This window comes from Roseovarius ramblicola (assembly GCF_042430665.1).
GTDB classification, from domain to species: domain Bacteria; phylum Pseudomonadota; class Alphaproteobacteria; order Rhodobacterales; family Rhodobacteraceae; genus Roseovarius; species Roseovarius ramblicola.
This window is the reverse complement of sequence record NZ_JBHMEC010000017.1, coordinates 447,849-503,063: the sequence shown is the minus strand read 5'-3', so window position 1 is coordinate 503,063 and position 55,215 is coordinate 447,849. Positions and strand designations below refer to the sequence as shown.

Below are 55,215 nucleotides of genomic sequence, written 5' to 3'. Positions count from 1 at the left end.
TCCCCGATTACGACGCGGCGGGCGCGTCGTTCGTCAGCCACGCGGCGGATGACCTCGACAGCCCGCATCTTGCCCGCCTGCGCGCGCGCGGCGCGCCAGTGCTGTGCTGGACCGTGCGGAGCGCAGAGGCCGAGGCGCGCGCGCGCCGCGTGGCCGACACCATCACCTTCGAGGGGTATCTCCCCGATCTGCCCGCTTGATGCGCGCGCCGGGCGCGCCAGATAGAGGTGCGCCAGATAGAAATGCGTTCGCACGCAACCCCGGGACCACGCTGGATGACCGAGACCGAGCTGACCGTCACCGCCCATGACAGCATCCACGCCATCGGCGCGGATGCCTGGGATGCCTGCGCCTGCCCCGAGGCGGTGGAGGGGGGCCGCGCCGGGGATCCGTTCACCACCCACCGCTTCCTCGCCGCGCTGGAGGACAGCGGCTCGGTCGGTCCCGGCTCGGGCTGGCAGCCGCATTACCTGACGGTGGCGCGCGGCGGCGACGTGATCGCCTGCGCGCCGCTCTACCTCAAGGGCCACAGCCAGGGCGAGTACATCTTCGACCACGCCTGGGCCCATGCCTACGAGCGCGCCGGCGGGCGCTACTACCCCAAGGCGCAGGTGGCGGTGCCCTTCACGCCGGTCACGGGCCGGCGGCTGCTCGCCCGGCGCGGCCACGAGGAGATGGGGCGCGCCGCGCTCCTTCAGGGGGCGACGGCGCTGGCGGCACAGAACCGGCTGTCGTCGCTGCACGTCACCTTCTGCACCGATGCCGAGGCCGCGGCGGGCGCGGCGGCGGGGCTGCTCGCGCGGCGGACCCAGCAATACCACTGGCACAACCCCGGCTACGCCGATTTCGAGGCGTTCCTCGCCGATCTCGCGTCGCGCAAGCGCAAGACCATCCGCAAGGAACGCGCCCGCGCGCAAGGATTCGGCGGCGAGATCGTGGCCCTCACCGGCGACGACATCCGGCCCGCCCACTGGCAGGCGATGTGGCAGTTCTACCAGGACACCGGCGCCCGCAAATGGGGCACGCCCTACCTCACGCGGGCCTTCTTCGACATCGCCCACGAGCGGCTGCGCGATGACGTGCTGATGGTGCTGGCGCTGCGCGACGGTCGCCCGGTGGCGGGCGCGATGAACCTGATCGGGCGGTCGGCGCTCTTTGGCCGATACTGGGGCTGCGCCGAGGATCACCCCTGCCTGCATTTCGAGCTGTGCTATTACCGGGCCATGGATTTCGCCATTGAACGCGGGTTGGAATGGGTAGAGGCTGGCGCGCAGGGCGAGCACAAGCTTGCCCGCGGCTACCTGCCGCGCGCCACCCATTCGCTGCACTGGCTGCGCGACCCGGGCTTCGCCGACGCGGTGGCGCAGTATCTCGAGGCCGAGCGCGCCGCCGTCGAGGAGGAAATCGAGATTCTCACCGGCTACGGCCCCTTCCGCAAGATTCCGATGGAGGACCACGAATGACCGAGAAACTCAGCGACACCGCCCGCAAGACCACGCTTCAGCCGCTGCTGGAAAACGGCTGGTCGATGGTCGAGGGGCGCGACGCCATCACCAAGAGCTACACGTTCGGCGACTTCGTCGAGGCCATGGGCTTCATGACCCGCGCCGCCCTCTGGGCCGAGAAATGGAATCACCACCCGGAATGGTTCAACGTCTACAACCGCGTCGAGGTCACGCTCTCGACCCATGATGTGGGGGGCCTGAGCGCGCTCGACACCAAGCTTGCTCGCAAGTTCGACGGGCTCGTGGCCTGAGGGCCGGGGGGATTCGAGTATTTGGGCCAGGAAGAAACCCGCTTGCATCTTCTTGGTGAAAATACTCACCGTCCGACGGCAGCCAAGGGCGGCGCGGTGCCGGGGGAGGCCCCACGCCGCGCCGCGCCGTGACGATCAGATCGCGGCCAGCAGCGATTCGCCCGCCGTCGCCTCGCAGGTGCCGGGGTTGTCCTCGACATGCAGCACCGTGACGCGTCCGTCCTCGACCGCCATCGCGTAGCGCTTTGACCGGCCGATCAGTCCGGCGGGGGGCGCGTCGAAATCCATGCCGATCGCCTTGGTGAACGTCCCTTCGGCGTCACCTAGCATGGTGATCCCGGCCCCGGATGCGCCGGTGGCGTCGCCCCAGGCGTTCACCACGAAGGGGTCGTTGACGCTGATGCAGATGATCTCGTCCACGCCCTTGGCGTCGAACTCGGCCTTGGTGCGGATGAAGCTCGGCACATGGGCCGAGGAACAGGTGGGCGTGTAGGCGCCGGGCACGGCGAAGATCACCACCTTGCGCCCCTTGGTCAGGGCCGCGAGGCTCACCGTCTCGGGGCCGCTGTCGCCCATCTTCAAGAGGTCCGCGTCGGGCAGCGTGTCGCCGGTGGATATGGTCATGGTCGCTTCCTTTCTCCTGTCGCGTTGCGGTTTGAAGTAGACATAGGCCGGTGCTAGGCAAGGTGCCATGGCAAAAGACAAAAGGGACAGGGGCATGGCAGGTATTGTTGTGGTCGGGGCCGGGCAGGCCGGGGCGTCGCTGGTGATGCGGCTGCGGGCGCAGGGCTTCGACGGTGCGATCACGCTGATCGGCGACGAGCCGGTGCCGCCCTATCAGCGCCCGCCCTTGTCCAAGAAATACCTGCTGGGCGAGATGGCGCTCGAGCGCCTCTACCTGCGCCCCGAGGCCGCCTATGCCGAGGCCGGGATCGACTTGCGCACCGGCACGCAGGCAACCGCCATCGACCGCGCCGCGCAAGAGGTTGTGACGGGCGACGGGCGGCTGGGATACGACACGCTGGTGCTGGCCACCGGGTCGCGCCCGCGCCGCCTGCCCGCCGCCATCGGCGGCGATCTGGGTGGCGTCCACGTGGTGCGCACGCTGGCGGATGTCGATGCGATGGCGCCGGGCGTGGTGCCGGGCGCGCGGGTGCTGATCGTGGGTGGCGGCTATATCGGGCTCGAGGCGGCGGCGGTGGCGGCACGCCGCGGCATGGCCGTCACCCTCGTCGAGATGGCCCCGCGCATTCTGCAACGGGTGGCAGCAAAGGAGACCTCGGACTATTTCCGCGCGCTGCACGCGCGCCACGGCGTCGATATCCGCGAAGGGGTCGGGCTCGACCGTCTCATCGGCGACGGGCAGGTGACGGGCGCGCGGCTCACCGATGGCAGCGAGATCGGGGTGGACATGGTCATCGTCGGCGTCGGCATCGTGCCCGACACGGCGCTCGCCGAGGACGCGGGGCTCGCCATCTCCGACGGCATCGCGGTGGACGCGCAGGGCCGCACCGACGACCCGGCGATCTGGGCCGCGGGCGATTGCGCGTCGTTTCCATACGGCGGCGGACGGTTGCGGCTCGAAAGCGTGCCCAACGCCATCGACATGGCCGAATGCGTGGCCGACAACATCACCGGCGCGGGGCAGGACTACGTGCCGAAGCCGTGGTTCTGGTCGGATCAATACGACGTGAAATTGCAGATCGCCGGGCTTGGCACCGGCCATGACCGGATCGTGACGCGGGCGGTGGGCGATGCGGTGTCCTTCTGGTACTACGCGGGCGACCGGCTCCTGGCGGTGGACGCGATGAACGATCCGCGCGCCTACATGGTGGGCAAGCGCCTGATCGAGGCCGGGCGCAGCGCCGACCCGGCCCGCGTCACCGATCCCGCCACCGACCTCAAGGCGCTGCTCAGGTGAGGATCATCGGCGGCGCGCATCGCGGCCGGGCGCTGGCCAGCGTCGGCAAGGGGGATGCGGCGGCGCATCTGCGCCCCACCTCGGACCGGGTGCGCGAGGCGCTCTTCAACGTGCTGGCGGGCGGCTATGGCGACCCCGTCACCGACGCGCGCGTGCTCGATCTCTTCGCCGGCACGGGCGCGCTCGGGCTCGAGGCGCTGTCGCGCGGCGCGGCCACCGCCACCTTCGTCGAGAGCGGGCGCAAGGCGCTGTCGCTCCTGCGCGACAATATCGGGCGCTGCGGGGCAGGGGAGGCGGCGCGGGTGTTCCCTCTCGATGCGCGCAGGCCGGGCTCCAACCCGGGCGCCCCCCATGATCTCGTCTTCCTCGATCCCCCCTATGGCAAGGGGCTGGGCGAGGCGGCGCTCGCGGCCGCGCTGGCGGGCGGCTGGATCGCGCCGGACGCGCTGATTGTCTGGGAGGAGAGCGCCCCCATCACCCCCCCCGAGGGCCTGCGCCTGATCGAGGAGCGGCGCTACGGCGATACGGTGATCCGGTTTCTTGGCCGGGGGTGAGGGTCAGCAAGGCAGGGCAGAGCGGAAGCCATTTCATTCCAAAGCGTCCACGAGAATGGAATTGAGCATGGAGCCAGAGCGCCGCAGGACGGCGAGGGACTGAAATTCATCCGAATTCCAAAATGATTTGGCATGATCGCGGTCAGGAAATTCGATTATGAAGGCGGCGTCCGGCACAGGGTTGTCTCCCTCCATACGCTCAGGTTCGCCACCACGTACCGTGAATTTCCCTTTGTGCCGGGCCACCACGTCGGGGATCTTCGAGAAATACTCTTCCATCCAGTCCCGGCTGTGAATCGTCATCTGACCAATAATGAATGCGGTCATGGCAAATTCCTCGCTTGCGAATGGTCGGGCAGGTCTTGCAGCATACGGCGCTTGTTTTCACCCCGCATCAATGGTGACGCGAGCATCAATCCTCATGTTCGCATATGTCCGCCGGGGGTTCCAAACCGCCAACTGACCGTATGGCGCACGGCTATCGGGCCGCCACTCGCCCCCCACCAAAAAAACCGGCCCGCGCGGGTGGCGGGCCGGGGAGGTGTCGTCACTGCTGACGAGGAGGACACCGGGGGCCTTGTCTCACCAGTCCGCCGGGCCCTTCTCCGAGAACTGGTGGACGAGGAAATCTATGAAGGCGCGCACCTTGGGCTGGGTAAAGCGGCCCGGCGGGTAGACGGCGTAGATGCCCTGCGTCTCCACCGGCAGGTCGGGCATGGCGTCCTCGACCAGCCCCTCGGCCATCGCGCGGGCATAGAGGAACGAGGGCAGGTAGGCGATGCCGAGGCCGGAAATCGCGGCGTTGAGCAGCGATTGCCCGTCATTGACGCTGAGCCCGCCCGCCGTGCGCACCTGCCGCTTCTCGCCCGAGGGCGCGGTCAGCTTCCACACCGCGTTGCCGCCCTGGCTGGAATAATGCAGCAGCTTGTGTTCGTTGAGGTCGTCGATCTTCCGGGGCCGTCCGTATTTCCTGAAATAGGCGGGGCTCGCGATCATGCGGCGGGTGGTGTCGGACAGCTTGCGCGCGCGCAGGGTGCTGTCCTCCAGGTCGCCGATTCGCACCGCCATGTCGAACCCCTCGGAAATCAGCTCCACATAGCGGTTGTTGAGCACCATGTTGACGGTGATATCGGGGAAATCCTCGAGGAACTGTCCCAGCACCGGACTCAGGTGGTTGACGCCGAAATCGGTGGCCACCGAGATGCGCAGCAGGCCCGACGGGTCCGATTGCATCGAGCTTACCAACGCATCCGCCTCGCCCGCGTCGTTGAGCACCCTGAGCGCCCGGTCGTAATAGGCCAGCCCGATCTCGGTCGGGCTGACGCGCCGCGTGGTGCGGTTGAGCAGCCGCGCGCCAAGCCGCGCCTCGAGCGACGAGACATGCTTGGACACGGCGGATTTCGAGATGCCCATCTTGCGGGCCGCGTCGGTAAACCCGCCCTGGTCCACCACCGTGGCAAAGGCCTCCATTTCCGTCAGGCGATCCATACTGTGTCCCCGTTTTCAAATCTCCTGCTCTTGTGCCGCAAAAATCAGGCGCAACTGCGGCGCGTGCCTGACAATATCGGGGTGTTGGCGGGATCGTCGCCACAGTGGAAACATCGCAAACACGGCAATTTGAGGCGACAGGGACGCCACGCTTGTTACTCTCGGCGCGATCCGGGCCAGATCGCTCGCATTCCAGAGAGGAGGAATCGCCATGAAACCGCTCGTCGCACTCACGCTTGCCGCCACGCTCACCGCTGCCGCGCCCGCGCTCGCGGGCGACACCCCGGTGCCCGAGGGGGCCGGGGTCTATTTCGTCGGGCTCGAGGACGGGGCCACCGTATCCTCCCCCGTCACCGTCGTCTTCGGGCTGAGGGGCATGGGCGTGGCCCCCGCCGGCACCGGGCGCGAGGCCACCGGCCACCATCACCTGCTGATCGACCGCCCGGCCCTCGGCCAGGGCGAGGACGGCGCGGCGGAGCTTGACGCGCCGTTGCCCTCGGACGCGCATCACCGCCATTTCGGCGGCGGCCAGACGCAGGTGACGCTCGATCTCGATCCCGGCGCGCATACGCTGCAACTCGTGCTCGGCGACATGAACCATGAGCCGCACGATCCGCCGGTCACGTCCGAGGTGATCACCGTTACCGTCGAATGACCCCTCAGAGCGTGGCGGCCAGCCGCGTGCCCTGATCTATGGCGCGTTTCGCATCCAGCTCGGCGGCCACATCCGCGCCGCCGATCACGTGGACCGTGACGCCGCGCGCCTCCAGCGCATCGGCGAGGCTGCGCTCGCTCACCTGCCCGGCGCAGAGCACGATGGTGTCGGCCTCGATCACCGTCGGAGTCTCCCGCGCCTCGCCAAAGCTGACATGCAGGCCGCCCGCGTCGATCCGCTCGTAATTGACGCCGCTCACCATCTCGACGCCCTTCATCCGCAGCGCGGCGCGGTGAATCCAGCCGGTGGTCTTGCCCAGCCGCTTGCCGGGGCGTTCGGCCTTGCGCTGCAACAGCGTGACCGCCCGCGCGGGCGGTTCAGGCTGCGGACCCTTCGGGGCCAGCCCACCGCGCACCTCCGAAGGGTCGCCCACGCCCCATTCAACGCGCCAGAGCGGCAGGTTCTCGGTCGGGCTCTGGCCCTCATGGACGAGGAATTCGGACACGTCGAAGCCGATGCCGCCCGCCCCCACGACGGCCACGCGGCGACCCACCGGCGCGCGCCCGCGCAGCACGTCGATATAGCTCAGCACGTTGGGGCCGTCCTGCCCGTCGATGTTTGGGTCGCGCGGGATCACCCCGGTGGCGATGATCACCTCGTCGAAGCCGGCGAGGTCATCCGGCCCCACATCCTGCCCCAGCCTCACCTCGACGCCGGTTTCCTGAACCATCACCTCGAACCACTCGACGAGGCCGTGGAATTCCTCCTTGCCGGGGATGACGCGGGCCATGTTGAGCTGGCCGCCAAGCTCTTCTGCGCGGTCGAAGAGCGTGACCTTGTGCCCGCGCTCCGCCGCCGTGATCGCCGCCGAAAGGCCCGCAGGCCCGGCCCCGACCACAGCGATGCGTTTCGCGATGTCGGCGGGCGCGATGGTCAGTTCGGTCTCGTGGCAGGCGCGCGGGTTGACGAGGCAGGAGGTCAGCTTGCCCGAAAACGTGTGGTCGAGGCACGCCTGATTGCAGGCGATGCAGGGGGCGATGGTCCGCGCGCGCCCCTCCGCCGCCTTGTTGACGAAATCCGCATCGGCGAGGAAGGGCCGCGCCATCGACACCATGTCGGCCACGCCCTGCGCGATCAGGTCTTCGCCGACCTGCGGCGTGTTGATCCGGTTCGAGGTGATCACCGGGATGCCCACCTTGCCCATCAGTTTCTGCGTGACCCAGGCCCAGCCCGCGCGCGGGACGCTGGTGGCGATGGTCGGCACCCGCGCCTCGTGCCAGCCGATCCCGGTGTTGAGGATCGAGGCGCCCGCCGCCTCGACCGCCTGGGCCAGTTGCACCACCTCATCATGGGTGCTGCCCTCGGGGATGAGGTCGATCATCGACAGGCGGTAGATCACGATGAAATCGGGGCCCAGGGCCGCGCGGGTGCGGCGCACCACCTCAATGGGAAGGCGCATCCGGTTCTCGTAGGAGCCGCCCCAGCGATCGTCGCGCTTGTTGGTGTGGGTGACGAGAAACTGGTTGAGGAAATAGCCCTCGCTCCCCATGATCTCGACCCCGTCATACCCCGCCTCGCGGGCGCGTTCCGCCGCCGTGACGATATCGGCGATCTGCTTCTCGATGCCGTCCTCGTCGAGTTCGGCGGGGGTAAAAGGCGAGATCGGAGACTTGATGGGAGAGGGGGCGACGCATTCCTTGCCATAGGCATAGCGGCCCGCGTGCAGGATCTGCATCGCGATCAGCCCGCCCGCGTCGTGCACCCGGTCGGTGACGATGCGGTGATTGGCGATATCGTCGGGCGTGAAGAGGCCCGCCGCGCCGGGGAATACCCCGCCCTCGCGGTTGGGGGCCATGCCGCCGGTGACCATGAGGCCGACGCCGCCGCGCGCGCGGGCGGCGTAGAATTCCGCCACCCGGTTCCAGTCCCGCGTCTCCTCCAGCCCGGTATGCATCGAGCCCATGAGCACGCGGTTTTTCAGCGTGACATGGCCCAGATCGAGGGGGGCAAGAAGGTGCGGGTAGTCGGTCATGGCGTGGCTCCCTTGGCTTGTTCCCGTGATGCCGCAGGCGGGCGCGCTTGTCACCCGTGAACGCTGCGTTACCGGGGGGAGGGGCTGCGCCCCGCCATTTGAGTATTTTTGCCAAGAAGAAGCCGGGGCGGGTGTTTTGTCAGTCCTGATCGTCTGCGAAACCGAGGGCCGCCCAGTTGCGCCGCTCGTGCACCACGCGCAAAATGACGATATCCGGCCCGACCGACCGATAAAAGACGAGGTGCCGCCCGATCTTGAGCGAGCGGGCGCCCGGCACGAAGACCGAGCGGTCGCGGCCCGACATCGGCGCGGCCACCGCGCGCTCGAAGCCTCCGAATATCTGGCTGACATAGGCTTCCGCCTGATCCTCGCCCCATGTGAGGCGGGTATGCTCCCATATGTCATCGAGATCGGCCACAGCCGACCGCGTCAGGCGGACCCTCATGAAGCTGATATTTTGCGCTTTGCGGCTAGAAAGCCTTCGAGGTCGACGTCCAGCGTTTCACCGCGCACCGCTTGCCGGTCAGCCTCCTCCAAGGTGGCCTTCAGGCGATCGAACTCCAGTTCCGCCTCCTGGCGTTCCAGCATCCGCAACCCCGCGCGCACCACGTCGCTGGCCGAGGCGTAGCGTCCGCTTTCGACGGCGCGGGCGATGAAGTCGTTGAAGTGGTCGCTCAGGACGACGGAGGTGTTGCGGGGCATGGGGTGGCTCCTTTGGCCGCAATATACCAATTATTGGTATCGCGTTCAACGCCCGTAGGCCGGGCTTCAGCCCGGCGTCCTCACTCCTCGCCGTCCACCCGGCCCCGCAATGCCTTGACCTCGCCGCGCTGCTTCTTGGCCGCCACGCGCTTGCGCTTCTGGTTTTGCGACACCCGCGTCGGGATGCGGCGCTTGGGTTTGACCGTGGCCTGTCGGATCAATTCCGCCAGACGGTCGCGCACGATCTCGCGGTTGCGGGTCTGGCTGCGGGTCTCGTCGCAGTGCAGCACGACCGCGCCCTCCCTGGTCCAGCGCCGCCCCGCGAGCCGCCGCAGCCGCGCCTTGACCGGGCCGGGCAGGTTGGGCGAGCGATCGGCCTCGAAGCGAAGCTCGACCGCGCTCGCCACCTTGTTGACGTTCTGCCCGCCGGGCCCCGAGGCGCGGACGAACTGCTCGGTCAGCTCCCAATCCTCGATGGCGATCTCGTCGGTGATCCTCAGCATGGGCGAATCCGGTTGACGCGGCGGGCGCAGGACGGGGCGAACCGTGCGGTTCGCGCGCCGAACCTGAAGGTTGAAAAGGGCCGCCCCGGTTCGGGACGGCCCTCCAGACGTTTCGGAGGCGGGCCGGTCAGGCACGCGCCAATCCGGGTGGCTTTCGCCTCGGGGCTGCCCTAGACGGCGGCCTCCCGGACTGTCCCGACACCTCGCTCCAATACTTCTATAGACACTGGACCACCTCCTTTCGCTTGTTGAACCTGGGACAAGCGTGCCACAAATTCTGCCCATGTCAAAACAAAATAATGTGGAGGCGGAAAAATCCGACGCAGGATGCTGCGTCACCGGTCTTGCAGCACCGCCACGCATTGGCGCGGCAGATCCGCCATGGTCAGCTCTCGGCGGGGCCTGGGCTTGGGCTTGGGCGCGTCAGGGTCCGGCGGCGGGGTGTTCAGGATGTTGCGCACCCACCCTTGGGCCTCGGCGCAGCCATCGCCCGGCGGCGGCGCGGCCTGCTCAACGCAACCCTTTGTATTTTCAGGACAATTCAGTCGTACATGGAAATGGTAATGGTGCCCCCACCAAGGCCTGATCTTGCGCAGCCAGGCGCGGTCGCCGGTCTCGTCCTCGCACATTTGCACCTTGGCACCGGGAAAGATGAAGATGCGCGCCGTCCGCGGGTCCTGTGCTGCGGCCTTGACGATCTCGTGATGGGCGCGCGTCCAGTTGTCGTTGGTATAGGCACCGTTGGCCCGTCTCATTGAAATCGAATGGATATTCTCCCGCGTCGCACGGCTGAGCGTCAGGTCGTCGGCCGGCCGCAGCCAGATATCGGCGTCGAGCCCCATCTGGTGGCTGCGGTGCCCCGACAGCATCGGCCCGCCGCGCGGCTGGCTGATATCGCCCACGTAAATCCCGTTCCAGCCCGGTTGCTGTGCCGCCTTTTGGGATAGTTTTTTAATTAAATCAATGGTTTCCGGGTGGGCCCAGTTGCGGTTGCGGCTCAGGCGCATGGCCTGCCATGTGGGGCCGCTCTCGGGCAGGGTGACGCCGCCGGCGAGGCAGCCCTTGGCATAGCTGCCATAGGCGGCGGGCGCGTGCTCTGACCCGCGTGGCTGCGCGCCGAAAAGCTGTTTGGCATGAACGCCTTGCATATCTTTCGGGATGCTCTGGCTCGACAGGATGGCGGGCGCGGGAGCGCGCTGCTGCGCATCCATGCACCCGGCGAGCGCCAGTGCGGCGGCGAGTATGGCGATACGTCTCACGGCGTGCGATCTCCCTCCGGCCTGACCCACCTTAGCAGCAACAGCCCCACCACGAAAAGCCCGATGACCGGCGCGATGCCGATCCGCGCGCTGCCCGAGAGCGTGGTGACAAGGCCGATGAGTGCCGGGGCGAGGAACGCGGTGGCGCGCCCCGACAGGCCGTAGAGGCCGAAATTCTCGGTCGGGGCCAAGGGGTCGGTATGGTGCACCATGAGCGTGCGGCTCGCGGCCTGAAGGGTGCCGCCGAGCCCGCCGATCAGCACGCCGCAGCCGAAGAAGATCGCGTCGGGCAGGGTCGAGCCTTCGGCCAGCGCCATGCCGAAAATCTGGCTGCGATCCATGCCCACGACGATGACGCAAACCGCGATCAGCCCCCAGATTGCCGCGACGATCACCGGTTTGGGGCCGAACCGCGCATCCAGCCTGCCGCCCACCCAGCTAAACAGCGCCGCCGAGATCGCGCCGATGATGCCGAAGACGCCCACCGAGGTGATCGACCAGTTCAGCACCAGGATCGCATAGGTGCCGCCAAAGCCGTAAAGCCCGTTGAGCGCGTCGCGGTAGAGCATCGACGAGCCGAGATAGGCGCTCAGGCTGAGGCGGTGGCGCAGGCCCTTGATCGTCCTGGCCAGAAGCCCGAGCGCGTCGCCGATGCCGCGCCCCGTGCCCGCAGGCCCGGTGTCGCGCACCCACAGGAAATATGGGATCATGAAGACGGCAAACCACAGCGCCGTGAACGGCCCGACAAAGCGGGTGCCCTCGCGTTGCGCCGCATCGAGGCCAAAGGCCGGATCGAGCCCGATCAGGGTCTTGCCGCTCGATTGTTCGACAAAGAGCAAAAGCATGATCAGCAGCGACAACACTCCGCCCGCGTAGCCGAAGGCAAAGCCCGAGCCGGAAAGCGCGCCGACCTCTTCCTCGGTGCCGAGCGAGGGAAGCTGCGAGTTGATGAAGATGAGCGCGTATTCCGCCCCGATGAAGCCGAGACCGAAGGCGAGAAGGCCGAACCACAGGTTCGAGCCGTCTGGCATCATCCCCCAGATTGCCGAGGCGCCCACCACGTACATGAGCGAGAACACCACGATCCACGGCAGCCGTCGCCCCGTCGTGTCGGCAAACGCCCCCATGACCGGTGCGCCCAGCCCGATGATCAATCCGCTGACCGTCAGCCCGGTGGACCACAACGCCTGCGCGCGCGCGTCGGCCGCCTGTTCGGGCAGGCCCGTGTCCATGTAATACCCGGTGGCGACCGACGCGAAATAGGGGCCGAAGATGAAGGTGACGAGCAGCGTGTGATAGGGTTGGCTCGCCCAGTCGAAGAAGAACCAGCCCCAGATGCGCCTGCGCTGCGATATGTTCGCCATGCTGCCCTCGCCCGTTTGGCGCGATAAGACAGGCTCTGGCAAGGGCTGGCAAGCTATTCCTGCGCCGGGCGCGCCCCCTCGTCCGGCATCGGCGGCCAGGGGCGCATGGCGTCGGCCTCGATCCAGGCGCGTGCCCAGCCGGGCAGCGGCGGCGCGGCGAGTTCGGGCTGCCCGAGCGCGTCCAGGACGTCGCCCGGGGGCACGATCCCGTCCTTGCCCGTCACGGCGGCGCGGTAGAGGATGTGGCTCGCGCACTCCCCGTCGCGCCGCCACATGGACTGTTCGAGATACACGAACCGATCGTCCCACGAGAGCAGCCGCGAGCGCATCTCGATGCGGTCGAACATGCGTACCCGGCGGCGGTAGCGCACACTCGCCCCCGCGATGGCCAGCCCCCAGCGCTGCCGCCGCAGCGCCGCGATCAGCCCGACACGCCGGGCCAGCGGGATGCGACCGAGGTCGTAGAGCGTCAGCGTGCGCCCGTTGTTGAGTTCGCGCCACAGGTCGATGTCCCAGGGCAGGCAATAATGCTGCGACGCATGGGTGCCGGTGAGCGGCAGCGGCGGGTCGTTGCGGTGACGCCAGAGTTGCCAAAGCAGGCGTATGACGGGGTACATCGGGCGTCTCCGGTGGTTGCGGCGCGGAAGTGGCAGGCGGGGCGCCCGACGTCAACCGCGACCGCGCGTCAGGCTTGCGCTCGGGCGCATGCCCGCATAGGTCTTGGGTCGTTCAGACAAGAGGGCCGGGCCACCATGCAATCGCTATTCCAGATCCTGATGCTGCTGCTCGATGTGCTGTGGTTCTTCGTCATCGCGCATGTCATCATGTCCTGGCTCATAAACTTCCAGGTTCTGAACCTGCGCCAGCAACTCGTGGCCCAGATATGGTATGCGCTCAACCGTCTGCTCGAGCCGCTTTATCAACCCGTCCGGCGCATCCTGCCCAACATGGGCGGCATCGACCTCGCGCCTCTGGTGGTTCTGATCGGTGTCTATGCTCTGCGGATCATCCTGATGAACAACGCGGCGGCGTTTTACTGATCCGGGGTCTTGTTCACCGAATCCTGGTGTGAAACACTGCCTGTAAGAGCAGAAATATAAAATCTTACAGGACCGCCATGCCGAGCGCTGCCACGCTTTTGCGCGATGTCTTCGGGTTCGATGCCTTTCGCCCCGGACAGGAAGAGATCGTGCACACCGTCGCCACCGGCTGCAACACGCTAGCGATCATGCCCACGGGGGGCGGTAAATCCCTGTGTTTCCAATTACCTGCGCTGCTGCGTGACGGGGTGACGGTGGTCATCTCGCCGTTGATTGCGCTGATGCGCGATCAGGTGCGGGGGTTGCGTGCGGCGGGGGTCGAGGCCGGGGCGCTCACCTCCGGCAATACCGAAGACGAGACGGCGGAGGTCTGGGCGGCGCTGGAGGCGGGGCGGCTCAAACTGCTTTACATCGCGCCCGAGCGGCTGGCCTCGGGGGCGGCGCTCGGGATGCTGCGGCGCGTCGGCGTGAGCCTCATTGCCGTGGATGAGGCGCATTGCGTCAGCCAATGGGGCCATGATTTCCGCCCCGATTACCTGCGCATCGGGGAGTTGCGCCGCGCGCTGAATGTGCCGCTCGCCGCCTTCACCGCAACCGCCGATGCCGAGACGCAAGCCGAGATCGTCGCCAAGCTCTTCGACGGGCAGCCGCCGCAGATCTTCCTGCACGGTTTTGATCGGCCCAACATCCACCTCGCCTTTCGGGCCAAGGACGGGCCGCGTCAGCAGATCATGGGCTTTGCCGCCGCGCGCAAGGGGCAGTCGGGCATCGTCTATTGTGGTACCCGCGCCAAGACCGAGAGCCTTGCGCAGGCGCTGTCGCAGGCCGGGCACAATGCCTGCGCCTATCACGGCGGGATGGAGGCCGATCAGCGCCGCCATGTAGAGCATCGGTTCAACACCGAGGACGGGCTGATCGTGGTGGCGACGGTGGCCTTTGGCATGGGCGTGGACAAGCCCGATATCCGCTGGGTGGCGCATGCCGACCTGCCCAAGAGCATCGAGGCGTATTATCAGGAAATCGGCCGCGCGGGCCGCGATGGCGCGCCCGCCGAGACGCTGACGCTCTTTGGCCCCGACGATATCCGCCTGCGCCGCACCCAGATCGACGAGGGGCTGGCCCCGCCGGAACGGCGCATGGCCGATCACGGGCGGCTCAACGCGCTGTTGGGTTTGGCCGAGGCGCTGGAGTGTCGCCGCGCCACGCTGCTGGGTTATTTCGGCGAGGCGGCGGAGCCGTGCGGGAATTGCGACCTGTGCGAGACGCCGCCTGAGACCTTTGACGGGACCGAGGCGGTGCAAAAGGCGTTGTCGGCGATCCTGCGCACCGAGGAGCGGTTCGGCGCGGGGCACCTGATCGACATCCTGATGGGCCATGCGACCGAGAAGGTGCGCGCGCGCGGGCATGACAATTTGCCCACCTTCGGCGTGGGCCGCGACATGGACAAGCGCGGCTGGCAGGGCGTGTTCCGGCAGATGATGGGGCATGATCTGGTGCGCCCCGATCCCGAACGGCATGGCGCGCTTGTGATGACCGAGACCGCCCGCCCGATCCTGCGGGCGGAAACCCCGATCCGCCTGCGCCGCGAGGTGGCGGATCGAACGCCGCGCCCGGCCGTCCACGCCCTGGTGTCGGACGAAGATGCGCCGCTCCTGTCGGCGCTCAAGGCCAAGCGCCGCGCGCTGGCCGAGGCGGCGGGGGTGCCCGCCTATATCGTCTTCAACGATCGCACGCTCATCGAGATGGCCGAGACACGGCCCGCCAATCTCGATGCGATGGCGCGGATCGGCGGGGTGGGGGCGACCAAGCTGGAACGGTATGGTGCCGCCTTTCTGGAGGTGATCCACGGTGCGGCAGAGGCGGTGCACCCCACCCGCCGCAAGCTTGCCGGGCGCGCGGCGGGCGAGGTCTATGACCGGCTGATCGAGGTGAGCCGCGACCTGGCGCGCGGGGATTGCGGCACGCTGCGCCCGCTTTCGTGCACCCATTCGACCCTGCGACAGATCGCCGAACGGCGGCCGTCCACGCTCGACGCGCTGGAACGCCTGCCGGGCATGGGGCCGCAAAAGGCCGAACGTTTCGGTGCGGCCTTTCTGGACGTTCTGCGCGCGACGGACTAACTGACCCGAAGCGCTGTCACAGGGAGATCCGCGGATGCTGGTTGTCGTCTCGCCCGCCAAGAAAATGGACATGACCCCGGTGGACGGGATCACGCCGACGCGCCCCGTCTTTCGCGCCGACGCCGAGGCCCTCGTGGAGGTGGCGCGCGGCCTCGATGTGGGCGATCTGCAAAAGCTGATGAAGATCAGCGAGACCCTTGCCCGGCTTAACGCGGACCGCTTTGCCGGGTTCGGCACGATGGAGGAAAAGCCCGCCGCGCTGGCCTTTGCGGGGGACACCTATCAGGGGCTGGAGGCGACGTCTCTTGACCCCGACGAGATGGCCTGGGCGCAGGATCATTTCCGTATCCTGTCGGGGCTTTACGGCCTGTTGCGCCCGCTCGACGCGATCGAGCCCTACCGGCTGGAAATGGGCAGTCGCCTCAGGACGGATCAGGGCCGCACGCTTTACGACTATTGGGGCGACAGGATCGCGACGGCGCTCAAGGCGCAGGCCGAGGAGATCGGGGCCGATACGCTGGTGAATTGCGCCAGCCAGGAGTATTTCGGCGCGGTCGATCGTGCGGCGCTCGGGCTGCGGGTGATCACGCCGGTATTCATGGAAGAACGCGGCGGGGAACCCAGGGTCATCAGCTTCTACGCCAAGCGCGCGCGTGGCGCGATGGCGCGCTTCGTCATCCAGAACCGCCTGCGCGACCCGGAAAGCTTGCTTGATTTCGATACCGGCGGGTATCGGCACGCACCCGACCTGTCCGAGGCCGACCGCCCGGTTTTCCTGCGCGATCAACCTGCCGCCTGAGAGGTCGTGCGCTCGGGCGGGCGCAGGTCCGGCGTGGCGGCGGCGGCGATGCGCTCGACGATGACCGCTCGCTTGAGCGGCTTGGTGAGGTAGTGATCAAGCCCGGCGGCGAGGATGTCGGCATCGTCACCGGTTATCGCATGAGCGGTCATTGCCACGATCGGCACATGCCGGCCCTGTCGTTTTTCGATCTTGCGGATGGCGCGGGTGGCCGCCTTGCCGTCCATCCCGGGCATGGAGATATCCATGAACACGATATCCGGCGCCATGCTCTGGTAAAGGGTGACCGCCTCGCGTCCGTTCTCGGCGAAGGTCAGTTCGATATCAAGCGCTTGCACCATCTTGGAAAACACGAGGCGATTGGTCTTGTTGTCCTCGGCGGCGAGTACCCGCATCGCGCGGGGCACGGCGGCGGCGGTGGAACTGCCGGTCCCGATTGCGGCATCGGGATCGTCTGACATAGCGGCGGCGTCCGGTGCGGAGAGGGCGGCCAGCGCCGTAACGAGGTCGCGACGCGCCACGGGCTTCTGCAGGACCGCCTGAACCTGGCCATGGGCGGGCTCCTGCGCGGCGCTGCCGGAATTGGTGCTGAGCACGATGATCTGCATGGCGTGGCCGCGCGCGCGCAGCTCCGCCGCAAGCTCGAACCCGTCCATGCCCGGCATGTGGTGATCGCAGATCAACAGATCGGGTGTGTCCGAGGCCACGATACCGAGCGCGGCGCGCGCATCGGCGCAGGCGGTGACCCGCATCCCGAGCGCTCCAAGCTGGCGTTCCAGGAGCGCGCGCGAGGTGTCGTGCGGCTCTACCACGAGGGCACGCGCCAGCGCCGGATTCGGGCGGGGCCCCTCCGGCATTCCGGGCTCCGCCGCCGGCAGGGGCAGCGACAACCCGAAGGTCGAGCCGCGGCCCTGCTCGGACTCGACCCACAGATCGCCGCCCATGAGCCGCACCAGCTTGCGCGTGATGGCGAGGCCCAGCCCGGTCCCCTCGAACTTGCGGCTCTGCGCGTCATCCACCTGGTTGAACTCGCCGAATATGTGGTCGATCTTGTCGGGCGGTATGCCGATGCCGGTATCCTCGATGCCGATACGGATATCGGCCTCGGCCCCTTCATCGGCCTGCACCCCGGTGACCCGGATCATCACGTGCCCGGCCTCGGTGAACTTGACGGCGTTGCCCACGAGGTTGGTGAGGATCTGCCGGATCCGCCCCGGGTCGCCGGTGAACCGGGTCGGCAGGAACAGGTCGTAATCGACCAGCAGGTCGATCCCGCGATCGCGGGCATCGGCCTGCATCAGGGTGACAAGCTCGTGGATGCAGCGCTCGAGATCGAATGGCTCGGGGTGCAGGACGAGCCTGTCAGCCTCGATCTTGGAATAGTCGAGCACGTCGTTGATGATGACGAGGAGCGCCTCGGCCGAATGCTTGATGGTGGTGACGTAGAGCCGCTGCTCGTCGTCGAGCGCGCCCTCGATCAGCAGATCGGCCATCCCCACGACCCCGTTCATCGGCGTTCGGATCTCATGACTCATGTTGGCGAGAAAGGCCGATTTCGCGCGGTTCGCGGCCTCGGCGCGGCGGCGGGCCTCCTTCAGATCCTTCTCGTGGCGGATGGTGGCGGTGATGTTCTGTACCAGGCTGACCACGTCGCCGCCCGCGCCGCGCCGGTCGGTGAGGCGGATATAGTGGTCGTTCCAGAGGCGGAGAACCTCCGGCCCGGGGGCCGGGGCCTGCCAGCGGTCGAGCATGTGCTCGCGCCAGCCCCGCGGGCTCATGTCGCCGATATTGACGATCCCCTCCTCGGTGATGATCTGCAGGATCTCGACATAGCTGACCCCCGGTCTCACCGCCTCGACCCCGTCGAACACGGCGAGCCAGGCATCGTTGGCGGCGATCATGCGGCTGTCGGCGTCGAAGAAGGCGAAACCGTCCTCGATGGTCTGGATTGAATGCCACAGCCGGCGCTCGGCGATCTCGATCTTTTCGTTGGCGGCGCTGAGATCGGATCTGACGCGGCGATTCTCGTCGCGCACGGAGCGGACCTCGGCGCGTGTCTCGGTGATCTCGTGGCTGAGCGCGCGGGCGTGCAGCCCGAGCTTGCGATTGGCGGCGTGAAGCTCCGCCTGCTTCTGCTCCAGCAGGCGTTCGGCGGCGAGGCGCGCGCGCCGTTCCTCTGCCAGCTTGTTCGCCAGGCTCATGCCCGTCCTCCGCCGCGCCGGATCGTGGTCAGGCCACAATCCGGCATCGTCGTCAACAAGCGGTTAAAGTCAGAAAAATAAAGGCTTCAGAGCGCCTCGATGGCGAGCGCGATGCCCTGGCCGCCGCCGATGCACATGGTGATGAGCGCGCGCTTGCCGCCGGTGCGCTCAAGCTCGTAGAGCGCCTTGACGGTGAGGATCGCGCCGGTGGCACCGACCGGGTGGCCAAGCGCGATGGCGCCGCCGTTGGGGTTGACGCGGGCGGCGTCGAGGCCGAGGCCCTTGTTGACCGCAAGTGCCTGAGCAGCAAAGGCTTCGTTGGATTCCACCACGTCGAAATCGGCCACGCTGAGCCCGGTTTTCGCCAGCAGGCTTTCCACCGCCGGGACCGGGCCGATGCCCATCACCTCGGGGCGCACCCCGGCATGGGCATAGCCCAGCACGCGGGCGCGCGGGCGCAGGCCCGCGCCCTCTGCCGCGCCGGCGCGGGCAAACACGAGCGCGGCGGCCCCGTCGTTGATTCCGCTTGCATTTCCGGCGGTTACGCTGCCGTCTTTCTGGAATGCGGGGCGCAGGCCGGCGAGCGCTTCGGGCGTCGTGGCCTTGGGGTGCTCGTCGGTGTCGAAGGGTACCATGTCGCGCTTCACGCGGACCTCGACCGGCACGATCTGCGACTTGAAGCGCCCCTCCTCGATGGCGAGCGCCGCGCGGCGTTGGCTCTCGAGCGCGAAGGCGTCCTGATCGGTGCGGCTAACCCCATGTTCTGCCGCAACATTTTCCGCCGTGACGCCCATGTGGCCGGTGCCGAAGGGGCAATTGAGTGCGCCGAGCATCATGTCGCGTGTGGTCACATCGCCCATCTTGGCGCCCCAGCGCTGATCGGGGATGATGAAGGGCGAGCGGCTCATGTTCTCGACGCCCCCGGCGAGGCCGAAATCGGCATCCCCCAGCATCAGGGATTGCACAACGGAAACAATGGCTTGCGCACCGGAGCCGCAGAGGCGGTTGACGTTCATCGCAGGCGCCGTGTCGGGGATGCCGGCGTCGATGGCGCTGACGCGGCTCACGTACATGTCGCGCGGCTCGGTGTTGATGACATGGCCATAGACCACGTGACCGATCTGCCCGCCCTCGACGCCGGATCGCGCAAGTGCCTCTTTTGCAACGATAGTTCCGAGCGTGGTGGGCGGCGTGCCCGCGAGGGCCCCGCCAAAGGTGCCGATGGCGGTACGGCAGCCGTCGAGAATCACGATATCGGTCATGGGGTCCTCCCTGTCAGGTTGCGCGGAGAGTAGCCACAGGGGGGCCGGGATGGCAACGGTGACATGGGCGCGCAGGGGCGAACCTGCAGGTTCAGCGCACGAACCGGGAGGTTCGCGCGCAGGCACGGGCTGTGAGGCAAGCGGTCGTTAACGCTTGCTGCTCATGGTGTCCGACCAGGCCTCGGTGCCCGTCATGCGCCAGGGGATCGGATGGTTCGAAATCTTGAAAAGATTTCGGCCCGATTTCTTTTCAAGAAATCGGTTGCGTGCCGGGAGTGAGCGGCACGCGCCCCGTTTCGTCCAGCAGCCAGCAGTCGCGCCCCTCGAACACGGCGGGCCAGAGCGCGCGGCCCTGGCCCGCGCCGCCGTCGAGGTCGATGCGGTTGCCGAAATGGGCCGGATGCGAAAGCGCGGTGTGGCCGTGGACCACCAGCCACGGGTGCGGGTCCGTGTGGTCGAGAAAGGGCGCGCGGATCCACATCAGGTCCTCGGGGTCCTGATCGCCGAGGGCGACGCCGGGGCGGATACCGGCATGGACGAAGAGGCGCGGCCCGTCCTCGTGCGAGCAGGGCAGGGTGGCCAGCCAGTCGCGATGGGCGCGCGGCACGGCACTGCGGGCCCCGGCATGGGCCTGATCGGGGTCGGGCGCGGTGATGCCGTAGGACGCGAGCGTCGCGGCCCCGCCAAGCCGGTTGTCGAGCCAGGGCAGGCCCGAGGCCACACGCCGCGAGTGCAGCGTCCCGTGATCGAGAAAGTCGAGGAACATCTGGTCGTGATTGCCGCGCAGCACGGTCCAGGGGCGGCCCTGCTGTTGCCCGCGGATCAGCCGGTCGATCACCGCGCGGCTGTCGGGACCGCGATCGACGAGGTCGCCGAGAATGACCACCGGCGCGTCCGGCCCGCCGTCGCGGGCGATGCGCTCCAGCGCCTCGTCGAGCAGGGCGTCGTGGCCGTGGATGTCGGGGATGGCGTAGATCGGATCGGTCATGGCGGCATGTAGAGCGCGGCTGGCGCGGGTTGTCCAGTGGGGGGCAGACGGCATCCGGGATCGCGGTCCGGGCGGCGCGACAGGCACGGCCCGCGGCCGCCGCGCGATGCCTTTGGCCGCGCCGCGATCACGCGCCCCATTTTCCCATCACCCTGCCGGCGATGAATGCGGTCAGCGCGCGGGGCGCAAGCCGCGGGGCAAAGGCGAAGATCCTGTTCATGGCGCCGGTCACGCGGATGCGGCGGCCCTGCATCATCGCCTGCCAGCCCGCGCGCGCCACCGCGTCGGCGCGGGCCGGGCGGCCCAGCTTCAGCAGGCCGATGCCGTGCATGTCGGCGGCGTCGAAGAACCCCGTTTGCGTCGCCCCGGGGCACAGGACGCAGAGGCGCACGTTTGTCCCGCGCAACTCCTCGGCCACCGCCTCGGTGAGCGACAGCACATAGGCCTTGGTGGCGTGATAGACGGCCATGTTGGGCCCGGGCATGAACCCGGCGGTGGAGCCCACGTTGAGGATCCGCCCGCCGCCCTGCGCGTCCATATGCGGTATGGCGCGGCTCATCAGGCCGGTGAGCGCGGTCATGTTCACCGCCATGGTCGAGAGGTCGCGCGCCCAGCCATCGACGCTGCCGAAGGCACCGTGGCGGCCCAGCCCCGCGTTGTTCACCAGGATGTCGATGCGGCGGTCGCGGCTCGCCTCCTGCCAGAGCCGGTCTGCCCCGGTCGCCTCCGACAGGTCGGCGGGGATCACGGCGATCTCGCCCGCGCGGCCCTGTAATTCCCGCGCCAGCGCCGCGAGCTTGTCCTGCGACCTTGCGGTCAGGATCAGGTTGCGCCCCTCGGCGGCGGCGAGGCGGGCAAACTCCGCGCCCAGCCCCTCGGAGGCACCGGTGATGAGGGTCCAGCCTGTCATCCGGCCACGCTGCCCCTGTGCGGGCGTCGCGTCAAGCGCCCTTGAGCGCCGCGACGCCGGGCAGATCCCTGCCCTCCATCCATTCGAGGAAGGCCCCGCCGGCGGTGGAGATATAGGTGAAATCCGCCGCCGCCCCAGCGCGGTTGAGCGCCGAGACCGTATCGCCGCCGCCGGCCACGGAGATGAGCCGCCCGTCGCGGCTGAGCCGGGCCGCGTGCTGCGCGGCGGCGTTGGTGGCGGCATCAAAAGGCGCGATCTCGAACGCGCCGAGCGGGCCGTTCCAGATCAGCGTTTTCGCGGTGTCGAGGGCGGCGGTGATGCGCGCCACCGCCTGCGGGCCCGCGTCGAGGATCATGGCATCCGGCGGGCAGGCATGGGCCCCCGTCACCTCATGTGCCGCCCCTTCGGCAAACTCGCGCGCCACGACCACATCGGCCGGCAGCAGGATGGTGCAGCCCGCCGCCCCCGCTTTCGCCATGATGTCGCGCGCGGTGGCGGCCATGTCGTGTTCGCAGAGCGAGCGGCCCACATCGAGCCCCATCGCGGCGAGGAAGGTGTTGGCCATGCCGCCGCCGATCACCAGGGTATCGACCTTTTGCACGAGGTTGCCCAGCAGGTCGAGCTTGGTCGAGACCTTGGCCCCGCCCACCACCGCCACGACAGGGCGCGCGGGATTGCCGAGGGCGGCCTCGAGCGCCTGCAACTCGGCCTGCATCAGCCGCCCCGCGCAGGCGGGCAGCAGGTGGGCAAGCGCGGTGGTCGAGGCATGCGCGCGGTGCGCCGCCGAGAACGCATCGTTGCAGTAGATATCGCCGAGGGCGGCGAGGCGGGCCGCGAAATCGGGGTCGTTCGCCTCTTCGCCGGGGTGAAAGCGGATGTTCTCCAGCAGCAGCACGTCGGCGGCGCGGGCCTCTTCGGTGAGGTTCTCGGCCCCCTCCAGGGTCTCGATCAGGCGCACGGAGCAGACGAATGCCGCCTCGAGCGCGGGCACCGTCACGCGCAGCGACATGGACGGGACGACCTTGCCCCTGGGCCGGTCGAAATGGGCGACCAGCATGGGCTTGCCGCCACGGGCGAGGATGTCGGTGACGGTGGGCACGATCCGCTCTATCCGGGTGGTGTCGGTCACGGCACCCTTGTCCACCGGCACGTTGATATCCACGCGCACCAGCACGCGCTTGCCCGCGAGGTCCATGTCGTCGAGGGTTTTCCAGCTCATGGCGCGGACGCCTCCCTGTTGATCCCATGTCGCGCCCCTATTGGCGCGGGGGGCCGGCGGCGTCAACCTGCGTGCTTGGCATCGGCACGCGTTCGTCCTAGGTATCGGGCGACCACGCAAAAAGGAGCGCCCGATGGCCGAGATCAAGGACCCCGAGAACACCATCCTCATGGAGCTGAAGGACGGCACCGTCACCATCGAGCTTCTGCCCGATATCGCGCCGGGGCATTGCGAGCGGATGAAGGCGCTGGCGCGCGCCGGGAAATATGACAACGTCGCCTTTCACCGGGTGATCGACGGCTTCATGGCGCAGACCGGCGACGTGCAGCACGCCAACATGGAACAGGATTACAACCCGCGCCGCGCGGGCACCGGCGGCAGCGATCTGCCCGATCTCAAGGCCGAGTTCTCGAAGATCCCGCATGACCGCGGCACGCTGGGTGCCGCCCGCAGCCAGAACCCGAACAGCGCCAACAGCCAGTTCTTCATCAGTTTCAAGGACAACCATTTCCTCAACGGGCAGTACACGGTCTATGGAAGGGTGATTTCGGGCATGGAGCATGTCGATGCCATCACCAAGGGCGAGCCGCCCGCGAACCCCGACCGCATGATCAGCGTGACGGTGGCCGCCGATGCGTAAGCTTGTCCTTGCTTTCACCCTCCTGGCGAGCCCTGCGCTCGGGACCGGCCTCGACATCGAGGTAACAGGCGAGGCCAACGGCATCGTCAGCATCGACCTTCTGGAGGATGTGGCCCCGAACCACGTGGCGCAGATCACCGCGCTGGCCGAAGAGGGGGCCTATGACGGGGTGGTGTTCCACCGCGTGATCGACGGTTTCATGGCGCAGACCGGCGATGTCGCGTTCGGCAGGCTCGAGGGCGGCGACATGGCGATGGCGGGGCGCGGCGGCAGCGACCGGCCCGATCTCGAGGCCGAATTCTCGGACATCCCGTTCGAGCGCGGCGTGGTCGGCATGGCACGCTCGCGCGATCCCGACAGCGCCAATTCGCAGTTCTTCATCATGTTTGCCCCGGCACCGAACCTCGACGGCCAATATACCGTGGTGGGCCGCGTGACGGACGGCATGGACGTGGTCGATGCCATCAAGCGCGGGCGCGGGCAGAACGGCGCGGTGATCGGGCGGCCCGACGCGATGACCGAAGTCACCGTCACCGAGTGAGCACGCCGCCGCCCGCCCCCGCGCCGCGCGCGCTGGCCCCCGGCCTCTGGGCGCTGGAGGGCGCGGTCGTGCCGTGGCGCATGGGCGTGCCGATGCCGCTGCGCACGGTGGTGGCGCGGCTGGGCGGCGGGGCGCTCTGGGTCCATGCGCCGGGGCCGCTCATGCCCGAGCTGGCCGACTGGCTGGATGCGCAGGGCCGCGTGGCGCATCTGGTGGCCCCCGCCGCGCCCGCACTGCCGTGGCTGGAGGACTGGCAGGCGGCGTATCCGGCGGCGCGGGCGTGGCGCGGGGCAGAGATGGCCGAGGCCCCGTGGCGGCGCGAGATAAGGCCGCTGAGCATGTCCGGCACCGAATGCGAGACCGTGTTCCTGCACCGCGAGAGCCGCTCGGTGATCCTGTCGCGGCTGATGATGGCGGTCGAGACCGGGCCGTTGCCGCCCTGGGCGCGGGTGCCGGTCTGGCTGGCGGGGATCGACGACAGCGACGGCAAGCCGCCGCCGGGCCTGCCGGGCCGCGTGGGCGGGCGCGGGGCCGTGGGCGACCTGGTGGAAAAGGTGCTCGACTGGGGGCCGGAGCGGCTCATCCTCACGCATGGGCGGTGTTACGAGGCCGACGCGGGCGGCGAGCTGCGGCGCGCCATGCGCCGGATCATGCGCGACCGGCTCTGGGACCGGGCGCTGAGCGAGGCGAAGCGGCGCTGACGCAGGGTCACATTCGCGTGGGCGGGGCTGGCCCGAATCCCGCGTCCGGCGCATCCTGCCGCCGTCAGTCACGACCGCAGGAGCGTCCTCCATGCCCCGGTTTCCCACGACCCGGATTTTCACCTTTCTCGCGGCGATGCTGGTCCTCGTGCCGCTGGTCCTCGTGCCGCTGGCCCATGCCAACCCGTCGCAGTGGCGGGCCGAGTGGCCGCGGACCGATTTCTCGGAGACGAGCATCGACGACTGGTCCGAGATCATGTCGGGCGGGCCGCCCAAGGACGGCATCCCCGCCATCGACGACCCGCGATTCCTGCGCGCGACGGACGACACGGCGCTGCGCGGGCGCGAGCCGGTCATCACCGTCGAGATCGACGGGGCCGCGCCGCGCGCCTACCCGATCCGCTACCTGATGTGGCACGAGATCGTCAACGACACCGTTGGTGGCGTGCCGGTGGCGGTGACCTATTGCCCGCTGTGCAACTCGGGCATGATCTTCGACCGGCGGGTGCGGGGCCGGGTGCTGAGCTTTGGCGTGTCGGGCAAGCTGCGCCATTCCGACATGGTGATGTATGACCGGCAGACCCAGAGCTGGTGGCAGCAGGCGATCGGCGAGGGGATCGTGGGCGAGATGACCGGGGTGGAGCTGCGGCAATTGCCGGCATGGATGGAAAGCTGGGATCAGTACCGCGCGCGCAACCCGCAGGGGCTGGTGATGGCCGAGCCCGCGCATGACCGCTCCTACGGGCGCAACCCCTATCGCGGCTATGACCGCTCCGCGCGGCCGTTTCTCTACAATGGCGAGGATCCGCCGCACGGCATCCCGCCGCTGGCGCGCGTGGTGCGGGTGGGCGACCGCGCCTGGCCGCTGACGCGGATCCGCGACGAGGGCGGGGTGCGCGAGGCGGGGCTGGCGATAAGCTGGGAGGAAGGGCAGGCCTCGGCGCTGGATCGCGGCGTCATCTCGGAGGGCCGTGAGGTGGGCACGGTGCGGGTGCGGGACGGGCAGGGGCGCGACGTGGCGCATGACGTGATGTTCGCCTTCGCGTTTCACGCCTTCTGGCCCGACGGGCGGTGGATGCTGCGCTAGACCGCGCCCGCGTTCCCTCGCTGTCACGCGGCACGTTCCAACGGCTCGATTTCGCATGGTCGCGGCGCTCAAGACCGGGCCCCGCTTTTGAGCAACATGCTTTGGTGTCAGCCGCCTGACAGACGGCACCCGGCCTGACCCCGGTGCGCCCCCGGCGGCGTCGTGGAGGGTAACGGGGCAGGCGTGCGGGGCGGTGCCGTTCGTGGAGGGGGCGTCGTGGAGGGGGCGAATCGCCTGGAGGGGACATTGTGATAAGCCGCGCCATCGCATGTCCGCGGGCAGGCGAACCAACAGAACTTCAGAGCACTTTATTACAGCCACATCCGCAAAACATGCGATCGGCGCGCTGGCTTGACCACATCGCCAGTCCGTCACGCCAGAGGCGTGCCGCGTATACCGGCGCACCTCCGGTGCGACGGGGCGGACATGCGATGGCGCGGCGGGCTTCGCCCTTGATTCCGCGCCGGGGCCGGAGAGGTGAACGACCCCTCCAGGCGATTCCTTGTCGGCTGCTCCGATCCGCTGCACCGCACAGTCCGGGCTCTCACCCGGCGGTCGCCGCCCGCTGTCCGGGACCGGTGCCATCGCGGCTCATTTCAGGACCGACCGCCCGGCATAGCGCGCGCTCTCGCCCAGCATCTCCTCGATGCGGATGAGCTGGTTGTATTTCGCCAGCCGGTCCGACCGCGCGAGGCTGCCGGTCTTGATCTGTCCGCAATTGGTGGCCACGGCGAGATCGGCGATGGTGGCGTCCTCGGTCTCGCCCGAGCGGTGCGACATCACGTTGGTCATGCCCGCGCGGTGCGCCATCTCCACCGCCTGCAGAGTCTCGGTCAGCGTGCCGATCTGGTTGACCTTGACCAGCATGGCATTGGCCGCACCGCGGTCGATGCCCTCGGCCAGCCGCGCAGGATTGGTCACGAACAGGTCGTCGCCGACAAGCTGCACGCGGTCGCCGATGGCATCGGTCAGCGTCTTCCAGCCGTCCCAGTCATCCTCGGACATGCCGTCCTCGATGGAGGCGATCGGATAATCGGCGCAGAGCGCTTGCAGATACTCCGCATTCTCCGCGCCCGACAGGCTCAGCCCCTCGCCGGAGATCTCGTATTTGCCGTCACGGTAGTATTCCGTCGCCGCGCAATCGAGCGCGAGGAAGATGTCCTCGCCGGGGGCATAGCCCGCCTTTTCGATGGACCGCAGGATGAAATCCAGCGCCTCGCGCGTGCCCGACAGGTTCGGCGCGAAGCCGCCCTCGTCGCCGACGCCGGTGGCAAGCCCGGCGGCGCTCAATTCCTTTTTCAGCGTGTGGAACACCTCGGCCCCCATGCGCACCGCCTCGCGGATGCTGCCGGCGCTCACCGGCATGATCATGAATTCCTGGATGTCGATGGGGTTGTCGGCATGCTCGCCGCCATTGATGATGTTCATCATCGGCACCGGCAGCACCCGCGCCGAGGTGCCGCCCACGTAGCGATAAAGCGGGACGGCGCTGTAATCGGCGGCGGCGCGGGCGGCCGCGAGGCTGACGCCGAGGATCGCGTTGGCCCCCAGCCGCCCCTTGTTGGGGGTGCCGTCAAGCTCGATCATGGTCTCGTCCACGGCCACCTGCTCGGTCGCATCCATGCCCAAGAGCGCCTCGGCGATCTCGCCGTTGACGCTGGCGCAGGCCTCCAGCACGCCCTTGCCGCCATAGCGCACCGGATCGCCGTCGCGCTTCTCAACCGCCTCATGCGCGCCGGTGGAGGCCCCCGACGGGACAGCGGCGCGGCCCATCGTGCCGTCCTCCAGCGTGACCTCGACCTCCACCGTCGGGTTGCCCCGGCTGTCAAGGATTTCGCGGGCGTGAATGTCGATGATGCTGCTCATGGCGTGCCTGTCCCGGAGTTGACTGAATCCTGACCGCCAATAGCAAGAAACCCCGGCAATGCAAACGCGGCACATGCCGCGCGGCCGGTGGTCGCCATGTGACACGGGATACCCGATGGACGCGGGGGGCACGGGCCCGGCATCCCTGATGCGATCCGGTCGGATGACGACCGGACGCCGGAACCGCGAGCTATGCCGGAGCGGGGCTGTTGGCGGGTTCTGGGCCTGAAGGGGACGTTGGCGCGGCGGGCTTCGCACTTGATTCCGCGCCGGGACGGGAGAGGCGAACGGCGGGTATAGGCCAATCGCCCCTTCTCACAACGGCACCGTCCGTGCCCGCAATGACGCGCCCGCGCGATCAGACGCCGCGCGCCAGCCGCGCGGCGCGGCCGCCGCGGCGCGTCTTCAGCAGGTCGGCGCGGTCGGGCAGGGCGGCGATGATGGCGCGGCGCTCCTGCGCGCTCATCTTCGACCAGCGGGTGATCTCGTCGATCGAGCGCAGGCAGCCGGTGCAGATGCGCGCCTGCGGGTGGACGACGCAGACGCGCACGCAGGGGCTTTCGACCTCGTCGCGGTTCCAGACCTCATCCGCCATTCTGCGCATCCCTCATGTGGTGCATCCGATCGAGCGCCCCTTGCAGGATATAGGCCGCGGCGACCGAGTCGATCACCTCTGCGCGACGTCTTCGTGTCGTATCCGCCTCGAGCAGGGCCCGCTCGGCGGCCACGGTCGAGAGCCGTTCGTCCCAGAAGCCGATGGGCAGGTCGGTGAGCCGCGACAGGTTGCGGGCGAAGGCGCGGGTGGATTGCGCGCGGGGGCCTTCGCTGCCGTCCATGTTGCGCGGCAGGCCCAGCAGGATGCCGCCGGCCTCGCGATCCGCCGCGATCTCCAGCAGACGCGCCGCATCGAGGGTGAACTTGCGCCGCTTGACGGTCTCCACCGCGCTGGCGCTTGACAGGAGCCGGTCGGAGAGCGCCACGCCGATGGTCCTGGTGCCCAGATCGAGCCCCATCACGCCGCGCCCCGGCACCAGTGCGGCGGCGAAGTGGGCGATGTCCTCGCGGATCATTCGGCGACGCCCGCGGCCTCTGCCGCCGTGCGCAGAATACCGAGCGCGCGGGCATCGCCGCCAAAGGTCTCGCGCGCCTCGGTCCAGATGCGCCGGGCTTGCGCGGTCTCGCCCAGCACGCCATAGGCGTTGATGAGCCGCGCCCAGTCCTCGGGCGGGCCACCATCGGTGGCAAGCCGTTCGGACAGCCCCGCCACCATGCCGCGGATCATCCCGGCGCGCGCCTCGGGGTCCATCCCGGCGGCGGCGTCGATATCGGCGGCGGAGGGGCCGCGGCCCTGCGGCGCGGGCGGGGTGTAGCGCACGCCCGCGCGTTTTGCGACCTCGCCGATCTCTGCGCGGATCGCGGCCGCCCAGGGCGCGCCGGGGCGGCTCTGTTCCAGCAGGTCGCGCCAGACCGGAAAGGCAAGGTCGGGCCGGCCCGTCTGCAGGTGCCACAGCCCGAGATAGAACCGCGCGGTGGGCGCGCGCGGGTCAATCTCGAGGGCCGTGCGCAGCGCCGCGTGCGCGTCCGCCGAGACATAGCCGCCCGCCGCCTCGATCATCAGTTCGGCGAGCATAGCGTGGTCGCTGGCGCCCGCCTCGTCGCCGCGCACAGCGATGAGCTGTTGCTGCGCGCGGCGCGCCGCCTCCATGCGCCCCAGCGCCGCCTCGCTGCGCACGAGAAAGCGCAGACCCTGCTGATCCTCGGGCCGCGCCGCCACCACCTCGCGCAGGCGCTGCACCAGTTGCAGGTGCTCGGCGCTGCTGTCCTCGGGGGGGGCGGTCTCGCCGGGGCCGTAGCGGGCCTCGGCGGCCTCCTGCCCCAGCCGCTCGGCGCGGGCCGCCTCGGACGCGGCGATGCGGGCCCCCAGCGGCATGTCGCCGTAGCCGGGCGCGCCGACGGCGGCATAGAGCGCCAGCCCCCCGCCCGCGATCAGCGCCATGACCACGAGCGCGCCGGCCCGCCCGGCGAGACGCGGCTGGCCCGCGGTGGCGCCGCCCGAGCGCAATTGTGTATCGGCCGCGAGAATGCGGCGCGACACCTCCGCGCGCAGCCGCTCGGCCTCGTCCCCGGCGATCACGCCGCGTTTGGCGTCGCGCTCGATCTCGCGCAACTGGTCGCGGTAGACGCGCAGGTCGTAGGAGGCGGGCGGCTCGGCCCCCGCGCGCCCGCGCAGCGCCGCCAGCGCCAGAAGCAGCCCGGTGCCGACGGCAAGCGCCGCCGCGATGATCCAGAAACCCATGACCGTCATCCTCTCTGGCCTCCATCTAAAGCGCCGCGCGCGCGGAAAAAAGGGGCAATGCCGCCGATCGGCGCGCGCGCCCCGCGCCGCGATGTCGCAATGTCGCAATTCGCGGGCGAAGCGCCGCCCTCGGTCACCTTTCGCCCGTCCGCCCGTCGCATTACCATCGCAACCGCTTTCGCCCCGCGAATCCCCGGAGAAGGACTGTCCGCGCATGAAACGCTATTCCGTCTTTGCCATCGCCCGAGAGGCGCTGCGCGACCACATGGGGTGGGAACGCGCCTGGGCCTCGCCCGAGCCGAAGAAGAAATACGATGTCATCATCATCGGTGCGGGCGGGCATGGCCTCGCCACCGCCTATTACCTCGGCAAGAATTTCGGCATCACCAACGTGGCGGTGCTGGAAAAGGGCTGGCTGGGCGGCGGCAACACCGGGCGCAACACCACCATCATCCGCTCCAACTATCTTCAGGACCCGTCGGCGGCGATCTACGAGAAGTCCCGCTCGCTCTACGAGACGCTGAGCCAGGACCTGAACTACAATATCATGTATTCGCCCCGCGGCGTCATCATGCTGGCGCAGACCGAGCACGAGGTGCGCGGCTACAAGCGCACCGCGCAGGCCAACGCGCTACAGGGTGTCACCACCGAGTTCATCACGCCGCAGCGCGTCAAGGAGATCGTGCCGATCATCAATCTCGACGGGCCGCGCTATCCGGTGCTGGGCGGCCTCTGGCAGGCGCGCGGGGGCACCGCGCGGCACGATGCCGTGGCGTGGGGCTTTGCGCGGGCGTGCTCGGCCATGGGCATGGACATCATCCAGAAATGCGAGGTCACGGGCATCCGCCGCGATGGCGGGCGCGTGCGCGGCGTCACCACCAATCGCGGCGATATCGACTGCGACAAGCTGGGCATCGTGGTGGCGGGGCATTCGGGGCACCTCGCCGAGATGGCCGGGTTCCGCCTGCCGATCGAGAGCGTGGCGCTTCAGGCGCTGGTCTCCGAGCCGATCAAGCCGTGCATGGATTGCGTCGTCATGGCCAACACCGTGCACGGCTACATGAGCCAGTCCGACAAGGGCGAGATGGTGATCGGCGGCGGCACCGACGGCTACAACAACTACACACAGCGCGGCGCCTTCCACCATATCGAGGAGACGGTGCGCGCATTGGTCGAGACCTTCCCGATGGTCGCGCGGCTCAAGATGCTGCGGCAATGGGGCGGCATCGTGGACGTCACCGGCGACCGCTCGCCGATCCTCTCGAAGACGCCGGTCGAGGGCATCTTCATCAACGGGGGCTGGGGTACCGGCGGGTTCAAGGCGACGCCCGGCTCGGGCTGGGGCTTTGCCGAACTGATGGCCAAGGGGCACTCGCCGCTCTGCGACGAATTCGGCCTCGACCGGTTCTATCAGGGCCGGTTCATCGACGAGTCGGTCGCCGCCGGCGTCGCCCACTAAGGAGGGATAGACCATGCTGATCCTCACCTGCCCCTGCTGCGGTGTGACCGCCGAGGAGACCGAGTTTCACCAGGGCGGCGAGGCGCATCTCACGCGCCACGGCCCCGGCTCTTCGGACGATGACTTTCACACCTATCTCTTCGCCAAGGAAAACCCCAAGGGCGTGCATTTCGAGCGCTGGCGGCACAACAATGGCTGCGGCAAGTGGTTCCACGCCGCGCGCGATACCGTGACGCTGGAGGTCTACGGCACCTACCCGGCGCAAACGCTGGAGCCGCCGCAGGAGATCCGTGACGCGATCACCGCAAGGCGCCCCGGCTGGGCGTGGAGGGGCTTCGCATGACGCTTCTTCTTGGCAAAAATACTCAATTCATCACGCCCGCACCGGGCAGGAGGTCTGGCATATGAGCACACGTCTGGCCAAAGGCGGCCGCCTCCTCGATCGCGGCCGCCGCCTTGAGTTCACCTTCAACGGCAAGCGGATGCAGGGCCATGCGGGCGATACGCTCGCCTCGGCGCTGCTGGCCAATGGCCAGACGCTGGTGGGCCGTTCGTTCAAGTATCACCGCCCGCGCGGCATCGTGGCCTCGGGCGCCGAGGAGCCAAACGCGCTCGTCGGTCTCGGGCAGGGTGCGCGGTTCGAGCCGAACCAGCGCGCCACCACGACCGAGCTGTTCGACGGGCTGACGGCGATCAGCCAGAACCACTGGCCGAGCCTTGAGAACGATATCGGTGCCGTGAACACCTGGTTCGCGCGGTTCCTGCCCGCGGGTTTCTACTACAAGATGTTCATCCACCCGCGCCCCTTGTGGAAGCATGTCTACGAGCCGTTCATCCGTCAGTCGGCGGGGCTCGGCCGCGCAGCGAACCCCGGCGATCCCGACCGCTACGAGCATTTCTATTACTTCTGCGATGTGCTCGTCGTCGGCGGCGGTGTGGCCGGGCTGCAAGCCGCGCTCGCTGCCGCAGAGGCCGGATCGAAGGTCATGCTGATCGAGCAGACCGCCCATTGGGGCGGGCGCGCGCCCGTCGACTATGGCGATGGCGGCGAGGTCGATGGCCAGCCCGTGGCCGACTGGGTCGATGCCACTGTCGCCAGACTGCGGGACATGCCCAATGTCACCCTGCGCAACCGTTGCATGGGGGCCGGGGTCTACGATCACGGCTATGCGCTGGGCTACGAGCAGGTGGCCGATCATGCGCCCGGCTCGGACGCGCCGCGCCACCGCCTGTGGCGCATCCGCGCGGGCCAGATCGTCACCGCGACCGGGGCGATCGAGCGCCCGCTGAGCTTTGCCGGCAACGACATTCCCGGTGTCATGCTCGCCTCGGCGGTGCGCGATTACGCGGTCGATTACGGCGTGTCCATCGGCGACCGCACCGTGGTCGTCACCAACAACGACGACGCCTACCGCACCGCCATCACGCTCAGGAAGCTGGGGCTTGAGATTCCCGCGATCCTCGATGCGCGCCAACAGGGCGGCGGCGCGCTGGCCGAGGAGGCGCGCGCGCTGGGCATCCGCATCGAGAACGGCAAGGGCATCGCAAAGGTCAAGGGCGGCAGGCACGTCACCGGCGTTGCCATCTGCGCGCAGGCGGGCGAGGGCGCGGCGCTGGAGGAGATCGCCTGCGACGCGGTCGCCATGTCCGGCGGCTGGTCGCCGGTGGTGCACCTGTGGTCGCATTGCGGCGGCAAGCTGATCTGGGACGAGGCACAGGCGCATTTCCGCCCCGACCCCGACAACCCGCCGCGCGGCGCGCAGGGCGAAGCGTTCGTCATCGCCGCCGGGGTCGCCAATGGCGCGGGCGATCTGGCCAGCGTGCTGGCCGATGCGCATGAGGCCGGGCAGGCGGCGGCCAAGGCGATGGGCGCCAAGCCCAAGGGCAAGGCACCGCAGGGCAGCGAGGCCCCCGAGGCACCGATGCAGCCGGTCTGGCTGATGCCGCAGGGCGCAAGCTACGGGCACCGGATGAAGGCGTGGCTCGACTACCAGAACGACGTCAAGGTGTCGGATGTGCAACTGGCCGCGCGCGAAGGGTACGAAAGCGTCGAGCACGCCAAGCGCTATACCACGCTGGGCATGGCCACCGACCAGGGCAAGCTGAGCAATATCAACGGCCTTGCCATCCTGTCGGACGCGCTGGGCCAGGCCATTCCGCAGACCGGCACCACCACCTTCCGCCCGCCCTACACGCCGATCTCGCTGTCGTCGATCGCGGGCGAGGCGACCAAGGGCAATTTCCAGCCCATCCGCAAGACGCCGATGCAGGGCCGGCACGAGGCAAACGGCGCGGATTTCGAGCCGGTGGGCCAATGGCGGCGGCCCTATTGCTTCCCGAGGGGCGAGGCGGGCCGCCACGAGGCGGTCAATCGCGAGATCACCCAGACGCGGGAGAGCCTCGGGCTGCTCGACGCCTCGACGCTGGGCAAGCTCATCGTCAAGGGGCCGGATGCGGGCCGCTTCATGGACATGCTCTACACCAACATGATGTCGACGCTGAAGCCGGGCCGCTGCCGCTATGGCCTGATGTGCAACGAGAACGGATTCCTGATGGATGACGGCGTGGTGGCGCGGCTCGACGAGGACACGTTCCTCGCCCACACCACCACCGGCGGGGCCGAGAGCGTGCATGGCCACATGGAGGAATGGCTCCAGACCGAATGGTGGGACTGGAAGGTCTATACCGCCAACGTCACCGAGCAATACGCGCAGGTGGGCGTCGCGGGCCCGAATTCGCGCAAGGTGATCGAGAAGCTGACCGATGACGACATCGGTGCCGAGGCGCTGACCTTCATGGGCTGGAAAGAGATCACCGTGGCGGGCATCCCGGCGCGCGTCTTCCGCATCTCCTTTGCCGGCGAGTTGAGCTTTGAGCTTTCGGTGCCCGCGAGCCATGGCCGTGCGCTGTGGGATAAGCTGATGGAGGCGGGGGCCGAGTATGGCGTCATGCCCTACGGCACCGAGGCGATGCACGTCATGCGCGCCGAGAAGGGCTTTATCATGATCGGGGACGAGACGGATGGCACCGTCATCCCGCAGGATCTCAACATGCAGTGGGCGATCTCGAAGAAGAAAGAGGACTATATCGGCAAGCGCGCGCAGGAGCGCAGCCATATGGCCGACCCCGACCGCTGGAAGCTGGTGGGGCTGGAGACGCTCGACGGCTCGGTCCTGCCCGACGGGGCCTATGCCACGGCCGACGGCCACAACGCCAACGGGCAGCGCAACGTGCAGGGGCGCGTGACCTCGACCTATCACTCGCCCACACTGGGCCGTGGTATCGCGATGGGTCTGGTCCTGCACGGGCCCGACCGCATGGGCGAGGTGCTGGAGTTTCCGAAGGTCGATGGCGGTATCGTCAAGGCGAAGATCGTCGATCAGGTATTTTACGACAAGGACGGGGAGAAACAGAATGGCTGAGCCCGTGACCGCCCTGGACGGCGCCCGCTGCGACGGTCTTGCCACCGTCGAGGATGGCGGCCTGACCGGCATGATCACCCTGCGCGGCGATCTGTCGTCGAAAGAGGTGAAGGCAGCGGTGAAAGAGGCCGTCGGCCTCGACGTGCCCGGACAGCGTGCGGCGCTGATGGGCGAGGGGACCGCCGCGCTCTGGATGTCGCCGGATGAGCTGTTGCTCATGTGCGCCTATGACGGCGTGGCCGGGACCGTCGCGACGCTGGAAGAGGCGCTCGAAGGCCAGCATTTCCTGGCCGTCAACGTGTCGGACGCGCGCACCTATCTGCGCATCTCGGGGCCGGGTGCGCGGGAAACCCTCGCCAAGCTCTGCCCGGTGGATCTGTCGCCGGACGCCTTTACCCCCGGCATGTTCCGCCGCACGCGCATGGCGCAGGTACCCGCCGCGTTCTGGCTGGACGAGGGCGGCACCTTTCACGTCGTGTGCTTTCGCTCGGTGGCCGATTATGCCTTCAACATCCTGAAAACCGCGGCGCTTCCCGGTGGCGAGGTGGGCGTTTACGGTTGAGCGACCGCCATTCCCGAGGGAAAAACTCCGGCGCGCGGGGTTGACCTTTGTGCGCGCCCGCCACCATGTAACGGGCACAGGATTTCAACGTTAACGAACAGGGGGACCACATGGCCTTCGAACTTCCCGACCTGCCCTATTCTCACGATGCGCTCGCCGATCACGGCATGAGCCGCGAGACGCTGGAATATCACCACGACATCCACCACAAGGCCTATGTCGACAACGGCAACAAGGCCGTGGCCGGGACCGAGTGGGACGGCAAATCCGTCGAAGAGATCATCAAGGGCACCTATGACCCGAACGCCGTGGCGCAGTCGGGCATCTTCAACAACGCCTCGCAATACTGGAACCACAACCAGTTCTGGGAGATGATGGCGCCGGGCGGCACCGGCATGCCGGGCGAGCTGGAAAAGGCGATCAACGAGAGTTTTGGTTCGCTCGACAAGTTCAAGGAAGATTTCGCCGCCGCCGGTGCCGGGCAGTTCGGCTCGGGCTGGGCGTGGCTGGTCAAGGACACCGATGGCAGCCTCAAGGTCACCAAGACCGAGAACGGGGTGAACCCGCTGTGCTTCGGGCAGACAGCGCTTCTGGGCTGCGACGTGTGGGAGCATTCCTACTATATCGACTTCCGCAACAAGCGGCCGGCCTATCTCCAGAACTTCCTCGACAACCTGGTGAACTGGGAAAACGTCGCCTCGCGGATGTGATCGCGGTCGGCCATGCGTGATACGTTGAACCCCGCGCCCGAGGCGCGGGGTTTTGCGTTCGGGTTGATCCGTATCAACGCCGCGAGGCCGCATGCGGCCGATAGTGGCCAACGGACAGACGCACAGAAAGGAGCGACGCAGATGAGTAACCTATCGCACGGCACCTGGGTCCTGGTGGCAGACGGACAAAAGGCGCTGTTTCTGGAGAATGTGACCGACGCGGAGGCTCCGAATCTGGTGATCCGCCGCGTCGAGGAGCAGGACCTGCCGCCGAACCGCGAACAGCAGAGCGACCGCCCCGGACGCATGTCCGATCCCGGTCCGGGGCAGCGCTCGGGCCTCGCCGGTGCGGACTGGCACGAACTGGACGAGGCGCGGTTTGCCTCGGACATGGCGGATATCCTCTACCGGATGGCGCATCGCGGTGCCTTCGGGCGGCTGGTCCTCGTGGCGCCGCCGAAAACGCTCGGTGTCCTGCGGGACCACCTGCACAAGGAGGTCGCGCAGCGCGTCGTGGCCGAGATCGCCAAGGACCTGACCAACCACCCCGGCGACAGGCTGGAAAAGGTGCTCCTGACCGAACTCGGGGCGCACTGATCCGCATCCCTCCGCTGGCGGGCCTCTCTGGCCGCGCGCTCTTGCCATTGCCGCGCGGGCAGGGCAGCAAGAGCGGCGAGGCAGGAGGAGCGGGCAGCAGATGCGAGAGGCGACCAAGGGGATCATCGCGATGGTCGCCACATGCACGGTGTGGGGGCTGTCCGGTATCTATTACAAGCTTCTGGACCATGTGCCGCCAATCGAGATCCTGGCGCATCGCACGCTGTGGTCCTGCGCGTTCTTTGCCTTCGTGCTGCTGGTGCAGGGGCGGCTGCACATGCTGGGCCGGGCGCTGGCGGGGCGGCGGTCGGTGCTGTCCATCGCGTTCGCCGCGCTGATGATCTCGACCAACTGGTTCGCGTTCATCACCTCGATCCATATCGGCAAGGCGGTGGAGGCCTCGCTCGGCTATTACATCTTTCCGCTGGTGGCGGTGCTGCTGGGGGCGCTGGCGTTTCGCGAGCGGCTGGGGCGGGCGCAGCTCTTTGCCGTGGGTCTGGCGCTCTGCGCGGTGGTGACGCTCACGCTGGGGCTGGGCGTGCCGCCCTGGATCGCGCTGGTGCTGGCGTCGAGCTTTGGGCTGTATGGCCTTGTGAAAAAGGGGCTTTCTGTCGGGCCGGTGGTGTCTGTCACCGCCGAGGTGCTGCTCCTGTCACCGATCGCGCTGACGGTGCTGTGGTATTTTCACTCGGGCGGCAACGGGGCCTTTGCCGTGAACTGGCGCGACAGCCTGATGCTCGCCTTTTCCGGCATCCTCACCGGCACGCCGCTGATCCTGTTCAGCTATGCCACCAAACGCGTCACGCTGGCCACGGTGGGGCTGGTGCAGTACCTCAACCCGACGCTGCAATTCCTGGTCGCGACGCTGATCTTTCTGGAGCCGTTCAGCCCCTGGCACGGCGTCGCGTTCGCCATGATCTGGACCGCGCTGGCGATCTACACCGTGGCGAGCCTGCGTCAGGACAGGGCGGCGCGCAGGGCGGTGCCGAGGGTCTGAGGGTCCGCCACCTCGCGGACCATGCCGCGCAGGCTGTCATCGGCAAAGCCATGGGCGATCACATGCTCGACAAGCTGGATGAGGGGTGTCCAGTAACCCAATGTATTCAATAGGAAAATCGGTTTGTCATGCAGGCCGAGCTGACGCCATGTCAGCACCTCGAACATCTCGTCGAGCGAGCCCGCGCCGCCGGGCAGCACCACGATGGCGTGGGAGTTCATGAACATCACCTTCTTGCGTTCGTGCATGGTCTCGGTGACGACATGTCGGGTGAGGTCGTGCGCCGCCCCCTCGCGGCCGACGAGATGGGCAGGGATCACGCCGAGCGTGCGGCCCCCCGCGGCCTGGGCCGCGCGCGCCACCGCGCCCATCAGGCCGACATCGCCGGCGCCATAGACCAGCTCCCATTCGTTCGCGGCCAGCATGCGCCCGGTCTCTTCCGCCGCGGCGCGATAGGCCGGGTCGCGGCCCTCGCGTGCGCCGCAAAAGACACAGACAGCCGCGTGCGCCATGAATTTCTCCCGTCGTTCAGAGGGTTGCTTTGACCCCTGATAGCCTTGTTGATATGCTCCGGCAACCGGGCGCGGTGCCTGGTCGGGGATGTCGGGAAAGATGAACAGATTTGGCGGTTTGGGTGCGGGTCCCGTGATCGGGGTCGGGGCGGCTGCGGTCGCCGCTGCGGTCGCGATCGGGGTGTATTTCGCGGGCCGTGACGCGCCGCCGCCGAAGACGCCGACGGAGCCCGCGCCACAGCAGGCGGCGGAGCCCGAGCAGCAGCAGGCGGCGGCGCCCGCCACGGAACCGGAGACCGGCGCCGCGACATCGCCCGGGCCGGGCACCGAGATGCCCCCCGACACCGAAGGTGCGACCCGCCCCGCCAACGCCGGAGAGACGGCACAGGACGACCCTGCGTCCCGCGCCGCCGACACGAACGGGGAGGCGCGCGCCGGGGCCGACCCCGAGGCGCGGGCCGCGCCGCCGCCCGCGCTCGACACCTTCCGCCTCGCGCCGGACGGGCAGATGCTCGTTGCCGGGCGCGCGGTGCCGGGGGGCGAGGTGGCGATTACCGTCGATGACACGCGCCTCGGCACGGCCAAGGCCGATCGGGCGGGCAAGTTCGTGGCATTCCTTGACCTCGGCCCGAGCGACAAGGTGCGGGTGCTGGGACTGGAACTGCTGCTGGAAGACGGGCGCGTGATCCGCGCGCCCGACGAGGTATTGATCGCGCCCTCGCCGCCGCCGCCGCCGCAACCCGGCGCGGTGGCCGAGGCGGACACCGGTACACCGCCCGCGCCCGCCACGCCGGGGGCCGGGACGGAGGTGGGGTCCGCGCCGGAGGCTGACCATTCGCAGCCCGAGACCCCGGACGCCGACGCCGGACAAGTGCCCGACGCCCCACCCGCGAAGGTGGCCGAGGCCGGGTCCGGAGAGCCGCCGGACCCGGCGGAGATCGCGGCGACGCAGGTGGCAGGGGTGGACACCGGCACCGGCACGCGCGCCCCGGCGACAGATGTCAGTGACGCCACGGAGACGGACGAGACCGCGTCGGCGGAGACGGCGGACACGCCGGACCCGGCGGAGGCCGCGGCGACGCAGACGGAAGAGTCTGACACCGGCACCGGCACGCGTGTCACGGCGACAGATGTCAGTGACGCCACGGAGACGGACGAGACCGCGTCGGCGGAGACGGTCGGGCCGGCCGCCGGACTGGCCGCGACCGGCCCGGCCGCGCCGCAGGTGCCGGATGCCGCCGCCGTCGCGCCGCAGCCCGGTGCCAGCGGGGGGGATGTCGCGCCGCTTGCCGAGGTTGCCGCCACGCCCGCGGTGCAGATCCCCGACGCGCCCGCCGCCACGCCTACGGTGATGCTGTCGGATGCCGAGGGGGTGCGCGTGTTGCAGGCCCCCGGCACGCCGGGGCCGGAGGTGATGTCGTCTGTGGCGCTCGATTCCATCAGTTATTCCGACACGGGCGCGGTGAAGCTGGCGGGGCGCGCGAGCACGTCCGACGCGCAGGTGCGCATCTATCTCGACAACCGCGCCGTCACCACGGTGCCGGTGGACGACAGCGGCACCTGGCGCAGCGCGTTGCCCGAAGTGGACACCGGGATCTACACGCTGCGCGTGGACGAGGTGAGCGAGGGCGGCGAGGTGACCTCGCGGATCGAGACCCCGTTCAAGCGCGAGGACGTGGCCACGCTCCCGGCGCAGGACGAGGACGCCACGCCGGAGCCGCCGCGCATGTCGGTGGTGACGGTGCAGCCCGGCTCGACCCTGTGGGCGATCTCGCGCGAGGCCTATGGCGAGGGCATCCTCTACGTGCGGGTGTTCGAGGCCAACCGCGACCGCATCCGTGACCCGGACCTGATCTATCCCGGCCAGGTGTTCGAGTTGCCGCAGTAGCGGGACGCGTTTGCGAGGCATTTCGGGGCGCGCGCGTTGACAGCTTCGGCGTCGGGGGAACGAAGGGCCTGGAGCGGACTTCCGGGTGAGCCGCGCATCGACGGGCCGCGGTGCGGCGATCCAACGTCAGTTTGGCAGTGCTTTATGCCAGCCAAACCCGAAAAACATCAGAGCTCAGAGCAGGTTGCAGCCAAATCGCCGTGCCGGGGGGCGGCCCGGCGATGCGCGGCGGGCTTCGCCCTTGATTCCGCGCATGGGTATAGACGTCAACGACCGCAACAGGCCATCCTCGTCGCCTGCTTCGCTCCGTTGGGACCCGCTGGACCAACCTGCCGTCCGCGCTCTGGTCATCGGGGGGTGTCACCGCTATCTGTGGGGTCCGGCAGCAAGGACACGAGCCACCGATGCACACCCCCGACCCCGAGACGCGCCCGACCGATGGCGGCGGCTGGCGGATCATCCGCCGGGTCGCGCCCTATCTGTGGAGCGCGGAGGAGCCGTGGGTGCGTCGCCGGGTGGTGCTGGCGCTGGCGCTGCTGCTGGCCGCCAAGCTGATCGCGGTGGCGACGCCGGTATTCTACAAGGTGGCGGTGGACGCGCTCGCCGGCGAGGGCCCGGGCCCGGCGTGGGCGTTGGGGGCTGGGGCGATCGGGCTCACGGTGGCCTATGGCGTGTCGCGCCTGATGAACGTGGGCTTTCAGCAGGCGCGCGACGCGGCGTTTGCCAAGGTGGGGCAGCGGGCGCTGCGCACCCTCGCGCTCGAGACGTTCCGGCATATCCACGCGCTGTCGCTGAGCTATCACCTGTCGCGGCGCACCGGGGGCCTCAGCCGGATTATCGAGCGCGGCGTGAAGGGCGTGGATTTCCTGCTGCGCTTTCTGCTGTTTTCGATCGCGCCGCTGATCCTCGAATTGCTGATGGTCGGGGTGATCCTGTGGCTGGCCTTCGATATCTGGTATCTCGTGGTGGTGTCCGGGGCGATCGCGGCCTATGTGGCGTTCACCTTCAAGGTGACCGAGTGGCGGGTAAAGCTGCGCCGCGAGATGAACGAACAGGATACCGACGCCAACCAGAAGGCGATCGACAGCCTGCTCAACTACGAGACGGTCAAGTATTTCGGGGCCGAGGGGCTGGAGGCCGCGCGCTATGACCGGGCGATGGCGGGCTATGAGCGCGCCGCGCTGATGACCGCCTATTCGCTGTCGTTTCTCAATGTCGGGCAGTCCTTTCTCATCACCGGCGCGTTGATCTCGGTGATGGTGATGGCGGCGACCGGGGTGCAGGCGGGTACGATGACGGTGGGCGATTTCGTCATGGTCAACGCCTACATGATCCAGATCGCCATGCCGCTCAACCTGCTCGGCTCGGTCTATCGCGAGATCCGGCAGGCGCTGGTGGATATGGGCGAGATGTTCGCGCTGCTCGATCAGCCGCCCGATGTGCGCGAGCGCGCGGATGCGCGGCCGCTGGAGGTGGCGGGCGCGCATGTGCGGCTGGAGGACGTGCGCTTTGGCTACGATTCGGACACCCCGATTCTCAGGGGTGTGACGCTTGACGTGCCCGCCGGGCAGACGGTGGCGGTGGTGGGGCCGTCGGGTTCGGGCAAGTCCACCATCGGGCGGCTGCTGTTCCGGTTCTACGACGTGCAGGGCGGGCGCATCACCATCGACGGGCAGGACATCCGCGATGTCACCCTCGACAGCCTGCACGGCACCATCGGCGTGGTGCCGCAGGACACGGTGCTCTTCAACGACACGATCGGCTACAATATCGGCTATGGCCGCGCCGATGTGAGCCAGGCCGAGATCGAGGATGCGGCGCGGGCGGCGCAGATCCACGAGTTTGTCGCCGGGTTGCCCGAGGGCTATGGCACGCAGGTGGGCGAGCGGGGGCTGAAGCTCTCGGGGGGCGAGAAACAGCGGGTGGGGATCGCCCGCACGCTGCTCAAGAATCCGCCGATCCTGCTTCTGGACGAGGCCACCAGCGCGCTCGACACCGGCACCGAGCGCGACATCCAGGACGCGCTCGCCCGGGCCGCCGAGGGGCGCACCGTGATCATGATCGCGCACCGTCTCTCGACCGTGGCGGGGGCCGACCGGATCGTGGTGCTGGAGCAGGGGCGCGTGGCCGAGGAGGGCACCCATGCCGACCTGCTGGCGCGGGCCGGGCGTTATGCGGAACTGTGGCGACGGCAATCCGAGCAGGACCCCGGCATTGCCGCCTGAGCCTGTCACATGGCGGTTACCTTGCGCCGCTAGGAAATCGCTAGATGTGGCGCAAAATCTCAGGCTTGTCAGGTCGCCGCCGCGATATATAGTAGATTCAGGGCGGGCATCATGCCTGCCCACCGCAACTAGAGGGCACCGGTGGGGGCTGGGCACGCGATGGATGGTGATTTCAGACATGAATTCGTGAGAGAGCCCGCCGGGCTGCGGCAATTCCCGGCGCTGGTGCTGAACGCCGATTACCGGCCGCTCTCGTACTATCCGCTGTCGCTGTGGACGTGGCAGGAGGCGATCAAGGCGGTCTGGGCGGACCGGGTGGATATCGTCGCGCAATACGATCACTGGGTGCGCAGTCCGAGTACCGAGATACGCATCCCCTCGGTGATCGTGCTGCGGGACTATGTGAAACCTCAGAAGCGCGTGGCCTTCACGCGCTTCAATCTTTTTCTGAGGGACGAATTTTGCTGCCAGTATTGCGGCGCGCGCGACAACCTGACCTTTGACCACGTGGTGCCGCGCGCGCGCGGCGGGCGCACGAGCTGGGAGAATGTGGTCGCCGCCTGTTCCCCCTGCAACCTGCGCAAGGGATCGCGCAGCCTGCGGCAGGTGGGGATGAGCCTGCGCCGCCCGCCGCGCGCGCCGGGGGCGGAGGAATTGCGCAACATGGGCCGCAAGTTTCCGCCCAACCACCTGCACGAAAGCTGGATCGACTTTCTCTACTGGGATGCCGAACTGGAGGCGTGAGGCAAGGGGCATCGCGCACGAAAAAGGCGCCGCTGCCGGGGCAGGGCGCCTTTTGCGTGTCGTGTCTGTTGCCGGGTCAGCTTTGCTTGGCGTCCGCCGGTCTGGCGGCGGGTTGCGCCGCGCCCTGCTGTGCGCCGCCCTTTTGCGGATTGCCCTGCTGCGCCCCGCCCTGCTGGGTCTGGGTCTGTGCGGGCTGCGCGCCGCCCTTGGCACCGGGCTTGTTGCCCGAGAGCGGATCGTCCTGCCGCTGCACCGAGCCCTCGAAATGCGCGCCCGATTCGATGGCGATGGTCTTGTGGATGATGTCGCCCTCGACACGGGCGGTGGAGGTGAGCCGTACCTTGAGGCCGCGCACGCGGCCCACGATGCGCCCGTTGACCACGACGTCATCGGCGATCACCTCGCCCTTGACGGTGGCGCCTTCGCCGACGGTCAGCAGGTGCGCGCGGATATCGCCCTCGATGGTGCCCTCGACCTGAATGTCGCCGGTGGTGCGCAGGTTGCCCACGACGTGCAGGTCCGCGGACAGCACCGACGCAGGCGGCTTGGCCTTGGGCGCGGTGCCGCGCTGCTCGCCGCCGGTCTCGGTACGGGCGCTGTCGTTCCGCGTGTCCGTGGAGACCGGTTTGGTTTCGGCGGGCTTTTGCGCGGGTTCGTTGATCTTGCTTTTAGAAAACATCTCTCGCTGCCTTGATATAGGTCATGGGGTTGATCGCCTTGCCATCCACACGGACCTCGTAGTGCAGGTGGGTGCCGGTGGACCGCCCGGTGTTTCCCATATCACCGATCCGCTCTCCGCGCGAGACCCTTTGGCCCTTGCGCACCCGGATTCTGGACATGTGGGCGTAGCGCGTCTCGATTCCGAACGCGTGCCTGATCTTGACGAGCTGGCCGTAGCCCGACAGCCAGCCGGCATGGATCACGACGCCGTCGGCGGTGGCATGGATGGGCGTGCCTTGCTTGGCGGCGAAGTCGGTGCCCTTGTGCATCCGCCCCCAGCGCATGCCGAAACCGGAGGTGTAGCGGAACCCGCCCCTGACCGGCAGGGCGAGCGGCACCTTGTCGGCGGCGAGACGGTAGAGGCTCAGCTCGTCGAGCCGCGCCATGATGCGGTTGGCGCGCGCGGCCTCGGGCGAGGGCGCGGTGCCGCGCGTCGAGACCGAGATCGGGGTGAGCGGTCCGCCCCGCCCGGAATAGCCGCGCCGCACCGTCTCGATGAGCTGGTCGGGATCGAGCCCGGCCTTGCGGAACATCTTTTCCAGCGGCTCCACGGAGATGGTCATCGCGTCCTCGAGGCGGCTGAAAATCTCCGAGTTGCGTTCATTCGCGAGGCGCAGCTCATAGGCCATCTCGTCGGCCTCGCGCAGCGCATCCCGCGCCTCGGCCATGGTTCTGTCGCGCTCGTGCGCGGCGTCGGCGAGTGCGGCGGTCAGCACATCGACGGTGGGGTCGCCCTCGGCGCCGGGCGCAATGCCCGGACGGCCGGCCTGTCCGGCGTCGACCGCCGACGCGAGGCGTGCGACCTCGTGCTCGGCGGCCTCGCGCGCGGACATGGCGCGGCGCAACGTGCGCTGCACGACCTCGAGCCCGGTCTCGAGCTCGCGCCGCCGCGTCTCGGAGGCGAGAAGTTCGGACTGCATTGCCGAAATCTGCGCCAGCGCCGAGCTGAACCGGTCCTGCGCCGCCACCGCCTCCTGCGCGCGGCTGTCGCGCTCGGCGGCCAGTGCGTTGAGGCGCGCCTCGTAGGTCTCCAGTTCACGCCTGGCCTGTTCGCGGAAATTGCCCGCGCCGATGCTGTCCATCACCACCACCGCGGTGGCGATGATCGTCCAGGCCACGAACAGGCAGGTGCCGGTGACGGCGATGAGCTGGGTGCCGGGGCGCAGCCGGATGAAGCGCGTATCGGTGTCGGATCGCAGAAACACCCGGCGATCGGGGAAGTGACGTTCGAGAAGGTCGTGCAGCCGTATCGCCAGCGCTCGTCTCAATTTCGTTATCTTTCTGTGATCCCTGTCTGCTCGCCTGCTTAGCCACCGGCGGCGCGATCGGCAAGAAATTTGACCCCAAGCCACGGATTCTGTGGGGGTTTCCCGCTCATTGGGCGGAAATTTGCCGATCGGGGCAAATCCGGTCAACCCTGGCGTGTGTGCCGCTCGGCCAGCGGCCAGTAGAAATCCGGCGGCAGACCCGCCTCGGCACGCTTTTCCTCGTTGAACGGCGGCTTGAGCGCGCCATGGAAATAGCGGCGCACGAGGTCGTGAAAAACGCCCTTCGGGTCGAGATCGTGGCGTCCGCACAGGAAGTGGAACCATTTCGAGCCGTAGGCGACGTGGTGGACCTCTTCCGAGTAGATCACCTCCATCGCCTCGACGGCGCGGGTCTCGTCCGCGCGCCTGAAAATGTCGATCATGCCCGGTGTCACGTCGAGGCCGCGCGCCTCGAGCACCATCGGCACAACGGCGAGGCGGCCGAGCAGGTCGTCGGCCGTGTCCTCGGCGGCGCGCCACATCCCGGCATGGGCGGGAAGAGCACCGTAATGGCTGCCCATCGCTTCAAGACAGTCGCATATCAGGTTGAAATGATTTGATTCCTCAACCGCCGATTTGACCCAGTCGTCGTAGAAGCCGGGCGGCATCGGCGTATCGGCAAAGCGCGCGACGATATCCCAGTGCAGATCGACGGCGTTGAGCTCGATATGCGCCACGGCGTGCAGCATGGCAATGCGGCCCTGCGGGCTGCCGGGGCGGCGGCGGGGCACGTCGCGAGGATCGAGCAATTCGGGCCTGTCGGGGCGGGCGGGGCGGTCGGGCGGCGTGGCGCGCCCGACCGGCGGCATGTGGCCGGCGGTGCGCGCCGCCTGCCATGCCGAGGCGTGCGCCCGCGACAGCGCCGCCTTGGCGCGGCCGTCGGCGGTGGTCAGCACCTCGACGGCCATCTCCGCAAGCGGCCGCTCGGTCACAGCGCGCGCACCGCCCCGAGCACCTCCTCGGCGTGGCCGGGCACCTTGACCTTGCGCCACTCGCGCGCGATCCGCCCCGCGCCGTCGATCAGGAAGGTGGAGCGCTCGATACCCATGAATGTCTTGCCGTACATGTTCTTTTCCTTCCACACGCCGTAAGCCTCGCAGACCGACCCCTCGGCATCCGACAGGAGCGGCACGGTAAGCGCGTGCTTGTCGCGAAATTTCCCGTGGCTGGCGACGCTGTCCCTGGAAATGCCCAGAACGGTCGCGCCGGCGGCCTCGAAGTCCGGCAACAGGCCGGAGAACGCCACCGCCTCCCTGGTGCAGCCGGAGGTGTCGTCGCGCGGGTAGAAGAACAACACCACCGCGCCGGGGCGCAGCGCCGAGAGCGTGACGCTTTCGCCGCCATCTCGCGGCAGGGTGAAATCGGGGGCGGTCGGGGACGTGTCGGACATGGGCGCTCCTTTGTGATGCGGCTTGTGATGCACTCCTGCCCAACGCATATTAGGCTGGGACGGGCAAGAATAAAGCCAAGAGGCAGAGCGACGCGCGAAAGGCGGCGCGGCGGGATACGCATGGACGAGCCAGAAACGCAGCACGGCGACGAGCCGGAACCGGGGGTGCGGCGGCGCGTGCGGATGCCGCCGCGGCGCGGTCTTGTGCACCATATGGGGCAATTCTGTCTGGGTTGCGCGGTCGTCGCGCTGGTGATCAGCATTGCCGTTGCGGCGGTTCTGGCGGCGGGCATTACCGTGCCGGGCTGGCTGCGCGACCGCGCCGAGCGGCAGATCGGCGCGGCGCTGCCCGATCACCGACTGAGTTTCGAGGCGCTGGCGCTCGGGCTCGACGCGGCGATGGCCCCGCAGGTGACGCTCACGGGGGTGACGCTCTTCGATGCCGGGGGCGGGCGGCTGGCCGGTCTCGGGGCGCTGGAGGTGTCGCTGTCGCGCCGGGCGCTTCTGTCGGGTGAGGTGGCAGCGTCGCGGGTGCGGCTGGATGGCGGGCGGCTGATCCTGCGGCGGCGCGGCGACGGTGCGCTGTCGGTGGCGTTCGAGAACGGCGACGGGACCGCCACCGCAGCGGCGCGCGAGCGGCCGGTTGCGGCGCAGATCGCCGCCATCCTGTCGCAGCCCGCGCTGGCGCATCTGCGGCGGATCGACGCCGACAATGTCAGCCTGCGCTACGAGGATGCGCGGAGCGGGCGGGCGTGGTCCGCCGATGGCGGTCAGGTGACGCTGGAACGCGAGGGCGGGCGCATCACGTTGCGCGGCAACATCACCGTGCTGGGCGCGCGCGAATACGCGAGCAGCATCGAGGTGAATTACAGCGGCGACGCGAGCGGGACGGCCGCCGAATTCGGCGTCCGGTTCGAGGATGTCCCGGCCGGGGAACTGGCCGGGCAGTCGCCCGCCCTGGCATGGCTGGGTGCGCTCGACGCGCCGATTTCGGGGGCGCTGCGGGCCGCCACCGATGCCGGGGGGCAGCTTGGTCCGCTGAGCGCGACGCTGCAGATCGGGGCAGGTGCGCTGCGCCCCAACGAGGCCACGGTGCCGATCCCGTTCCGGTCGGCGCGCAGCTATTTCACCTACGATCCGGGCCGCCAACAGATCGAGTTCACCGAGATCTCGGTCGAGAGCGCCTGGGGCACCGCGCGCGCCGAGGGGCGGGCGCGGCTTCTGGGCATGGAGCGCGGCTGGCCCGACGCGCTGGAGGCGCAGGTGCGCATCGGCGAGATCGCGGCCAATCCTGCCGGGCTCTATCCTGAACCGGTGGTGTTCGAGGGGGCGGGCGCGGACCTGCGGCTCGATCTCGACCCGTTCTCGCTCGGCATCGGGGAGTTGCGCCTGCGCGACGAGGGCGAGGTGCTGCGGCTGTCGGGGCACGCACGCGGGCAGGCGGAGGGCTGGTCGGTCGATGTCTCGGGGCGGATGGAGACCATCGCGCCGGGGCGGCTGCTGGAGCTGTGGCCAAGGACCCTCAAGCCCAAGACGCGCACATGGATCGACGAGAACGTGCGCAGCATCGACCTGCGCGACATCCAGTTCGGCCTGCGGGCCGCGCCGGGGGCGGCACCGGATGTGTTCCTGGGGTTCGGATTCTCCGATCTCTCGGCGGTTTATGTCCGCGACGTGCCGCCGATCGAGGCGGCCTCGGGCCATGCCTCGATCCGCGACAACCGCTTTACCATCCATGCCGAGGCGGGCCGGGTAACGGCGGCGCAGGGCGGTCGGGTGGACATTTCCGGCACCGATTTCATCATTCCCGATGTGCGCATCAAGAAGGGCCCCGCCGAGGCGCATCTGCGCGCGCGCGGCACGGTCACGGCGGCGCTGTCGCTGCTCGACTCGCCGCCCTTCCGGTTCCTGCAAAAGGCCGGTCGCCCGGTGACGCTGGCGGATGGCCGCGCCGACCTCAAGGGGCGGCTCGATTTCATCCTCAAGAAAAAGCTGACCCCCGAAGAGGTGGCCTTTGCCGTGACCGGCGGGATCACCGATATGCGCAGCGAGACGCTGATGCCGGGGCGCGTGCTGACGGCGGAGCGGCTGTCGGTCGAGGCCGACAATGACCGCCTCGTCATCGCCGGGCGGGCACGGGTGGGGGCCGTGCCGGTGGACGGGCGCTGGACCATGCCGCTGGGCCCCGATACCGGCGGAGCGAGCCGGGTGCGCGGCGAGATCGAGCTGTCGCAGCGCTTTCTCGACGAGTTCGGCATCGCCCTGCCCGAGGGCAGCCTGTCGGGCAGCGGGCGTGGCACGGTCGAGGTGGCGCTGGCGCGCGATACCCCGGCGGAGTTTGCGCTGACCTCCGATCTGGCGGGGGTGGGCCTGCGGATCGCGCCGCTGGGCTGGGCGCTGGCGCGCGACGCTTCCGGGCGGCTCGACGTCGCCGGGACGCTGGGTGCGCCGCCGCGAATCGATACGCTGTCGCTGGAGGCCGGCGGGCTGCGGGTGAGCGGCGGCGAGGTGCGGCTGGAGCCCGGTGGCGCGCTTGCCGAGGCGCGGTTTGCCAGCGTCGAACTGGGCGGCTGGCTGAACGTGCCGGTGACGCTGGTCGGGCGCGGCAAGGGGCAGGCGCCGCGGGTCGAGGTGACCGGCGGCACCGTCGATATGCGCGGCGGCACGCTCGGTGGAGACGGCGGCGGCGGCGGCGGCGGGCCGGTCCGCCTGCGGCTCGATGAGCTGCGCATCTCTGACGGTATCGCGCTCAGCGATTTCGAGGCGGCGCTGGATACGGACGGCGGTGCGCGTGGCCGCTTTACCGCGCGGGTGAACGGAGAGGCCCGCATCGAGGGCGAGGTCATCCCGTCGCAGGCCGGGCGCAGCGCCTTTCGGATCCGCTCCGGCGATGCCGGCAGGCTGCTGGCTTCGGCGGGTATTCTGGAGGATGCCCGCGATGGTGTGCTCGAATTGACGCTGAGCCCGGTGGACGCACCCGGCAGCTATGACGGTGCGCTGTCCATCCGGCAGATACGCGTCAAGCGCGCCCCGGCGCTGGCGGCGCTGCTCAACACCATAAGCGTGGTCGGGCTGCTCGAACAGTTCGCGGGTCAGGGCCTGCATTTCAGCACGGTGGACGCGCGCTTTCGGCTGACGCCCGACCGTCTGATCCTGCGCGAGGCAAGCGCGGTCGGCGCGTCGGCGGGGATTTCGATGGACGGTTATTACAACCTTGCCACCAAGCGGATGGACATGCAGGGCGTGCTGTCGCCGGTCTACATGCTCAACGCCATCGGCGGGGCCTTTACCCGGCGCGGCGAGGGGCTGATCGGGTTCAATTTCACGTTGCGTGGCGATGCGGACGACCCGGACGTGACGGTCAATCCGCTTTCGGCGCTCACACCGGGCTTTCTGCGCGAGATGTTCCGCCGGCCGGCCCCGGGCGCGTCCGACGACGCGCCGACGGCTTCGGGACAGGGCAGTGACGACACGCAGGATGGACTGCAACCGAGTTTTGACCCATGAAGCTTGATGATTTCGATTTCGACCTGCCCGAAGGTCTCATCGCGACGCGCCCGGCGCAGCCGCGGCGCGCGGCCCGGCTGCTGGTGGCCGAGGGCGATGCCATCCACGATTCGCGGGTGGCCGACCTCGGCACATGGCTGCGCGCGGGCGACCGGCTGGTGCTCAACGACACGCGGGTGATCCCGGCGCGGCTCGAGGGGATGCGGTATCGTGCGGGCGGTGCGGGGGCGCGGATCGGTGTGACGCTGCTGGAGCCGCAGGCCGACGGCGCGTGGAGCGCGCTGGTGAAGCCGCTGCGCAAGCTGCGGCCGGGCGAGGAGATCGCCTTTGCCGCCGGGCTTTCGGCGGTGCTGGAGGGGCGCGGCGAAGGCCAGGCGCGGTTGCGGTTCAACCTCGCGGGAGAGGAGTTCGACGCGGCCCTCGATGCCGCCGGGGCGATGCCGCTGCCGCCCTATATCGCCGCCCGGCGTCCCGCCGACGCGCGCGACCGCGAGGATTACCAGACGGTCTGGGCGCGCCGTCCCGGTGCCGTGGCCGCGCCCACGGCGAGCCTGCATTTCGACGCGGTGGTGCTGGCCGACCTGGCGGCTCGGGGGGTGACATTCAGCCATGTCACCCTGCATGTCGGTGCGGGCACCTTCCTGCCGGTCAAGGTGGACGACATCACCACCCACAGGATGCACGCCGAGTGGGGCGAGGTGAGCGCAGTGGCGGCTGCCGAGATCTCTGCCACCCGCGCGGCAGGCGGGCGGATCATCCCGGTGGGCACCACCGCATTGCGCCTGATCGAGACGGCGGCGCGCGCGACCGGAGAGGTGGCGGCCTGGCGGGGCGAGACCGACATCTTCATCTATCCCGGTTTCGCCTTTCGCGTGACCGACGCGCTGATGACCAATTTCCACCTGCCGAAATCGACGCTCATGATGCTGGTCAGCGCGCTGATGGGGCAGGGGCGGATCGCCGCCATCTATGCCCATGCCGTTGCCGCGCGCTACCGTTTCTTTTCCTATGGCGACGCATCGCTGTTGATCCCGCCGCGCGATCCTGACAACGGACGGAAAGCGGCGGTCGACTGAGTCGCAAACGGCTTAGACGCGCGCCTGCCCGGCCTGCGACCGTAGGACCGGGATCAGGGAGAAGCGACATGCTGCAAGTGTTTTCGAGTGCCTGGGCGCTGCTCCTGGGGATGATGCTTTTGCAGGTCGGCAACGGCATGCAGGGCACGCTGCTGGGTGTGCGCGGCGCGCTCGAGGGGTTTTCCACCACGCAGATGTCGGTGGTGATGTCGGCCTATTTCGCGGGGTTCCTGTTCGGCTCGCGCCTGGCCCCCGAGATGATCCGCCGGGTGGGGCATGTGCGGGTCTTTGCCGCGCTGGGCTCGATGATTTCGGCGGTGCTGGTCCTCTATCCGACCCTCGCCGATCCCTGGGCGTGGTCGGTGGGGCGGGTGGTGATCGGGTTCTGTTTCTCCGGTGTCTACGTGACGGCGGAGAGCTGGCTCAACAATTCGGCCACCAACGCGAACCGGGGCAAGGCGCTGTCGCTCTATATGATCGTGCAGATGGTGGGCATCGTCACCGCGCAGGGCCTGCTGGTGCTGGGCGATCCGTCGGGCTACGTGCTGTTCGTGATCCCGTCGGTTCTGGTCTCGCTCGCGTTCGCGCCGATCCTGCTGTCGGTCAGTCCCACGCCCGCCTTCGAAACCACCAAGCCGCTGTCGCTGCGCCAGATCATGGCGGTCTCGCCGCTGGGCTGCGTCGGCATGTTCCTGCTGGGCGGCGTGTTCTCGGCGCAGTTCGGGATGGCGCCGGTCTACGGTGCCGAGGCGGGGCTGAGCGTGCCGCAGATCTCGGTCTTCGTCTCGACCTTTTTCGTGGCGTCGATGGTGCTGCAATATCCCATCGGCTGGCTGTCGGACCGGATGGACCGGCGGGTGCTGATCTGCGCGGCGGCCGCAATGATGGGCGCGGGGGCGATGATCGGCGTGGTGCTGGGGGCGGTTTTCGTGCCGCTGCTGGTGGCGGCCTTTGTCATCGGGGGCATGTCGAACCCGCTCTATTCGCTGCTCATCGCCTATACCAACGATTTCCTGGAGCATGACGACATGGCCGCCGCGGCCGGGGGCATGGTGTTCATCAGCGGTCTGGGCGCGGTGAGCGGGCCACTCATCACCGGCTGGCTCATGGGGGTGATCGGGCCGCGCGGATTCTTCGTGGTGATCGCGGTGCTGGCGCTGTCGATCGCCGCCTACGCGGCCTATCGGATGACGCAGCGCGCCACGCCCGGGACGACCGACAGCTACACCGCGGTGGCGCCCTCGGCCTCGCCGATGGCGGTGGAATTCGCGCAGGAATTCGCCATCGAGACCGCGCAGGAGAGCGGCGACGCCCCGGGTTCGGGAGAGGCATGACCGAATTGTAGCAATATGTTACTGTGAATTTGCCAAATTCAAAGGTTAACATGACATTAGCGTGACGGGAAATCGAGGAGAATCCCAATGGTGTCGCCCGAAGAAGTGTTGCGGTTCTGGCTGGATGAGGTCGGGCCGACAGGCTGGTATCGGAATTCGGAGGCGCTGGACACGGAGGTACGCGAACGATTTTCCAGCGCGTGGGACAATGCCCGTGCGGGAGCGTATGGTCTATGGCTCACCCATGCCAGCGGCACGCTCGCTTACGTGATCCTCACCGATCAGTTCCCACGCAACATGTTTCGCGGCGAGGAGCGGGCCTTTGCCACCGACCGCGCCGGGCTGACGGCGGCCAAGGTGGCGATCAATCGCGGTTGGGACATGCGCATCGACGAGCCGGCGCGGCAATTCTTCTACCTGCCGCTGATGCATTCCGAGAACCTCTGCGATCAGGAGCGCTGCGTGCGGCTGATCTGCGCGCGGATGCCCGAGCACGGGCCCGACAACCTGCTGCACGCCCGCGCGCATCGCGAGGTGATCCGCCGCTTCGGCCGCTTCCCTTATCGCAACGCGACACTGGGCCGGGCATCGACCGAACCGGAGCGCACCTTCGAGGCCGAGGGCGGCTATGGCGCGCTGGTCCGCGAGGTGACCGAGGCGGTGGCCTGAGCCCGTCCCGTGCCTGGCACGCAGAGCCCTGCGCTGCGGGCAGAGCGGCTTTTCGCGGGAACGCGCATCGCCGCGTTGAGGTCTTGCCGGAAATAGTTTAACACCAAACTAATTTCTGGCGAGGGAGGGGCGCATGGCGTCTGACAGCTTTGACATGATCGTGATCGGCGCGGGGCCGGGCGGCTACGTGGCGGCGATCCGGGGCGCGCAGCTTGGCCTCAAGGTGGCCATCGTCGAGCGCGAGCACATGGGCGGTATCTGTCTCAACTGGGGCTGCATCCCGACCAAGGCGATGCTGCGCTCGTCCGAGGTGTTCCATCTGATGCACCGGGCCGGCGAGTTCGGTCTCAAGGCCGACGGGATCGGCTATGATCTCGACGCGGTGGTGAAACGCTCGCGCGGCGTGGCCAAGCAACTGAATTCCGGGGTCGGCCACCTGCTCAAGAAGAACAAGGTCACGGCCTATATGGGCGAGGCGAGCCTGCCCGCCAAGGGCAAGGTGCAGGTCAAGACCGACAAGGGCACCGAGGATCTGACCGCGAAGAACATCGTGATCGCCACCGGCGCGCGGGCGCGCGAATTGCCCGGACTCGAGGCCGATGGCGATCTGGTCTGGACCTACAAGCACGCGCTGGTGCCGCCGCGCATGCCGAAAAAGCTGCTGGTCATCGGCTCGGGCGCGATCGGCATAGAATTCGCCAGTTTCTACAACACGCTGGGGGCCGAAACCACGGTGGTCGAGGTGATGGACCGCATCCTGCCGGTCGAGGATGCCGAGATTTCCGCCTTCGCGAAAAAGGCGTTCGAGAAGCAGAAGATGAAGATCATGGAAAAGGCCATGGTCAAGCAGCTCGACCGCGGCAAGGGCAAGGTGACCGCCCATATCGAGGTCGGCGGCAAGGTCGAAAAGCACGAGTTCGACAGCGTGATCTCCGCCGTGGGCATCGTCGGCAATACCGAGGGGCTGGGGCTCGAAGGGCTTGGCGTGAAGGTCGAGAAATCCCATGTCGTGACCGACCCGCATTGCCGCACCGGTGTGGACGGGCTCTATGCCATCGGCGACGTGGCAGGCGCGCCGTGGCTTGCGCACAAGGCCAGCCACGAGGGCGTGATGGTGGCCGAGCTGATCGCGGGCGGGCATCCGCACGCGGTCGATCCCGACAGCATCGCCGGCTGCACCTACTGCCACCCGCAGATCGCGAGCGTGGGTCTTACCGAGGCGCAGGCCAGGGAGAAGGGCCACGAGGTCAAGGTGGGCCGCTTTCCCTTTATCGGCAACGGCAAGGCGATCGCGCTGGGCGAGCCCGAGGGCATGGTCAAGACCGTGTTCGACGCGGGCACCGGTGAGCTTCTGGGCGCGCACATGGTCGGTGCCGAGGTGACAGAGCTTATCCAGGGGTATATCGTCGGCCGCACGCTCGAGACCACCGAGGAAGACCTGATGAACACGGTCTTCCCGCATCCCACGCTGTCGGAGATGATGCACGAATCGGTGCTGGACGCCTACGGGCGCGTGATCCATATCTGAAACGCGGCCGCGGAGGGTGCCGATATCCCCCCGGTCGTGGCTACCGGACCGGGGGAGAAATGACGCGGGTCTATCTTGATCATAACGCGACCGCGCCGCTGCGCGACGAGGCGCGCGAGGCGATGATCGCGGCGATGGAGGTGGTGGGCAACCCGTCCTCCGTCCATGCCGAGGGGCGCGACGCCAAGGCGCTGGTCGAGCGCGCGCGCGCACAGGTCGCATCGGCGCTCGGGGCCGACGGGGCCGAAGTGATCTTTACCTCCGGGGCGACCGAGGCGGCGGCGCTGGCCTGTGCGGGCCGCGGCCTGTCGGGCGCGGCGGTGGAGCATGACGCGGTGCGCGCCTGGATCGCCGGGGACCTGCCGGTCGATGCGCGGGGGCGCGTGGCGGTGGCCGATCCCGCGCGATCCGTGCTGCAACTGGCCAATTCCGAGACCGGCGTGATCCAGACCCTGCCCGAGGGGCTGGCCGTGAGCGACATGACGCAGGCCTTTGGCAAGCTGCCGGTGGCGTTCAACTGGACCGGCGTGGACATGGCGCTGGTGTCCTCGCACAAGCTGGGCGGCCCCAAGGGCGTGGGCGCGCTGGTGGCGCGGCAGGGTCTGGATGTGCCGGCGCAGTTGCGCGGCGGCGGGCAGGAGATGGGCCGCCGGGCGGGCACCGA

Annotated in this window: 53 protein-coding genes (2 of these 53 running past the window's edge); 29 read left to right on the top strand and 24 right to left on the bottom strand. The window is 68.6% G+C overall.

The features are described 5' to 3' along the window. From ACFFU4_RS13110 to ACFFU4_RS13100, 3 genes are all read left to right on the top strand, one after another. A protein-coding gene (locus ACFFU4_RS13110) for a glycerophosphodiester phosphodiesterase family protein (RefSeq protein WP_377070219.1) crosses the window boundary here: on the top strand, positions 1-200 show its 3' end. It extends 568 nt beyond the left edge of the window; 200 of the gene's 768 nt are visible here — the last part of the coding sequence; the start codon falls outside the window, past its left edge; the stop codon is at positions 198-200. 75 nt (positions 201-275) lie between these two features. Further along, positions 276-1,463 carry a GNAT family N-acetyltransferase gene (locus tag ACFFU4_RS13105; RefSeq protein WP_377070218.1) on the top strand — a complete coding sequence of 396 codons (1,188 nt, stop codon included), beginning with the start codon at positions 276-278 and terminating at the stop codon, positions 1,461-1,463. Then, positions 1,460-1,756, top strand: coding sequence for a 4a-hydroxytetrahydrobiopterin dehydratase (locus ACFFU4_RS13100; protein WP_377070217.1), 297 nt, complete (start codon positions 1,460-1,462; stop codon positions 1,754-1,756). The genes ACFFU4_RS13105 and ACFFU4_RS13100 overlap by 4 nt, the downstream gene beginning before the upstream one ends. Positions 1,757-1,891: 135 nt before the next feature. Here ACFFU4_RS13100 and ACFFU4_RS13095 read toward each other — a convergent pair whose 3' ends face one another. Then, complete coding sequence (locus tag ACFFU4_RS13095; protein WP_377070216.1) at positions 1,892-2,380, bottom strand: peroxiredoxin; 489 nt, start codon at positions 2,378-2,380, stop codon at positions 1,892-1,894. A 94-nt stretch (positions 2,381-2,474) separates the two neighbouring features. Between ACFFU4_RS13095 and ACFFU4_RS13090 the strand changes: the two genes are divergently transcribed. Together ACFFU4_RS13090 and rsmD are read left to right on the top strand one after the other, a co-directional pair. Next, positions 2,475-3,677, top strand: coding sequence for an NAD(P)/FAD-dependent oxidoreductase (locus ACFFU4_RS13090; protein ID WP_377070215.1), 1,203 nt, complete (start codon positions 2,475-2,477; stop codon positions 3,675-3,677). Then, on the top strand, positions 3,674-4,231 hold the full coding sequence (gene rsmD / locus ACFFU4_RS13085) for a 16S rRNA (guanine(966)-N(2))-methyltransferase RsmD (protein ID WP_377070214.1): 558 nt from the start codon (positions 3,674-3,676) through the stop codon (positions 4,229-4,231). Before ACFFU4_RS13090 ends, rsmD begins: the two co-directional genes overlap by 4 nt. 33 nt (positions 4,232-4,264) lie before the next feature. On the opposite strand, the gene ACFFU4_RS13080 is transcribed toward rsmD, so the two are convergent. Beyond that, positions 4,265-4,558: a DUF1330 domain-containing protein gene (locus ACFFU4_RS13080; protein ID WP_377070213.1), complete on the bottom strand. Its 294-nt coding sequence runs from the start codon at positions 4,556-4,558 to the stop codon at positions 4,265-4,267. Between the two features lie 255 nt (positions 4,559-4,813). Further along, entirely contained in the window at positions 4,814-5,719 is a 906-nt protein-coding gene (locus tag ACFFU4_RS13075; protein WP_377070212.1) for a LysR family transcriptional regulator, read from the bottom strand. Positions 5,720-5,930: 211 nt separating this feature from the next. Here ACFFU4_RS13075 and ACFFU4_RS13070 point away from each other — a divergent pair, with 211 nt between their 5' ends. Beyond that, a complete protein-coding gene (locus tag ACFFU4_RS13070) occupies positions 5,931-6,374 on the top strand; it encodes a DUF4399 domain-containing protein (protein ID WP_377070211.1) in 444 nt (147 codons plus the stop codon). A 4-nt stretch (positions 6,375-6,378) separates the two neighbouring features. Here the strand turns inward: ACFFU4_RS13070 and ACFFU4_RS13065 are convergent, their stop codons facing one another. The 7 genes from ACFFU4_RS13065 to ACFFU4_RS13035 form a co-directional block, all read right to left on the bottom strand. Next, positions 6,379-8,406: an FAD-dependent oxidoreductase gene (locus ACFFU4_RS13065; protein ID WP_377070210.1), complete on the bottom strand. Its 2,028-nt coding sequence runs from the start codon at positions 8,404-8,406 to the stop codon at positions 6,379-6,381. Positions 8,407-8,545: 139 nt separating this feature from the next. Beyond that, a complete protein-coding gene (locus ACFFU4_RS13060) occupies positions 8,546-8,851 on the bottom strand; it encodes a type II toxin-antitoxin system RelE/ParE family toxin (protein ID WP_377070209.1) in 306 nt (101 codons plus the stop codon). Beyond that, positions 8,848-9,108, bottom strand: coding sequence for a type II toxin-antitoxin system ParD family antitoxin (locus ACFFU4_RS13055; RefSeq protein ID WP_377070208.1), 261 nt, complete (start codon positions 9,106-9,108; stop codon positions 8,848-8,850). Before ACFFU4_RS13055 ends, ACFFU4_RS13060 begins: the two co-directional genes overlap by 4 nt. An 80-nt stretch (positions 9,109-9,188) precedes the next feature. Beyond that, entirely contained in the window at positions 9,189-9,611 is a 423-nt protein-coding gene (gene arfB, locus ACFFU4_RS13050) for an alternative ribosome rescue aminoacyl-tRNA hydrolase ArfB (RefSeq protein ID WP_377070207.1), read from the bottom strand. Between the two features lie 335 nt (positions 9,612-9,946). Next, positions 9,947-10,759, bottom strand: coding sequence for a penicillin-insensitive murein endopeptidase (gene mepA / locus ACFFU4_RS13045; protein ID WP_377070340.1), 813 nt, complete (start codon positions 10,757-10,759; stop codon positions 9,947-9,949). A 107-nt stretch (positions 10,760-10,866) separates the two neighbouring features. Continuing rightward, the gene (locus ACFFU4_RS13040) at positions 10,867-12,234 is read right to left on the bottom strand and encodes an MFS transporter (RefSeq protein WP_377070206.1); all 1,368 of its coding nucleotides are present in this window, start codon (positions 12,232-12,234) and stop codon (positions 10,867-10,869) included. 53 nt (positions 12,235-12,287) lie between these two features. Continuing rightward, entirely contained in the window at positions 12,288-12,851 is a 564-nt protein-coding gene (locus ACFFU4_RS13035; protein WP_377070205.1) for an acyl-CoA thioesterase, read from the bottom strand. Positions 12,852-12,986: 135 nt separating this feature from the next. On the opposite strand from ACFFU4_RS13035, the gene ACFFU4_RS13030 reads away from it, so the two are divergent. From ACFFU4_RS13030 to yaaA, 3 genes are all read left to right on the top strand, one after another. After that, on the top strand, positions 12,987-13,274 hold the full coding sequence (locus ACFFU4_RS13030) for a YggT family protein (protein WP_377070204.1): 288 nt from the start codon (positions 12,987-12,989) through the stop codon (positions 13,272-13,274). Between the two features lie 77 nt (positions 13,275-13,351). Then, positions 13,352-15,394 (top strand): DNA helicase RecQ, encoded by a 2,043-nt coding sequence (recQ, locus tag ACFFU4_RS13025; protein WP_377070203.1) that lies wholly within the window; start codon positions 13,352-13,354, stop codon positions 15,392-15,394. Between the two features lie 34 nt (positions 15,395-15,428). Beyond that, positions 15,429-16,193 carry a peroxide stress protein YaaA gene (gene yaaA / locus ACFFU4_RS13020; RefSeq protein ID WP_377070202.1) on the top strand — a complete coding sequence of 255 codons (765 nt, stop codon included), beginning with the start codon at positions 15,429-15,431 and terminating at the stop codon, positions 16,191-16,193. Here the strand turns inward: yaaA and ACFFU4_RS13015 are convergent. From ACFFU4_RS13015 to ACFFU4_RS12995, 5 genes are all read right to left on the bottom strand, one after another. Then, the gene (locus tag ACFFU4_RS13015) at positions 16,178-18,394 is read right to left on the bottom strand and encodes a response regulator (protein ID WP_377070201.1); all 2,217 of its coding nucleotides are present in this window, start codon (positions 18,392-18,394) and stop codon (positions 16,178-16,180) included. The two genes, yaaA and ACFFU4_RS13015, sit on opposite strands and share 16 nt — an antisense overlap. Positions 18,395-18,480: 86 nt before the next feature. Continuing rightward, positions 18,481-19,656, bottom strand: coding sequence for an acetyl-CoA C-acyltransferase family protein (locus ACFFU4_RS13010; RefSeq protein ID WP_377070200.1), 1,176 nt, complete (start codon positions 19,654-19,656; stop codon positions 18,481-18,483). Positions 19,657-19,906: 250 nt separating this feature from the next. Next, positions 19,907-20,644, bottom strand: coding sequence for a metallophosphoesterase family protein (locus ACFFU4_RS13005; RefSeq protein ID WP_377070199.1), 738 nt, complete (start codon positions 20,642-20,644; stop codon positions 19,907-19,909). Positions 20,645-20,771: 127 nt separating this feature from the next. Then, complete coding sequence (locus tag ACFFU4_RS13000; protein WP_377070198.1) at positions 20,772-21,554, bottom strand: SDR family NAD(P)-dependent oxidoreductase; 783 nt, start codon at positions 21,552-21,554, stop codon at positions 20,772-20,774. A gap of 31 nt (positions 21,555-21,585) precedes the next feature. Then, positions 21,586-22,773, bottom strand: coding sequence for a phosphoglycerate kinase (locus ACFFU4_RS12995; protein ID WP_377070197.1), 1,188 nt, complete (start codon positions 22,771-22,773; stop codon positions 21,586-21,588). A gap of 133 nt (positions 22,774-22,906) precedes the next feature. Between ACFFU4_RS12995 and ACFFU4_RS12990 the strand changes: the two genes are divergently transcribed. The 4 genes from ACFFU4_RS12990 (at position 22,907) to ACFFU4_RS12975 (ending at position 25,742) form a co-directional block, all read left to right on the top strand. Next, positions 22,907-23,413, top strand: coding sequence for a peptidylprolyl isomerase (locus ACFFU4_RS12990; RefSeq protein WP_377070196.1), 507 nt, complete (start codon positions 22,907-22,909; stop codon positions 23,411-23,413). Then, positions 23,406-23,954, top strand: a complete 549-nt coding sequence (locus ACFFU4_RS12985) for a peptidylprolyl isomerase (RefSeq protein ID WP_377070195.1) — start codon at positions 23,406-23,408, stop codon at positions 23,952-23,954. Before ACFFU4_RS12990 ends, ACFFU4_RS12985 begins: the two co-directional genes overlap by 8 nt. Beyond that, the gene (locus tag ACFFU4_RS12980; RefSeq protein ID WP_377070194.1) at positions 23,951-24,655 is read left to right on the top strand and encodes a DUF4336 domain-containing protein; all 705 of its coding nucleotides are present in this window, start codon (positions 23,951-23,953) and stop codon (positions 24,653-24,655) included. The genes ACFFU4_RS12985 and ACFFU4_RS12980 overlap by 4 nt, the downstream gene beginning before the upstream one ends. Before the next feature lie 91 nt (positions 24,656-24,746). After that, positions 24,747-25,742, top strand: a complete 996-nt coding sequence (locus ACFFU4_RS12975) for a DUF3179 domain-containing protein (protein ID WP_377070193.1) — start codon at positions 24,747-24,749, stop codon at positions 25,740-25,742. Positions 25,743-26,333: 591 nt separating this feature from the next. On the opposite strand, the gene eno is transcribed toward ACFFU4_RS12975, so the two are convergent. The 4 genes from eno to ccmI form a co-directional block, all read right to left on the bottom strand. Then, the gene (gene eno / locus ACFFU4_RS12970; protein WP_377070192.1) at positions 26,334-27,608 is read right to left on the bottom strand and encodes a phosphopyruvate hydratase; all 1,275 of its coding nucleotides are present in this window, start codon (positions 27,606-27,608) and stop codon (positions 26,334-26,336) included. A 358-nt stretch (positions 27,609-27,966) separates the two neighbouring features. Beyond that, complete coding sequence (locus tag ACFFU4_RS12965) at positions 27,967-28,203, bottom strand: DUF1289 domain-containing protein (protein ID WP_377070191.1); 237 nt, start codon at positions 28,201-28,203, stop codon at positions 27,967-27,969. Then, positions 28,193-28,678 (bottom strand): Holliday junction resolvase RuvX, encoded by a 486-nt coding sequence (ruvX, locus tag ACFFU4_RS12960; protein WP_377070190.1) that lies wholly within the window; start codon positions 28,676-28,678, stop codon positions 28,193-28,195. The genes ACFFU4_RS12965 and ruvX overlap by 11 nt, the downstream gene beginning before the upstream one ends. Beyond that, the gene (gene ccmI, locus ACFFU4_RS12955; protein WP_377070189.1) at positions 28,675-29,904 is read right to left on the bottom strand and encodes a c-type cytochrome biogenesis protein CcmI; all 1,230 of its coding nucleotides are present in this window, start codon (positions 29,902-29,904) and stop codon (positions 28,675-28,677) included. Before ccmI ends, ruvX begins: the two co-directional genes overlap by 4 nt. Positions 29,905-30,118: 214 nt before the next feature. Here ccmI and ACFFU4_RS12950 point away from each other — a divergent pair, with 214 nt between their 5' ends. From ACFFU4_RS12950 to rarD, 7 genes are all read left to right on the top strand, one after another. Beyond that, the gene (locus tag ACFFU4_RS12950; protein ID WP_377070188.1) at positions 30,119-31,363 is read left to right on the top strand and encodes a sarcosine oxidase subunit beta family protein; all 1,245 of its coding nucleotides are present in this window, start codon (positions 30,119-30,121) and stop codon (positions 31,361-31,363) included. A 13-nt stretch (positions 31,364-31,376) separates the two neighbouring features. Next, entirely contained in the window at positions 31,377-31,706 is a 330-nt protein-coding gene (locus ACFFU4_RS12945) for a sarcosine oxidase subunit delta (protein WP_377070187.1), read from the top strand. A 61-nt stretch (positions 31,707-31,767) separates the two neighbouring features. Next, positions 31,768-34,785, top strand: a complete 3,018-nt coding sequence (locus ACFFU4_RS12940) for a sarcosine oxidase subunit alpha family protein (RefSeq protein WP_377070186.1) — start codon at positions 31,768-31,770, stop codon at positions 34,783-34,785. Further along, positions 34,778-35,347 carry a sarcosine oxidase subunit gamma gene (locus ACFFU4_RS12935; protein WP_377070185.1) on the top strand — a complete coding sequence of 190 codons (570 nt, stop codon included), beginning with the start codon at positions 34,778-34,780 and terminating at the stop codon, positions 35,345-35,347. Before ACFFU4_RS12940 ends, ACFFU4_RS12935 begins: the two co-directional genes overlap by 8 nt. Positions 35,348-35,457: 110 nt before the next feature. Next, positions 35,458-36,057: a superoxide dismutase gene (locus ACFFU4_RS12930; RefSeq protein ID WP_377070184.1), complete on the top strand. Its 600-nt coding sequence runs from the start codon at positions 35,458-35,460 to the stop codon at positions 36,055-36,057. A 141-nt stretch (positions 36,058-36,198) separates the two neighbouring features. Then, positions 36,199-36,654: a host attachment family protein gene (locus tag ACFFU4_RS12925; RefSeq protein ID WP_377070183.1), complete on the top strand. Its 456-nt coding sequence runs from the start codon at positions 36,199-36,201 to the stop codon at positions 36,652-36,654. Positions 36,655-36,754: 100 nt separating this feature from the next. After that, positions 36,755-37,651, top strand: a complete 897-nt coding sequence (gene rarD / locus ACFFU4_RS12920; RefSeq protein WP_377070182.1) for an EamA family transporter RarD — start codon at positions 36,755-36,757, stop codon at positions 37,649-37,651. Here rarD and ACFFU4_RS12915 read toward each other — a convergent pair. Further along, positions 37,612-38,163: an LOG family protein gene (locus ACFFU4_RS12915; protein ID WP_377070181.1), complete on the bottom strand. Its 552-nt coding sequence runs from the start codon at positions 38,161-38,163 to the stop codon at positions 37,612-37,614. The two genes, rarD and ACFFU4_RS12915, sit on opposite strands and share 40 nt — an antisense overlap. Positions 38,164-38,263: 100 nt before the next feature. Here ACFFU4_RS12915 and ACFFU4_RS12910 point away from each other — a divergent pair, with 100 nt between their 5' ends. The 3 genes from ACFFU4_RS12910 (at position 38,264) to ACFFU4_RS12900 (ending at position 43,020) form a co-directional block, all read left to right on the top strand. Then, positions 38,264-40,051: a LysM peptidoglycan-binding domain-containing protein gene (locus tag ACFFU4_RS12910; protein ID WP_377070180.1), complete on the top strand. Its 1,788-nt coding sequence runs from the start codon at positions 38,264-38,266 to the stop codon at positions 40,049-40,051. Positions 40,052-40,455: 404 nt separating this feature from the next. Continuing rightward, the gene (locus tag ACFFU4_RS12905; protein WP_377070179.1) at positions 40,456-42,276 is read left to right on the top strand and encodes an ABCB family ABC transporter ATP-binding protein/permease; all 1,821 of its coding nucleotides are present in this window, start codon (positions 40,456-40,458) and stop codon (positions 42,274-42,276) included. A gap of 159 nt (positions 42,277-42,435) precedes the next feature. Beyond that, positions 42,436-43,020 carry an HNH endonuclease gene (locus ACFFU4_RS12900; protein ID WP_377070178.1) on the top strand — a complete coding sequence of 195 codons (585 nt, stop codon included), beginning with the start codon at positions 42,436-42,438 and terminating at the stop codon, positions 43,018-43,020. A 76-nt stretch (positions 43,021-43,096) separates the two neighbouring features. Here the strand turns inward: ACFFU4_RS12900 and ACFFU4_RS12895 are convergent, their stop codons facing one another. The 4 genes from ACFFU4_RS12895 to ACFFU4_RS12880 form a co-directional block, all read right to left on the bottom strand. Next, on the bottom strand, positions 43,097-43,699 hold the full coding sequence (locus ACFFU4_RS12895; protein WP_377070177.1) for a bactofilin family protein: 603 nt from the start codon (positions 43,697-43,699) through the stop codon (positions 43,097-43,099). After that, positions 43,689-45,008, bottom strand: a complete 1,320-nt coding sequence (locus ACFFU4_RS12890; RefSeq protein WP_377070176.1) for a DUF5930 domain-containing protein — start codon at positions 45,006-45,008, stop codon at positions 43,689-43,691. The genes ACFFU4_RS12895 and ACFFU4_RS12890 overlap by 11 nt, the downstream gene beginning before the upstream one ends. A 143-nt stretch (positions 45,009-45,151) precedes the next feature. Continuing rightward, positions 45,152-45,955 carry a ferritin-like domain-containing protein gene (locus ACFFU4_RS12885; RefSeq protein WP_377070339.1) on the bottom strand — a complete coding sequence of 268 codons (804 nt, stop codon included), beginning with the start codon at positions 45,953-45,955 and terminating at the stop codon, positions 45,152-45,154. A 20-nt stretch (positions 45,956-45,975) separates the two neighbouring features. Further along, positions 45,976-46,437 (bottom strand): peroxiredoxin, encoded by a 462-nt coding sequence (locus ACFFU4_RS12880; protein ID WP_377070175.1) that lies wholly within the window; start codon positions 46,435-46,437, stop codon positions 45,976-45,978. A 120-nt stretch (positions 46,438-46,557) separates the two neighbouring features. On the opposite strand from ACFFU4_RS12880, the gene ACFFU4_RS12875 reads away from it, so the two are divergent. From ACFFU4_RS12875 to ACFFU4_RS12850, 6 genes are all read left to right on the top strand, one after another. Next, positions 46,558-49,944, top strand: coding sequence for a YhdP family protein (locus ACFFU4_RS12875; RefSeq protein WP_377070174.1), 3,387 nt, complete (start codon positions 46,558-46,560; stop codon positions 49,942-49,944). Further along, positions 49,941-51,020, top strand: a complete 1,080-nt coding sequence (queA, locus tag ACFFU4_RS12870) for a tRNA preQ1(34) S-adenosylmethionine ribosyltransferase-isomerase QueA (RefSeq protein WP_377070173.1) — start codon at positions 49,941-49,943, stop codon at positions 51,018-51,020. The genes ACFFU4_RS12875 and queA overlap by 4 nt, the downstream gene beginning before the upstream one ends. 68 nt (positions 51,021-51,088) lie before the next feature. Then, positions 51,089-52,354, top strand: coding sequence for an MFS transporter (locus ACFFU4_RS12865; RefSeq protein ID WP_377070172.1), 1,266 nt, complete (start codon positions 51,089-51,091; stop codon positions 52,352-52,354). Between the two features lie 87 nt (positions 52,355-52,441). Then, complete coding sequence (locus tag ACFFU4_RS12860) at positions 52,442-53,023, top strand: DUF924 family protein (RefSeq protein WP_377070171.1); 582 nt, start codon at positions 52,442-52,444, stop codon at positions 53,021-53,023. Positions 53,024-53,156: 133 nt separating this feature from the next. Then, positions 53,157-54,551, top strand: a complete 1,395-nt coding sequence (gene lpdA / locus ACFFU4_RS12855; protein WP_377070170.1) for a dihydrolipoyl dehydrogenase — start codon at positions 53,157-53,159, stop codon at positions 54,549-54,551. A gap of 59 nt (positions 54,552-54,610) precedes the next feature. Beyond that, positions 54,611-55,215, top strand: the 5' portion of a protein-coding gene (locus ACFFU4_RS12850) for a cysteine desulfurase family protein (protein ID WP_377070169.1). It continues 439 nt past the right edge of the window; only the first 605 of its 1,044 coding nucleotides appear in the window; its start codon is at positions 54,611-54,613; the stop codon falls past the right edge of the window.

Bases quoted from the DNA above. Each gene is read 5' to 3' on its own strand.
- ACFFU4_RS13105 (WP_377070218.1), top strand. From the start codon at position 276: ATGACCGAGACCGAGCTGACCGTCACCGCCCATGACAGCATCCACGCC.
- ACFFU4_RS13100 (WP_377070217.1), top strand. From the start codon at position 1,460: ATGACCGAGAAACTCAGCGACACCGCCCGCAAGACCACGCTTCAGCCG.
- ACFFU4_RS13095 (WP_377070216.1), bottom strand. From the start codon at position 2,380: ATGACCATATCCACCGGCGACACGCTGCCCGACGCGGACCTCTTGAAG.
- ACFFU4_RS13090 (WP_377070215.1), top strand. From the start codon at position 2,475: ATGGCAGGTATTGTTGTGGTCGGGGCCGGGCAGGCCGGGGCGTCGCTG.
- ACFFU4_RS13080 (WP_377070213.1), bottom strand. From the start codon at position 4,558: ATGACCGCATTCATTATTGGTCAGATGACGATTCACAGCCGGGACTGG.
- ACFFU4_RS13075 (WP_377070212.1), bottom strand. From the start codon at position 5,719: ATGGATCGCCTGACGGAAATGGAGGCCTTTGCCACGGTGGTGGACCAG.
- ACFFU4_RS13070 (WP_377070211.1), top strand. From the start codon at position 5,931: ATGAAACCGCTCGTCGCACTCACGCTTGCCGCCACGCTCACCGCTGCC.
- ACFFU4_RS13065 (WP_377070210.1), bottom strand. From the start codon at position 8,406: ATGACCGACTACCCGCACCTTCTTGCCCCCCTCGATCTGGGCCATGTC.
- ACFFU4_RS13060 (WP_377070209.1), bottom strand. From the start codon at position 8,851: ATGAGGGTCCGCCTGACGCGGTCGGCTGTGGCCGATCTCGATGACATA.
- ACFFU4_RS13055 (WP_377070208.1), bottom strand. From the start codon at position 9,108: ATGCCCCGCAACACCTCCGTCGTCCTGAGCGACCACTTCAACGACTTC.
- arfB (WP_377070207.1), bottom strand. From the start codon at position 9,611: ATGCTGAGGATCACCGACGAGATCGCCATCGAGGATTGGGAGCTGACC.
- mepA (WP_377070340.1), bottom strand. From the start codon at position 10,759: ATGCAAGGCGTTCATGCCAAACAGCTTTTCGGCGCGCAGCCACGCGGG.
- ACFFU4_RS13040 (WP_377070206.1), bottom strand. From the start codon at position 12,234: ATGGCGAACATATCGCAGCGCAGGCGCATCTGGGGCTGGTTCTTCTTC.
- ACFFU4_RS13035 (WP_377070205.1), bottom strand. From the start codon at position 12,851: ATGTACCCCGTCATACGCCTGCTTTGGCAACTCTGGCGTCACCGCAAC.
- ACFFU4_RS13030 (WP_377070204.1), top strand. From the start codon at position 12,987: ATGCAATCGCTATTCCAGATCCTGATGCTGCTGCTCGATGTGCTGTGG.
- recQ (WP_377070203.1), top strand. From the start codon at position 13,352: ATGCCGAGCGCTGCCACGCTTTTGCGCGATGTCTTCGGGTTCGATGCC.
- yaaA (WP_377070202.1), top strand. From the start codon at position 15,429: ATGCTGGTTGTCGTCTCGCCCGCCAAGAAAATGGACATGACCCCGGTG.
- ACFFU4_RS13015 (WP_377070201.1), bottom strand. From the start codon at position 18,394: ATGAGCCTGGCGAACAAGCTGGCAGAGGAACGGCGCGCGCGCCTCGCC.
- ACFFU4_RS13010 (WP_377070200.1), bottom strand. From the start codon at position 19,656: ATGACCGATATCGTGATTCTCGACGGCTGCCGTACCGCCATCGGCACC.
- ACFFU4_RS13005 (WP_377070199.1), bottom strand. From the start codon at position 20,644: ATGACCGATCCGATCTACGCCATCCCCGACATCCACGGCCACGACGCC.
- ACFFU4_RS13000 (WP_377070198.1), bottom strand. From the start codon at position 21,554: ATGACAGGCTGGACCCTCATCACCGGTGCCTCCGAGGGGCTGGGCGCG.
- ACFFU4_RS12995 (WP_377070197.1), bottom strand. From the start codon at position 22,773: ATGAGCTGGAAAACCCTCGACGACATGGACCTCGCGGGCAAGCGCGTG.
- ACFFU4_RS12990 (WP_377070196.1), top strand. From the start codon at position 22,907: ATGGCCGAGATCAAGGACCCCGAGAACACCATCCTCATGGAGCTGAAG.
- ACFFU4_RS12985 (WP_377070195.1), top strand. From the start codon at position 23,406: ATGCGTAAGCTTGTCCTTGCTTTCACCCTCCTGGCGAGCCCTGCGCTC.
- ACFFU4_RS12975 (WP_377070193.1), top strand. From the start codon at position 24,747: ATGCCCCGGTTTCCCACGACCCGGATTTTCACCTTTCTCGCGGCGATG.
- eno (WP_377070192.1), bottom strand. From the start codon at position 27,608: ATGAGCAGCATCATCGACATTCACGCCCGCGAAATCCTTGACAGCCGG.
- ACFFU4_RS12965 (WP_377070191.1), bottom strand. From the start codon at position 28,203: ATGGCGGATGAGGTCTGGAACCGCGACGAGGTCGAAAGCCCCTGCGTG.
- ruvX (WP_377070190.1), bottom strand. From the start codon at position 28,678: ATGATCCGCGAGGACATCGCCCACTTCGCCGCCGCACTGGTGCCGGGG.
- ccmI (WP_377070189.1), bottom strand. From the start codon at position 29,904: ATGGGTTTCTGGATCATCGCGGCGGCGCTTGCCGTCGGCACCGGGCTG.
- ACFFU4_RS12950 (WP_377070188.1), top strand. From the start codon at position 30,119: ATGAAACGCTATTCCGTCTTTGCCATCGCCCGAGAGGCGCTGCGCGAC.
- ACFFU4_RS12945 (WP_377070187.1), top strand. From the start codon at position 31,377: ATGCTGATCCTCACCTGCCCCTGCTGCGGTGTGACCGCCGAGGAGACC.
- ACFFU4_RS12940 (WP_377070186.1), top strand. From the start codon at position 31,768: ATGAGCACACGTCTGGCCAAAGGCGGCCGCCTCCTCGATCGCGGCCGC.
- ACFFU4_RS12935 (WP_377070185.1), top strand. From the start codon at position 34,778: ATGGCTGAGCCCGTGACCGCCCTGGACGGCGCCCGCTGCGACGGTCTT.
- ACFFU4_RS12930 (WP_377070184.1), top strand. From the start codon at position 35,458: ATGGCCTTCGAACTTCCCGACCTGCCCTATTCTCACGATGCGCTCGCC.
- ACFFU4_RS12925 (WP_377070183.1), top strand. From the start codon at position 36,199: ATGAGTAACCTATCGCACGGCACCTGGGTCCTGGTGGCAGACGGACAA.
- rarD (WP_377070182.1), top strand. From the start codon at position 36,755: ATGCGAGAGGCGACCAAGGGGATCATCGCGATGGTCGCCACATGCACG.
- ACFFU4_RS12915 (WP_377070181.1), bottom strand. From the start codon at position 38,163: ATGGCGCACGCGGCTGTCTGTGTCTTTTGCGGCGCACGCGAGGGCCGC.
- ACFFU4_RS12910 (WP_377070180.1), top strand. From the start codon at position 38,264: ATGAACAGATTTGGCGGTTTGGGTGCGGGTCCCGTGATCGGGGTCGGG.
- ACFFU4_RS12905 (WP_377070179.1), top strand. From the start codon at position 40,456: ATGCACACCCCCGACCCCGAGACGCGCCCGACCGATGGCGGCGGCTGG.
- ACFFU4_RS12900 (WP_377070178.1), top strand. From the start codon at position 42,436: ATGGATGGTGATTTCAGACATGAATTCGTGAGAGAGCCCGCCGGGCTG.
- ACFFU4_RS12895 (WP_377070177.1), bottom strand. From the start codon at position 43,699: ATGTTTTCTAAAAGCAAGATCAACGAACCCGCGCAAAAGCCCGCCGAA.
- ACFFU4_RS12885 (WP_377070339.1), bottom strand. From the start codon at position 45,955: ATGGCCGTCGAGGTGCTGACCACCGCCGACGGCCGCGCCAAGGCGGCG.
- ACFFU4_RS12880 (WP_377070175.1), bottom strand. From the start codon at position 46,437: ATGTCCGACACGTCCCCGACCGCCCCCGATTTCACCCTGCCGCGAGAT.
- ACFFU4_RS12875 (WP_377070174.1), top strand. From the start codon at position 46,558: ATGGACGAGCCAGAAACGCAGCACGGCGACGAGCCGGAACCGGGGGTG.
- queA (WP_377070173.1), top strand. From the start codon at position 49,941: ATGAAGCTTGATGATTTCGATTTCGACCTGCCCGAAGGTCTCATCGCG.
- ACFFU4_RS12865 (WP_377070172.1), top strand. From the start codon at position 51,089: ATGCTGCAAGTGTTTTCGAGTGCCTGGGCGCTGCTCCTGGGGATGATG.
- ACFFU4_RS12860 (WP_377070171.1), top strand. From the start codon at position 52,442: ATGGTGTCGCCCGAAGAAGTGTTGCGGTTCTGGCTGGATGAGGTCGGG.
- lpdA (WP_377070170.1), top strand. From the start codon at position 53,157: ATGGCGTCTGACAGCTTTGACATGATCGTGATCGGCGCGGGGCCGGGC.